Annotated in this window: 45 protein-coding genes and 1 pseudogene (1 of these 46 only partly in view); 27 read left to right on the forward strand and 19 right to left on the reverse strand. The window is 50.6% G+C overall.

Annotated features, from left to right (window positions below; translation table 11 throughout):
* From asd to AACS80_RS17735, 16 genes and pseudogenes are all read left to right on the forward strand, one after another.
* A protein-coding gene (gene asd / locus AACS80_RS17655) for an aspartate-semialdehyde dehydrogenase (RefSeq protein WP_064527660.1) crosses the window boundary here: on the forward strand, positions 1-176 show its 3' portion. The gene continues 928 nt to the left of window position 1, outside the view; the window shows 176 of its 1,104 coding nt (coding positions 929-1,104); the start codon falls outside the window, past its left edge; the stop codon is at positions 174-176.
* 271 nt (positions 177-447) lie between these two features.
* Positions 448-2,634 carry a 1,4-alpha-glucan branching enzyme gene (gene glgB / locus AACS80_RS17665; RefSeq protein ID WP_130209043.1) on the forward strand — a complete coding sequence of 729 codons (2,187 nt, stop codon included), beginning with the start codon at positions 448-450 and terminating at the stop codon, positions 2,632-2,634.
* Positions 2,631-4,604 (forward strand): glycogen debranching protein GlgX, encoded by a 1,974-nt coding sequence (gene glgX, locus AACS80_RS17670; protein ID WP_130209041.1) that lies wholly within the window; start codon positions 2,631-2,633, stop codon positions 4,602-4,604. Before glgB ends, glgX begins: the two co-directional genes overlap by 4 nt.
* A gap of 17 nt (positions 4,605-4,621) precedes the next feature.
* Complete coding sequence (glgC, locus tag AACS80_RS17675; RefSeq protein ID WP_130217714.1) at positions 4,622-5,917, forward strand: glucose-1-phosphate adenylyltransferase; 1,296 nt, start codon at positions 4,622-4,624, stop codon at positions 5,915-5,917.
* The gene (gene glgA / locus AACS80_RS17680; protein ID WP_130209037.1) at positions 5,917-7,350 is read left to right on the forward strand and encodes a glycogen synthase GlgA; all 1,434 of its coding nucleotides are present in this window, start codon (positions 5,917-5,919) and stop codon (positions 7,348-7,350) included. Before glgC ends, glgA begins: the two co-directional genes overlap by 1 nt.
* Before the next feature lie 18 nt (positions 7,351-7,368).
* Complete coding sequence (gene glgP, locus AACS80_RS17685) at positions 7,369-9,816, forward strand: glycogen phosphorylase (protein WP_130209035.1); 2,448 nt, start codon at positions 7,369-7,371, stop codon at positions 9,814-9,816.
* 482 nt (positions 9,817-10,298) lie between these two features.
* The gene (locus AACS80_RS17690; protein ID WP_130209033.1) at positions 10,299-11,003 is read left to right on the forward strand and encodes a fimbrial protein; all 705 of its coding nucleotides are present in this window, start codon (positions 10,299-10,301) and stop codon (positions 11,001-11,003) included.
* Positions 11,004-11,123: 120 nt separating this feature from the next.
* Positions 11,124-11,876, forward strand: coding sequence for a fimbria/pilus periplasmic chaperone (locus AACS80_RS17695; RefSeq protein WP_130209031.1), 753 nt, complete (start codon positions 11,124-11,126; stop codon positions 11,874-11,876).
* A 41-nt stretch (positions 11,877-11,917) separates the two neighbouring features.
* On the forward strand, positions 11,918-14,509 hold the full coding sequence (locus AACS80_RS17700) for a fimbrial biogenesis usher protein (protein WP_167852430.1): 2,592 nt from the start codon (positions 11,918-11,920) through the stop codon (positions 14,507-14,509).
* A 47-nt stretch (positions 14,510-14,556) separates the two neighbouring features.
* Positions 14,557-15,072, forward strand: a complete 516-nt coding sequence (locus AACS80_RS17705; RefSeq protein ID WP_445236448.1) for a fimbrial protein — start codon at positions 14,557-14,559, stop codon at positions 15,070-15,072.
* Positions 15,073-15,079: 7 nt separating this feature from the next.
* Entirely contained in the window at positions 15,080-15,604 is a 525-nt protein-coding gene (locus AACS80_RS17710; RefSeq protein ID WP_138183897.1) for a fimbrial protein, read from the forward strand.
* A complete protein-coding gene (locus AACS80_RS17715; protein WP_135410761.1) occupies positions 15,570-16,346 on the forward strand; it encodes a fimbrial biogenesis chaperone in 777 nt (258 codons plus the stop codon). The genes AACS80_RS17710 and AACS80_RS17715 overlap by 35 nt, the downstream gene beginning before the upstream one ends.
* Before the next feature lie 13 nt (positions 16,347-16,359).
* Entirely contained in the window at positions 16,360-17,490 is a 1,131-nt protein-coding gene (locus AACS80_RS17720; protein ID WP_138183906.1) for a fimbrial protein, read from the forward strand.
* 130 nt (positions 17,491-17,620) lie between these two features.
* The gene (locus tag AACS80_RS17725) at positions 17,621-18,598 is read left to right on the forward strand and encodes a PstS family phosphate ABC transporter substrate-binding protein (protein WP_138183898.1); all 978 of its coding nucleotides are present in this window, start codon (positions 17,621-17,623) and stop codon (positions 18,596-18,598) included.
* 104 nt (positions 18,599-18,702) lie between these two features.
* Positions 18,703-19,049 (forward strand): annotated as a pseudogene (locus tag AACS80_RS17730) (hypothetical protein).
* A 2-nt stretch (positions 19,050-19,051) separates the two neighbouring features.
* Entirely contained in the window at positions 19,052-19,651 is a 600-nt protein-coding gene (locus AACS80_RS17735; protein ID WP_138183899.1) for a hypothetical protein, read from the forward strand.
* A 57-nt stretch (positions 19,652-19,708) separates the two neighbouring features.
* Here AACS80_RS17735 and glpD read toward each other — a convergent pair whose 3' ends face one another.
* Positions 19,709-21,214 (reverse strand): glycerol-3-phosphate dehydrogenase, encoded by a 1,506-nt coding sequence (gene glpD / locus AACS80_RS17740; protein WP_135410762.1) that lies wholly within the window; start codon positions 21,212-21,214, stop codon positions 19,709-19,711.
* 189 nt (positions 21,215-21,403) lie between these two features.
* Here glpD and glpE point away from each other — a divergent pair, with 189 nt between their 5' ends.
* From glpE to AACS80_RS17755, 3 genes are read left to right on the forward strand one after another with little or no spacing between them, the layout of a single operon-like run.
* A complete protein-coding gene (gene glpE / locus AACS80_RS17745) occupies positions 21,404-21,730 on the forward strand; it encodes a thiosulfate sulfurtransferase GlpE (protein WP_135410763.1) in 327 nt (108 codons plus the stop codon).
* 44 nt (positions 21,731-21,774) lie between these two features.
* Positions 21,775-22,605: a rhomboid family intramembrane serine protease GlpG gene (glpG, locus tag AACS80_RS17750; protein WP_032223910.1), complete on the forward strand. Its 831-nt coding sequence runs from the start codon at positions 21,775-21,777 to the stop codon at positions 22,603-22,605.
* Between the two features lie 16 nt (positions 22,606-22,621).
* Complete coding sequence (locus AACS80_RS17755) at positions 22,622-23,380, forward strand: DeoR/GlpR family transcriptional regulator (protein WP_130209015.1); 759 nt, start codon at positions 22,622-22,624, stop codon at positions 23,378-23,380.
* Here AACS80_RS17755 and rtcR read toward each other — a convergent pair.
* Positions 23,362-24,960 (reverse strand): DNA-binding transcriptional regulator RtcR, encoded by a 1,599-nt coding sequence (gene rtcR / locus AACS80_RS17760; RefSeq protein ID WP_138183900.1) that lies wholly within the window; start codon positions 24,958-24,960, stop codon positions 23,362-23,364. The two genes, AACS80_RS17755 and rtcR, sit on opposite strands and share 19 nt — an antisense overlap.
* 186 nt (positions 24,961-25,146) lie before the next feature.
* On the opposite strand from rtcR, the gene rtcB reads away from it, so the two are divergent.
* The gene (gene rtcB, locus AACS80_RS17765; RefSeq protein ID WP_135410764.1) at positions 25,147-26,373 is read left to right on the forward strand and encodes an RNA-splicing ligase RtcB; all 1,227 of its coding nucleotides are present in this window, start codon (positions 25,147-25,149) and stop codon (positions 26,371-26,373) included.
* Positions 26,374-26,376: 3 nt separating this feature from the next.
* Entirely contained in the window at positions 26,377-27,393 is a 1,017-nt protein-coding gene (rtcA, locus tag AACS80_RS17770; protein ID WP_135410793.1) for an RNA 3'-terminal phosphate cyclase, read from the forward strand.
* Between the two features lie 42 nt (positions 27,394-27,435).
* Here rtcA and malT read toward each other — a convergent pair whose 3' ends face one another.
* The gene (gene malT, locus AACS80_RS17775; RefSeq protein WP_135410765.1) at positions 27,436-30,141 is read right to left on the reverse strand and encodes an HTH-type transcriptional regulator MalT; all 2,706 of its coding nucleotides are present in this window, start codon (positions 30,139-30,141) and stop codon (positions 27,436-27,438) included.
* Between the two features lie 623 nt (positions 30,142-30,764).
* Between malT and malP the strand changes: the two genes are divergently transcribed.
* Positions 30,765-33,158, forward strand: a complete 2,394-nt coding sequence (gene malP / locus AACS80_RS17780; RefSeq protein ID WP_135410766.1) for a maltodextrin phosphorylase — start codon at positions 30,765-30,767, stop codon at positions 33,156-33,158.
* 9 nt (positions 33,159-33,167) lie between these two features.
* A complete protein-coding gene (gene malQ / locus AACS80_RS17785) occupies positions 33,168-35,252 on the forward strand; it encodes a 4-alpha-glucanotransferase (RefSeq protein WP_135410767.1) in 2,085 nt (694 codons plus the stop codon).
* Between the two features lie 110 nt (positions 35,253-35,362).
* On the opposite strand, the gene gntT is transcribed toward malQ, so the two are convergent.
* The 3 genes from gntT to gntX all read right to left on the reverse strand — a co-directional run bounded on the left by gntT (position 35,363) and on the right by gntX (position 38,336).
* Complete coding sequence (gene gntT, locus AACS80_RS17790) at positions 35,363-36,679, reverse strand: gluconate transporter (protein ID WP_001131743.1); 1,317 nt, start codon at positions 36,677-36,679, stop codon at positions 35,363-35,365.
* Positions 36,680-37,018: 339 nt separating this feature from the next.
* A complete protein-coding gene (nfuA, locus tag AACS80_RS17795) occupies positions 37,019-37,594 on the reverse strand; it encodes a Fe-S biogenesis protein NfuA (protein WP_000619389.1) in 576 nt (191 codons plus the stop codon).
* Positions 37,595-37,652: 58 nt separating this feature from the next.
* The gene (gntX, locus tag AACS80_RS17800; protein WP_130209003.1) at positions 37,653-38,336 is read right to left on the reverse strand and encodes a DNA utilization protein GntX; all 684 of its coding nucleotides are present in this window, start codon (positions 38,334-38,336) and stop codon (positions 37,653-37,655) included.
* Between the two features lie 37 nt (positions 38,337-38,373).
* Between gntX and bioH the strand changes: the two genes are divergently transcribed.
* On the forward strand, positions 38,374-39,144 hold the full coding sequence (gene bioH / locus AACS80_RS17805) for a pimeloyl-ACP methyl ester esterase BioH (protein WP_135410768.1): 771 nt from the start codon (positions 38,374-38,376) through the stop codon (positions 39,142-39,144).
* Positions 39,145-39,172: 28 nt separating this feature from the next.
* Here bioH and rpnA read toward each other — a convergent pair whose 3' ends face one another.
* The 6 genes from rpnA to greB form a co-directional block, all read right to left on the reverse strand.
* A complete protein-coding gene (rpnA, locus tag AACS80_RS17810; RefSeq protein WP_135410769.1) occupies positions 39,173-40,051 on the reverse strand; it encodes a recombination-promoting nuclease RpnA in 879 nt (292 codons plus the stop codon).
* 202 nt (positions 40,052-40,253) lie between these two features.
* Positions 40,254-40,490, reverse strand: coding sequence for a [Fe-S]-dependent transcriptional repressor FeoC (gene feoC / locus AACS80_RS17815; RefSeq protein ID WP_000157586.1), 237 nt, complete (start codon positions 40,488-40,490; stop codon positions 40,254-40,256).
* Between the two features lie 10 nt (positions 40,491-40,500).
* A complete protein-coding gene (feoB, locus tag AACS80_RS17820) occupies positions 40,501-42,822 on the reverse strand; it encodes a Fe(2+) transporter permease subunit FeoB (RefSeq protein WP_130261029.1) in 2,322 nt (773 codons plus the stop codon).
* 16 nt (positions 42,823-42,838) lie between these two features.
* Positions 42,839-43,066 carry a ferrous iron transporter A gene (gene feoA / locus AACS80_RS17825; protein ID WP_001200455.1) on the reverse strand — a complete coding sequence of 76 codons (228 nt, stop codon included), beginning with the start codon at positions 43,064-43,066 and terminating at the stop codon, positions 42,839-42,841.
* Between the two features lie 456 nt (positions 43,067-43,522).
* Positions 43,523-45,844, reverse strand: coding sequence for a Tex family protein (locus AACS80_RS17830; RefSeq protein ID WP_135410770.1), 2,322 nt, complete (start codon positions 45,842-45,844; stop codon positions 43,523-43,525).
* Positions 45,845-45,940: 96 nt separating this feature from the next.
* Positions 45,941-46,417 carry a transcription elongation factor GreB gene (gene greB, locus AACS80_RS17835; protein WP_167852431.1) on the reverse strand — a complete coding sequence of 159 codons (477 nt, stop codon included), beginning with the start codon at positions 46,415-46,417 and terminating at the stop codon, positions 45,941-45,943.
* A 227-nt stretch (positions 46,418-46,644) separates the two neighbouring features.
* Here greB and ompR point away from each other — a divergent pair, with 227 nt between their 5' ends.
* Both ompR and envZ read left to right on the forward strand, forming a co-directional pair.
* Complete coding sequence (gene ompR / locus AACS80_RS17840; protein ID WP_001157751.1) at positions 46,645-47,364, forward strand: osmolarity response regulator transcription factor OmpR; 720 nt, start codon at positions 46,645-46,647, stop codon at positions 47,362-47,364.
* On the forward strand, positions 47,361-48,713 hold the full coding sequence (gene envZ / locus AACS80_RS17845) for a two-component system sensor histidine kinase EnvZ (protein ID WP_130208989.1): 1,353 nt from the start codon (positions 47,361-47,363) through the stop codon (positions 48,711-48,713). The genes ompR and envZ overlap by 4 nt, the downstream gene beginning before the upstream one ends.
* Before the next feature lie 30 nt (positions 48,714-48,743).
* Here the strand turns inward: envZ and nadS are convergent, their stop codons facing one another.
* The 3 genes from nadS to pckA form a co-directional block, all read right to left on the reverse strand.
* Positions 48,744-49,040, reverse strand: a complete 297-nt coding sequence (gene nadS, locus AACS80_RS17850) for a NadS family protein (RefSeq protein WP_130208987.1) — start codon at positions 49,038-49,040, stop codon at positions 48,744-48,746.
* 58 nt (positions 49,041-49,098) lie between these two features.
* Positions 49,099-49,416, reverse strand: a complete 318-nt coding sequence (locus AACS80_RS17855) for a type II toxin-antitoxin system RelE/ParE family toxin (RefSeq protein WP_130208985.1) — start codon at positions 49,414-49,416, stop codon at positions 49,099-49,101.
* Positions 49,417-49,532: 116 nt separating this feature from the next.
* Entirely contained in the window at positions 49,533-51,155 is a 1,623-nt protein-coding gene (pckA, locus tag AACS80_RS17860; protein WP_130208983.1) for a phosphoenolpyruvate carboxykinase (ATP), read from the reverse strand.
* A gap of 378 nt (positions 51,156-51,533) precedes the next feature.
* On the opposite strand from pckA, the gene AACS80_RS17865 reads away from it, so the two are divergent.
* Positions 51,534-53,294, forward strand: a complete 1,761-nt coding sequence (locus tag AACS80_RS17865) for a DUF4153 domain-containing protein (RefSeq protein ID WP_138183901.1) — start codon at positions 51,534-51,536, stop codon at positions 53,292-53,294.
* A gap of 129 nt (positions 53,295-53,423) precedes the next feature.
* Here AACS80_RS17865 and hslO read toward each other — a convergent pair whose 3' ends face one another.
* The 4 genes from hslO to igaA all read right to left on the reverse strand — a co-directional run bounded on the left by hslO (position 53,424) and on the right by igaA (position 57,607).
* Positions 53,424-54,302: an Hsp33 family molecular chaperone HslO gene (hslO, locus tag AACS80_RS17870; RefSeq protein ID WP_130208979.1), complete on the reverse strand. Its 879-nt coding sequence runs from the start codon at positions 54,300-54,302 to the stop codon at positions 53,424-53,426.
* Positions 54,303-54,326: 24 nt separating this feature from the next.
* On the reverse strand, positions 54,327-54,728 hold the full coding sequence (gene hslR / locus AACS80_RS17875; RefSeq protein ID WP_000660493.1) for a ribosome-associated heat shock protein Hsp15: 402 nt from the start codon (positions 54,726-54,728) through the stop codon (positions 54,327-54,329).
* A 10-nt stretch (positions 54,729-54,738) separates the two neighbouring features.
* Positions 54,739-55,407, reverse strand: coding sequence for a GMP/IMP nucleotidase (yrfG, locus tag AACS80_RS17880; protein WP_130208977.1), 669 nt, complete (start codon positions 55,405-55,407; stop codon positions 54,739-54,741).
* 64 nt (positions 55,408-55,471) lie between these two features.
* On the reverse strand, positions 55,472-57,607 hold the full coding sequence (gene igaA / locus AACS80_RS17885; RefSeq protein ID WP_130261026.1) for an intracellular growth attenuator protein IgaA: 2,136 nt from the start codon (positions 57,605-57,607) through the stop codon (positions 55,472-55,474).
* Positions 57,608-57,671: the final 64 nt, after the last annotated feature.

Genomic DNA, 57,671 nt, shown 5'->3' on the forward strand with positions numbered 1-57,671 from the left:
AAATCACTATGCGTGAGCTAACCCCAGCTGCCGTCACCGGTACGCTGACCACGCCGGTAGGCCGTTTGCGTAAGCTGAATATGGGACCTGAGTTCCTGTCAGCCTTTACCGTGGGCGACCAGCTGCTGTGGGGGGCCGCGGAGCCGCTACGCCGGATGCTTCGTCAACTGGCGTAATGTTTATTCATTAAATTTGGGGCGTAATGCTGCCCCTTTTAGTGCGTAGTACAGGAGTAAGCGCAGATGTTTCATGATTTACCGGGAGTTAAGTAGAGCATTGGCTATTCTTTAAGGGTGGCGGGATACATACGTATTCAATGCCTTACCTGAAGTGAGGACGGCGTAGAGAGGATGCACAGAGTGCTGCGCCGTTCAGGTCAAAAAAATGTCACAACCAGATGTCAAAAATTAGTTGGATGGGGTGACACAATAAAACAGGAAGACAAGCATGTCCGATCGTATCGATAGAGACGTGATTAACGCGCTAATTGCAGGTCATTTTGCGGATCCTTTTTCCGTACTTGGAATGCATAAAACCACAGCGGGACTGGAAGTCCGTGCCCTTTTACCTGACGCCACCGATGTGTGGGTAATTGAACCAAAAACTGGACGCAAAGTCGCTAAACTGGAGTGTCTCGACTCTCGTGGATTCTTCAGCGGCGTCGTTCCTCGGCGTAAAAATTTTTTCCGCTATCAGTTGGCGGTTGTCTGGCATGGCCAGCAGAATCTGATTGATGATCCTTACCGTTTTGGCCCTTTAATCCAGGAAATGGACGCCTGGTTGTTATCTGAAGGTACCCACCTGCGCCCATATGAAACCTTAGGTGCGCACGCAGATACTATGGATGGCGTTACCGGCACGCGTTTTTCTGTCTGGGCGCCAAATGCCCGCCGTGTCTCGGTTGTTGGGCAATTCAACTACTGGGATGGTCGTCGTCACCCGATGCGCCTGCGTAAAGAGAGCGGCATTTGGGAACTGTTTATCCCTGGCGCGCATAACGGTCAGCTCTATAAATACGAAATGATTGATGCCAATGGCAATCTGCGTTTGAAGTCTGATCCTTATGCCTTCGAAGCGCAGATGCGCCCGGAAACCGCTTCCCTTATTTGCGGACTGCCTGAAAAGGTCGTGCAGACCGAAGAGCGCAAAAAAGCGAATCAGTTTGATGCGCCAATTTCTATCTATGAAGTTCACCTGGGGTCATGGCGTCGTCACGCCGACAACAACTTCTGGTTAAGCTATCGCGAACTAGCCGATCAGTTGGTGCCTTACGCGAAATGGATGGGCTTTACCCACCTCGAACTGCTGCCAATTAACGAGCATCCATTCGATGGCAGTTGGGGCTATCAGCCGACAGGTTTGTATGCGCCAACTCGCCGTTTTGGCACTCGCGATGATTTCCGCTATTTCATTGATGCCGCCCACGCAGCAGGTTTGAACGTGATTCTCGACTGGGTGCCGGGTCACTTCCCGACAGATGACTTTGCACTTGCCGAATTTGACGGCACAAATCTGTATGAACACAGCGATCCGCGTGAAGGCTACCATCAGGACTGGAACACCCTGATTTACAACTATGGCCGCCGTGAAGTCAGCAATTTCCTTGTTGGTAATGCGCTGTACTGGATCGAGCGTTTTGGTATCGATGCGCTGCGCGTCGATGCGGTTGCTTCGATGATTTATCGTGATTACAGCCGTAAAGAAGGCGAGTGGATCCCGAACGAGTATGGTGGACGCGAGAATCTGGAAGCGATTGAATTCCTTCGCAATACCAACCGTATTATCGGTGAACAAGTTCCTGGTGCAGTAACGATGGCGGAGGAGTCTACCGACTTCCCGAACGTTTCCCGCCCGCAGGATATTGGTGGTCTGGGCTTCTGGTACAAGTGGAACCTCGGCTGGATGCACGACACTCTGGATTACATGAAGCTCGACCCGGTTTATCGTCAATACCACCACAATAAACTCACCTTCGGGATGCTCTACAACTACACTGAAAACTTCGTCCTGCCGCTGTCGCACGACGAAGTGGTGCACGGCAAAAAATCGATTCTCGACAGGATGCCAGGCGATGCATGGCAGAAGTTTGCCAATCTGCGAGCCTACTATGCCTGGATGTGGGCGTTCCCGGGCAAGAAACTGTTGTTCATGGGTAACGAATTTGCCCAAGGGCGTGAGTGGAACCACGATGCCAGCCTCGACTGGCATCTGCTGGAAGGTGGCGACAACTGGCATCACGGTGTCCAGCGACTGGTACGCGATCTGAACCATACTTATCGTCACCACAAAGCTCTGCACGAGCTGGATTTCGACGCCTACGGCTTTGAATGGCTGGTGGTGGATGACCATGAGCGCTCGGTGCTGATCTTTGTGCGTCGCGATAAAGAGGGTAACGAAATTATCGTTGCCAGCAACTTTACGCCGGTGCCGCGCCATGATTATCGCTTTGGCATTAATCAGCCAGGTAAGTGGCGTGAGATTCTCAACACCGATTCCATGCACTATCACGGCAGCAATGCTGGCAATGGCGGCGCGGTACATAGCGATGAGATCGCCAGCCACGGTCGTCAGCATTCATTGAGCCTTACTCTACCACCGCTGGCCACTATCTGGCTGGTGCGGGAGGGAGAATGACACAACTCGCCATTGGCAAACCTGCTCCCCTTGGCGCGCACTATGATGGCCAGGGCGTCAACTTCACGCTCTTTTCCGCTCATGCTGAGCGGGTAGAGCTATGTGTGTTTGACGCTCAGGGCATAGAACACCGGTATGACTTGCCAGGACGCAGCGGCGATGTCTGGCACGGTTACTTGCCGGATGCGCGCCCGGGTTTGCACTATGGGTATCGCGTACATGGCCCCTGGCAACCTGCCGTGGGGCATCGCTTTAACCCTGCGAAGTTGTTGATTGATCCTTGCGCGCGGCAAATTGAGGGTGAGTTTAAAGATAACCCGCTGCTGCATGCAGGCCATAATGAACCTGATTATCGTGACAACGCCGCCATTGCGCCGAAATGCGTGGTGGTGGTCGATCACTATGACTGGGAGGATGATGCCCCGCCGCGCACGCCGTGGGGCAGCACCATCATTTATGAAGCCCATGTCAAAGGATTAACCTATCTGCATCCGGAGATCCCGGTTGAGATCCGCGGCACCTATAAAGCGCTCGGCCATCCGGTGATGATCAACTATTTAAAACGGTTGGGTATTACCGCACTGGAACTGTTGCCAGTGGCGCAGTTTGCCAGTGAACCGCGCCTGCAACGCATGGGGCTAAGTAACTACTGGGGCTACAATCCGGTGGCGCTGTTTGCGTTGCATCCGGCATATGCCAGCTCGCCCGAAACGGCGTTGGACGAATTCCGCGACGCAGTGAAAGCCCTGCACAAGGCGGGTATTGAAGTTATTCTCGACATCGTACTCAACCACAGTGCGGAACTGGACCTGGACGGCCCGGTATTCTCACTGCGCGGGATCGACAACCGTAGCTATTATTGGATAAGAGAAGACGGCGATTATCACAACTGGACCGGCTGTGGTAATACGCTCAATCTGAGCCATCCGGCGGTAGTGGAGTACGCCAGCGCCTGTCTACGCTACTGGGTGGAAACCTGCCACGTTGATGGTTTCCGCTTCGATCTCGCAGCAGTCATGGGGCGAACACCGGAGTTTCGTCAGGATGCGCCGCTGTTTACGGCTATCCAGAATTGCCCAGTGCTTTCGCAAGTGAAGTTGATTGCCGAACCGTGGGATATCGCGCCAGGTGGTTATCAGGTGGGCAATTTCCCACCGCTGTTTGCCGAGTGGAATGATCATTTCCGCGACGCCGCACGCCGTTTCTGGCTGCACTATAACTTGTCGCTGGGTGAGTTTGCCGGGCGTTTTGCCGCCTCCAGCGATGTTTTTAAACGTAATGGCCGTCTGCCGAGCGCTGCGATTAATCTCGTTACTGCGCATGACGGTTTTACGCTTCGCGACTGCGTTTGTTTCAACCATAAACACAATGAAGCAAATGGAGAGGAAAATCGCGACGGGACCAACAACAATTACAGTAACAATCATGGTAAAGAAGGGTTAGGCGGTACTCTTGATTTGATTGAACGGCGGCGCGACAGCATTCACGCCCTGTTAACGACGTTGTTGCTCTCCCAGGGTACGCCGATGTTACTGGCAGGTGATGAACATGGTCACAGCCAGCATGGCAATAACAATGCCTACTGTCAGGATAACCAACTAACGTGGTTGGACTGGTCGCAGGCAAACAGTGGGTTAACGGGGTTTACCGCCGCGTTAATCCATTTGCGCAAGCGCATTCCTGCTTTGGTAGAGGATCGCTGGTGGGAAGAAGGCGATGGCAATGTCCGTTGGCTGAATCGATATGCTCAACCTTTAAGCTCGGATGAGTGGCAAAACGGGCCAAAGCAGCTGCAAATTTTGCTTTCGGATCGTTTTTTGATCGCAATAAACGCCACGCTTGAGGTAACAGAGATTGTTTTACCTGCTGGGGAGTGGCACGCCATTCCCCCATTCGCTGGAGAGGATAACCCAGTGATTACGGCTGTCTGGCCGGGACCTGCACACGGATTGTGTGTGTTCCAGAGATGATAAAAAAGGAGTTAGTCATGGTTAGTTTAGAGAAGAACGATCACTTAATGTTGGCGCGCCAGCTGCCATTGAAATCTGTTGCCCTGATACTGGCGGGAGGACGTGGTACCCGCCTGAAGGATTTAACCAATAAGAGAGCAAAGCCTGCCGTACACTTCGGCGGTAAGTTCCGCATTATCGACTTTGCGCTGTCCAACTGTATCAACTCTGGGATCCGTCGTATGGGCGTGATCACCCAGTACCAGTCTCACACCCTGGTGCAGCATATTCAGCGCGGCTGGTCGTTCTTCAATGAAGAAATGAACGAGTTTGTCGACCTGCTGCCCGCGCAGCAGAGAATGAAAGGGGAAAACTGGTATCGCGGTACCGCAGACGCGGTCACTCAAAACCTCGATATCATCCGCCGCTATAAAGCGGAGTATGTGGTGATCCTGGCTGGTGACCACATCTACAAGCAAGACTACTCGCGAATGCTTATCGACCACGTCGAAAAAGGTGCGCGTTGTACTGTTGCTTGTATGCCAGTACCGATTGAAGAAGCCTCTGCATTTGGCGTTATGGCAGTCGATGAAAACGATAAAATTATCGAATTTGTTGAAAAACCGGCTAACCCGCCATCAATGCCAAACGATCCGAGCAAATCTCTGGCGAGTATGGGTATCTACGTCTTTGACGCCGACTATCTATATGAATTGCTGGAAGAAGACGATCGCGATGAAAATTCCAGCCACGACTTTGGTAAAGATTTGATTCCAAAAATTACCGAAGCAGGCCTGGCTTATGCGCATCCATTCCCTCTCTCTTGCGTACAGTCTGACCCAGACGCCGAGCCGTACTGGCGCGATGTGGGAACGCTGGAAGCTTACTGGAAAGCGAACCTTGATCTGGCCTCTGTGGTGCCGGAACTGGATATGTACGATCGCAACTGGCCAATTCGCACCTACAATGAATCATTGCCACCAGCGAAATTCGTTCAGGATCGCTCCGGTAGCCATGGGATGACCCTTAACTCACTGGTTTCCGGCGGTTGTGTAATCTCTGGTTCAGTGGTGGTGCAGTCCGTTCTGTTCTCGCGCGTTCGTGTTAATTCATTCTGCAACATTGATTCCGCCGTATTGTTACCGGAAGTATGGGTAGGTCGCTCGTGCCGTCTGCGCCGCTGTGTCATTGACCGCGCGTGTGTCATTCCGGAAGGCATGGTGATTGGTGAGGATGCAGAGGAAGATGCACGTCGTTTCTATCGTTCAGAAGAAGGCATCGTGCTGGTTACGCGCGAAATGCTACGGAAGTTAGGGTATAAACAGGAGCGATAATGCAGGTTTTACATGTATGTTCAGAGATGTTCCCGCTGCTTAAAACCGGCGGTCTGGCTGATGTTATTGGGGCATTACCCGCAGCACAAATCGCAGACGGCGTTGACGCTCGCGTACTGTTGCCTGCATTTCCCGATATTCGCCGTGGCGTGACCGATGCGCAGGTGGTATCTCGTCGTGATACCTTTGCCGGGCATATCACGCTGCTGTTCGGACATTACAACGGGGTTGGTATTTACCTGATTGACGCGCCGCATCTCTACAATCGTCCCGGAAGCCCGTATCACGATACCAACTTATTTGCCTACACTGACAACGTGTTGCGTTTTGCGCTGTTGGGGTGGGTCGGGGCAGAAATGGCCAGTGGGCTGGACCCATTCTGGCGCCCTGATGTAGTACACGCGCACGACTGGCATGCAGGCCTTGCGCCTGCGTATCTGGCGGCACGCGGGCGTCCGGCGAAGTCGGTGTTTACTGTGCACAATCTGGCCTATCAAGGCATGTTTTATGCACATCACATGAATGACATCCAATTGCCATGGTCATTCTTTAATGTTCACGGGCTGGAGTTCAACGGGCAAATCTCTTTCCTGAAAGCCGGACTGTATTACGCTGACCATATTACAGCGGTTAGTCCGACCTACGCTCGCGAGATTACTGAACCACAGTTTGCCTACGGTATGGAAGGTTTACTTCAGCAGCGTCATCGTGAAGGGCGACTTTCCGGCGTACTGAACGGCGTGGACGAGAAAATCTGGAGTCCAGAGACGGACTTACTTTTAGCCTCGCGTTACACCCGCGATTCATTGGAGGATAAAGCGGAGAATAAGCGCCAGTTGCAAATCGCAATGGGGCTTAAGGTTGACGATAAAGTGCCGCTTTTTGCAGTGGTGAGCCGTCTGACCAGCCAGAAAGGCCTGGATCTGGTGTTAGAGGCCTTACCGGGCCTTCTGGAACAGGGCGGACAACTGGCGCTGCTCGGCGCGGGCGATCCGGTATTGCAGGAAGGTTTCCTTGCTGCAGCAGCGGAACACCCCGGTCAGGTTGGTGTACAGATTGGTTATCACGAAGCATTTTCGCATCGCATTATGGGCGGCGCGGACGTCATTCTGGTGCCCAGTCGTTTTGAACCGTGCGGCTTAACGCAACTTTATGGATTGAAGTACGGCACGCTGCCGTTAGTGCGGCGTACCGGTGGGCTTGCTGATACGGTTTCTGACTGTTCTCTTGAGAACCTTGCAGATGGCGTCGCCAGTGGGTTTGTCTTTGAAGATAGTAATGCCTGGTCGTTGTTACGGGCTATTCGACGCGCTTTTGTTCTGTGGTCCCGCCCTTCATTGTGGCGGTTTGTGCAACGTCAGGCTATGGCAATGGATTTTAGCTGGCAGGTCGCGGCGAAGTCGTACCGTGAGCTTTACTATCGCTTGAAATAGTTTTCAGGAAACGCCTATATGAATGCTCCGTTTACATATTCATCGCCCACGCTTAGCGTAGAAGCTCTTAAGCACTCTATCGCTTATAAGCTGATGTTTACGATTGGCAAGGATCCTGTCGTTGCCAATAAACATGAATGGCTGAACGCAACGTTATTTGCTGTGCGCGATCGTCTCGTGGAGCGCTGGTTACGCTCGAATCGTGCCCAGCTGTCGCAAGAAACTCGTCAGGTTTACTATCTGTCGATGGAGTTTTTGATCGGTCGTACTCTCTCCAACGCCATGCTGTCGTTAGGTATTTATGACGATGTCCAGGGAGCGCTGGAGTCGATGGGGTTAAATCTCGAAGAGTTGATTGATGAGGAAAATGACCCTGGCCTCGGTAACGGTGGTCTGGGGCGTCTGGCGGCCTGCTTCCTGGATTCTCTGGCTACTTTAGGGTTACCAGGTCGCGGCTACGGTATTCGTTACGACTACGGTATGTTCAAGCAGAACATCGTTAACGGCAGTCAGAAAGAGTCACCGGACTACTGGCTGGAATACGGCAACCCGTGGGAATTTAAACGACACAACACGCGCTACAAAGTGCGTTTTGGCGGACGTATTCAGCAAGAAGGCAAGAAAACTCGCTGGATTGAAACTGAAGAAATTCTGGCCGTTGCTTATGACCAGATAATCCCCGGCTATGACACTGACGCAACTAATACCCTGCGTTTATGGAGCGCACAAGCCAGTAGCGAAATTAACCTGGGTAAATTCAATCAGGGTGACTACTTCGCGGCGGTGGAAGACAAAAACCACTCCGAGAACGTATCTCGCGTACTGTACCCGGACGACTCCACTTATTCCGGGCGTGAACTGCGTCTGCGTCAGGAATACTTCCTGGTTTCCTCGACCATTCAGGACATTTTAAGCCGCCATTATCAGCTGCATAAAACCTACGATAATCTGGCAGATAAAATCGCGATTCATCTCAATGACACCCATCCGGTGCTGTCGATTCCTGAATTGATGCGTCTGCTGATTGATGAGCATAAATTCAGCTGGGATGACGCTTTTGAAGTGTGTTGCGAGGTCTTCTCTTACACCAACCACACGCTGATGAGCGAGGCGCTGGAAACCTGGCCGGTAGATATGCTGGGTAAAATTCTGCCGCGTCACTTGCAGATAATCTTTGAAATTAATGACTATTTCCTGAAAACCTTGCAAGAGCAGTATCCGAACGACACTGACCTGCTGGGACGGGCGTCAATCATTGATGAATCCAACGGGCGTCGTGTGCGGATGGCCTGGCTGGCGGTTGTCGTGAGTCATAAAGTCAACGGTGTTTCGGAGTTGCACTCTAACCTGATGGTGCAGTCACTGTTTGCTGATTTTGCGAAAATCTTCCCGGGTCGTTTCACCAACGTTACCAACGGTGTGACGCCGCGTCGCTGGCTGGCGGTAGCAAACCCATCGCTTTCAGCCGTGCTGGACGAACACCTGGGCCGTAACTGGCGCACCGACCTTAGCCAGCTGAGCGAGCTGCAACAGCACTGTGATTTCCCGATGGTCAACCATGCGGTGCATCAGGCGAAGCTGGATAACAAAAAACGTCTGGCCGAGTACATCGCCCAGCAGTTGAATGTGGTGGTGAATCCGAAGGCGCTGTTTGATGTGCAGATCAAACGTATTCACGAATACAAACGTCAATTGATGAATGTGTTGCACGTTATCACTCGTTATAACCGTATCAAGGCCGATCCGGATGCTAATTGGGTGCCGCGTGTGAATATTTTTGGCGGCAAAGCCGCTTCGGCTTATTACATGGCGAAGCACATTATCCATTTGATCAACGATGTTGCTAAAGTGATCAACAACGATCCGCAGATTGGCGACAAGCTGAAAGTGGTGTTTATTCCGAACTACAGCGTTAGTCTGGCGCAGTTGATCATTCCGGCGGCCGATCTGTCTGAACAGATTTCACTGGCGGGGACGGAAGCCTCCGGCACCAGTAACATGAAGTTTGCTCTTAACGGTGCGCTGACTATCGGTACGCTGGACGGCGCGAACGTCGAGATGCTGGATCATGTCGGTGATGACAATATCTTTATCTTTGGTAACACTGCGGAAGAGGTGGAAGAACTGCGTCGTCAGGGTTACAAACCGCGTGAATACTACGAGAAAGATGAAGAGCTGCATCAGGTGCTGACGCAAATCGGCAGCGGCGTGTTCAGCCCTGAAGACCCAGGCCGTTACCGCGATCTGGTTGATTCGCTGATCAACTTTGGCGACCACTATCAGGTGCTGGCGGATTATCGCAGCTATGTCGATTGTCAGGATAAAGTCGACGAACTCTACGAGCGTCAGGAAGAGTGGACTGCCAAAGCGATGCTGAACATCGCCAATATGGGCTACTTCTCTTCAGACCGTACGATCAAAGAGTACGCCGATCATATCTGGCATATTGATCCAGTGAGATTGTAAGTTCGTAAAGTGATAACTGCCGTGTGTTCCCATAAAGCTACCGTTAATGGGCACACGGCATTTTTATATCAGATAAACAAAATGTCATGAAAATTTACATATGCTATCAATATATAATTAATATTTATTATTTATTAATAAGGCATCTCATTAGGGTATATTCCATATAACGAACATTATAAATAAATAATAAATTATTTGTCGTATTTATATATTCCTTCACTCCTCAGATCTTCTTTCTAAAATAAACTCCTTTGTTTTCAAATGACTGTATTTTTATATAAAGTCAATTATTGCGAGCATGGATTCTTTTAGTTACATTACCAAGCAGCTCATATAATATTTTCCAGCCATTCTATCTCTTAATTTTTCTGGGATTAACCACACCAGCTTTATTCATTTAAATAATGTGATTTGTTAAAGCTGAATGTAAAAATAATCGCCAATATTGCTTGGATTTTTTAACAAAAGGAAAGGTATAAATGAAATTCAATCTATCTAATTTATCCGTAGTTTTACTCGCATCAGGTATGCTGATGTCAACTGCGGTAACTGCTGCGCCAGGCGATGCATCACAATTTGGTGGTGCGGATACAGACTGGAGCACCGTTGATTATCCAAAACTCACCGATATGGATAGCAACACCGATGCGATGGGCGGAAACATCCGCTTTACTGGTCGTGTGGTTAAAGCGACGTGTAAGGTTGCTACAGAATCGAAACAGATTGAAGTGGTACTGCCAGTCGTACCTTCTAACGCTTTCACGGGCATTGATACCGAAGCAACGGGTGCCAGTAACCAGACTGACTTCAACATTAAACTGACCGACTGCAGCAATACAGACAGTCAAAACATTGAATTTCGTTTTACTGGCGTAGCAGACAGTGCCAACCAGACGCTTGCCAATGAAGTTGAAGGGGCCGCTGATGCTGATAGTACTGGCGAAGCAGGTGCAACAGGTGTAGGGATTCGTATTTATTCTAAAAACACGACAGCTGATGGTCTGATTAAACTGAATACACAAACTCCTCAGGGGAGTAGTTCTTCGGCAGCTTACGTGATTCCTGGCGATGCAGCCAAACATGATTATACTGCGGCATTTACTGCGGGCTATGCGCAGAACGGTAGTACCGTTGCACCAGGTCTGGTGAAAGCTACGGCAAGTTTCGTTGTGCTGTACGAATAATTACAGCAAGATAATTTCAGGTTACAGTTAATTGTAGCCTGAAATTAATATTACGTGTTTATTTATAATAAATAGACACGTATCAGCAATTACAATTAATTTCATCTACAAGGATGCAGTATGAGATGGATTTCAAAAAATAAATGTTTAGCCAATAGAAATATAAATTCTTTGCTGAAGACTCAATATGCCATAAGGGCAGCGGCTCTATTTTTGCTGTCCGCCATATCTGTCAACGCTATGGCTGCGGGTGGTTTCGGTCTTGGTTCTACGCGTCTGGTTTATCCATCGGACAGTCAGCAAATTACGCTAAGTGTACAGAATGGTGGGGCTAACACCAGCTATTTAATCCAGTCATGGATTGATGACAATCAAAGCAGTAAAAAAAGTCAGGATTTTGTGGTTACGCCTCCTTTATTTATGTTGCCAACCAGAAAAGAAGCCTCATTGAGGATAATGTTTATTGGCAAATCGCAGTTACCGACTGATCGAGAGACATTATTCTGGATGAATGTGAAAGCGATTCCGCCGACGGATGAGAAGAATACTCAGAAAAACACGTTACAACTGGCGTTACAAAACAGAATTAAATTATTTTACCGTCCGACTAATTTACCCATTCAGGCTGGTAAAGCACGGGATATGCTGCGATTTAAATACGAAGGTAAACAGCTGAGAATCATTAATCCTTCTCCCTATTACCTGACGGTGACAGGAATCAGGATGCAAGGGGCAAAATTACCCAATGCGTTTGTTCCCCCGAAAAGTGACATCACAGTTTCTTCTCCGGTGACGTTAGCGGGCGAAATTACTTATCAAACTATCAATGATTACGGTGCCACAACGGCCAGGCAAAAGGGAACGATGCAATAAACCTGGAAGATTAAAACGTTAAAGCAACTCAGGTCAGGGATATGAACCTAAAGCTCAGAAAACTCGAACACTGGATGGCAAGGAAAAAGCAGATGAGGCTGTGTATACCGCTTCTCCTGACACTTTTGCCTACGTGTTCAGTGGCGGGTATGCGCTTTAATCCTGCCTTTTTGTCGGGTGATACAGAAGCTGTTGCTGATTTATCTCGTTTTGAGAAAGGGATGACGTATCTGCCAGGTAGCTATGAGGTTGAAATATGGGTCAATGATTCGCCTTTGACATCACGTAAGGTTACTTTCAAAGCTGATGAGCAGAATCAGTTGATTCCCTGTTTTTCGCTCGATGAGTTAGTTACTTTAGGAATTAACAAAAGTGCATTGCCGGAGCAGGCGCAAGCAGAGGGAAATCATTGTCTCGATTTACGTATATGGTTTGCTGAAGTTCAATATACTCCTGAACTGGATGCGCAACGACTCAAACTGACCTTCCCGCAGGCAATATTAAAGCATGAAGCACGTGGTTATATCCCACCTGAGGAATGGGATAATGGTATCCCGGCTGTTCTTATTAATTATGACTTTTCTGGTAACAGCGATCGTGGAGACTATGCGTCTGATAGTTATTATTTAAATCTTCGTTCAGGTTTAAATTTAGGGGCGTGGCGTTTTCGTGATTATTCTACATGGAGTCGTTCAGGTAATTCTCCGGGTAAAATTGCACATGTGAGTAGTACGTTACAACGGGTAATTATTCCGTTCAAAAGTGAATTAACACTGGGTGATACCTGGTCTTCATCAGATGTTTTCGACAGCGTGAGTATTCGCGGTGCTAAACTTGAGTCCGACGAAAACATGCTGCCGGATAGCCAAAGTGGCTTTGCTCCTACTGTGCGCGGCATTGCTAAAAGTAATGCTCAGGTAACGATTAAACAAAACGGTTATGTTATTTATCAGACATATACTCCTCCCGGACCTTTTGAAATCAACGACCTGAACCCTACGTCTTCCGCAGGGGATTTGGAAGTTACGATCAAAGAGTCTGATAATTCCGAAACTGTCTATACTATTCCTTACGCCGCTGTGCCCATCCTTCAACGCGAAGGACATATAAAATATTCTGCGACGGCCGGTAAATATCGTAGTAATAGCTATAATCAAAACAATCCGAATATCTTTCAAGGCGATGTGATTTGGGGGTTACCCTGGGATATTACCGCCTATGGAGGGATACAATACTCTGATAATTATCGGGCAATAGCACTCGGGCTTGGGTTCAACCTTGGTATGTTTGGTGCGACCTCATTTGATTTGACGCAAGCCAATAGCACACTTGCTGATGGCAGTAAACATCAAGGGCAATCGTACCGTTTTCTATACTCAAAATCGTTAGTGCAAACAGGTACAGCTTTTCAGATTATTGGTTATCGCTACTCGACGGAGGGATTTTATTCGTTGAGTGATACCACATACAAACAAATGTCAGGTACGGTTATCGATCCTGATACCATTAATGAACAAGACTATGTTTATAACTGGAATGATTTTTATAATTTACGTTATAACAAAAAAGGAAAATTTCAGGCAAATATATCGCAACCATTGGGCGAATATGGCTCTATGTATTTGGCAGCGAGTCAACAAACTTACTGGAATACGAATAATAAAGATACCTTATACCAGGCTGGCTATAATACGAGTGTGCATGGGGTTTATTTAAACATTGCTTATAATTACAGCAAATCACCAGGTTCAGATGCGGACAGAATCTTATCCGTCAATATATCATTGCCGATCAGCAATTGGTTATCACCAGCAGTCGATGGGCGCACTGCGACAAATTCTATGACAGCGACCTATGGTTACAGTCAGGATAATAGCGGTCATGTGAATCAGTATGCTGGAGTATCTGGCTCACTGCTGGAACAACATAATCTCAACTATAATATTCAACAAAATTTTGCCAATCAGAATAATACCGGAAATGGCTCGGTAGGTTTAAATTACCGTGGTACTTATGGTTCACTAAATTCCGGATACAGCTACGATAATAATGGTAACCAGCAATTTAACTATGGTTTAAGTGGTGCCATGGTTGTTCACGAAAATGGTTTAACGCTAAGTCAGCCGTTAGGTGAAACAAATATACTGATAAAAGCACCAGGGGCAAACAATGTAAATGTGGAGCGCGGAACGGGGGTTAAAACAGACTGGCGTGGCTATGCTGTCGTACCTTATGCCACGGAATATCGGCGTAATAATATCTCTTTAGACCCTATGTCTATGAACATGCATACAGAATTAGATGCCACTAGCATGGAAGTGATACCCAGTAAAGGCGCTTTAGTTCGCGCTGAGTTTAATGCCCATGTCGGTATTCGTGCTTTATTTAATTTGAGCTATCGTAATAAACCAGTTCCATTTGGTGCGACGGCCAGTGTACCCACTGAGGGAACCACTCAGATTACAGGAATAGTGGGTGACAGTGGGCAGGTTTATCTCTCCGGTTTGCCTTTGCAAGGCATAATAAATATACAGTGGGGAGAAAGTTCTTATCAGCAATGTCAGGCAAGCTATCAATTACCGGAAAGTGAGCTAGATAATGCTATTAGCTATGCAAATCTGGAGTGCCGCTGATGAATATATTACAGCAATTTATTCTATTAATTTTCACTTCATTATCCATGATGGTGGTTTCATATAATGCACTGGCTAACGATACCGTAGTGGTCACATTTACAGGCCAGTTATTAGCAAAAACGTGTGATATTACAGCTGGAAGTAAAGACCAGCCAGTAAACATGGGAACTTATGACGTCAATGATTTTTTAAATGTGGGAGATGTTTCTGGTAGCCGTACATTTACAATAAATCTGGAAGGGTGTCCAACGACAACCAGCACTGTTTATAGTTCAGGAGTTAGTGCTAATGTGCGGTTTAGCGGGGATACAGATGCTATCAATACCACCTTATTACGCCTTACTTCCAGTGCAGATAGTGCAACTGGAGTGGGCGTCGAAATTTTAGATAGCAATGATAAAATTATAGCAATTAATGGTGAGTCAGGCTTCCGGGAATTAGTTTTAGATAATAATGGTGATGCCAGTTTGGCCTTTAAACTCCGCTATAAGTCAACTCAGCAAAACGTACATGCGGGGCAGGCGAATGCACTGTTGTACTTTGATATAGACTATCAGTGAGGATAATATGACGCGCTATTGGAATTTAATTGCTCTGTTATTCTCTGTGATATCAATACCATCCATTGCTGATGATACTACGCATGCAGGTATTGTACATATAGAAGGAATAATAACGGCAAAGACTTGTATTGTTGCCGATGAGTCTAAAAATTTCACGGTTAACATGCCTGATGTTCCCAGTTATAGGGTTAAAAATTCAGGGGATATCACTGAAAAAATTGATTTCTCTATAAAATTAACCCGATGTGGCAGTGATGTCAGTAATGCCAATATCAAATTTGATGGAGCATCTGTGAGTGAAGATACCACTCTGTATAAACTGGAAGAGGGATCTGTTGAGGGGTTAGCACTGGCTATTTATGATAACAACAAACAAAGTATTAATAATGGTATAAAAAGTACCAGTTATGCCCTTACGCCATTGGTAGATAATACATTGCTTTTCTTTGCTGCTTATAAAGCGATAAAAAATGATGTACAACCAGGAGATGCGAATGCATCAGTTTCCTTTATCGTCACTTATGATTAATGTGCTGATATGCTTTTTAATATGTTGCGTAAATGCGCAAGCAGGGGTTGTCGTTGGCGGTACCCGTTTTGTTTACCCAGAAAAGCAGTCATCAATTTCGGTCGAGCTTAAAAATACTGCCAGTAAAGATATGCTGGTTAAAATTTCCGTGACACCTGATGATGGACGTCAGTTAAATGGGACAGTAGAATCTCAGCCTTTACTTCCAGATAAGGCATTTATTGCTACGCCACCATTATTGGTACTTAAACAAGATAAAAATACCAAAATAAGAATTAATCGCGTAGGTGGTCAGTTACCTACAGATCGTGAGAGTTTATTTATACTGAATGTTGCTGCGTTACCTGCTCAGGAACAAGACTCACAGCTTAAGCACGAAAATCAACTCCAGGTAGCTGTACGCAACCGGATGAAAATATTTTATCGCCCGGAGGCGTTATCAGGTAATCCACTTAACGCTTATCAACAGTTACGCTGGTCGCGACACAATGAAGCTGTCACCATTTTTAACCCTACGCCCTGGTATGTGACACTCTATAATTTATCTATTGATGGTAAAAGCATAAATGGTGGCATGGTCGCACCATTTAGCCATCGTCAACAGAATTGGTGTCAGCGGCAAGGAAATTGTGAGATTAACTGGCAAACGTTGGATCTTTACAATAATGCTTTACCTGTTTGGAGCGTAAAATTAAATGTTTTACAAAATAATGCTGTGGGTGCAGTAGCGATACATGGATAACCGGAGAAGCATGATGCTTACTTATTTTTGGGGAAATATAAAAGCAATTTGTATATTGTTTGTTCTTTTAGTCAGTAGCTGCTATAACATCGTATATGCTGAAGATATGGGACGGGATCGCGCTTTTTGTTATCCTGGTGCACCAGGTAATAATACTACTCCTGCGACATTTTCTTATAACTTTGGTACGGTGACTGTCTCAGATGTTAATAATAATTCTCCCGGAACAGTGTTACCAGCGCAGAACTGGAAAATAGGGCGTTATAAGGCTTATTGTAATTCTCTGGATGATTATGAAATTTATTTTTCTGGTGTGTCTGGTATTGATCCGTCGGGAGCGGCTGGTGATCATCAGGGGAGCGATATATTTATACCATTGACACATGAGATATCTGTTTCGACACATATTAAACTTTATAATAAAAACGGCACAATGACAGATAAGACGGTACCTTTTGAGAACTATAGCACCAATTATCCAGCGGACAGAAGTAAACCAGATAATTGGTCCTCTGGAACAGAAGGTTATATAAAAATCAGACTTGATAAAAAAATAATATCCGATGTCTCAATAAATAGTGTGCTACTAGTTTCTTTGTACGTTAGCCAGTTCCCAACTGAACATGGCCCCGTTCCTGTATTTAATGCTTATATTGGCAACTTAAATATTGAGGTTCCACAAGGCTGCACAATTAATGAGGGCACCAGTTTTACCGTTAATATGCCTGATGTCTGGGCTAGTGAGTTAAGTCGGGCTGGCGCTGGAGTGAAGCCAACAGGTATTTCTCCAGTTGCAACCACTATTCCGATCAATTGCACGAACAAAGATATTGATGCCGTAATGACGCTGGTTTTTGATGGAAATATTTCATCAACGAGAGATGTTAACGGTCGGCAAAGTATTCTTCAGGCGGAGGATAACCCAGACGTTGGCATTATGATTATGGATAGCCAACAGGAGTCCGTAGATTTGAACGCTCTTGCTACTCATGTTGGAGTACCATTTAAGTTAATAGAAAACCGGGCAGCATCCGCTCAGACGGCAGACGTGACTTTTCTGTCTCTCCCCGTCAGTACCACAGGGCGACTACCTGCCGCGGGGCGTTATAACGCCCTGGCTGTTTTACGGGTGGAATATCAGTGATATGTGAGTCAGTGCAGAAACGGATTAGCCCGCTTTTAGCCATCGGTAGGGCAGAGCCTGGTGGAAGATGCGGGATATGTGCCGATGTATCCAACAATGAAATAAAATTCGATGCAAAGGAATCAACGCGATGAATAAATTCACAGGCGTTTTACTGTTAGGTGCAGTATTACTGGCGGGATGCGCCGACCGGGAAGGGTACTATAACAGCGTCAGGGAAGAAGAGAGCCATGGCCTGACGTCTCTGCGGGGAGAACCTGAATTACGTTACAGCGATGATTGGTCAAGATGGCCGAGAGTGTACGGTGCAACAGCTTTATACCCGCTGTATGCTTCTGCATATTATGAATTAGTACCGGAGCCGAAAGATGCGGATCAAACTTCGCTGGCCTGGCAGGCGTATGGTTTACAGCAAACCCGAACAGCGGAAGCCTACGATAGTCTGATTAAAGGTACTGCGACAGTTATTTTTGTCGCTCAACCGTCTGAAGGACAGAAAAAACGTGCAGAAGAAGCGGGAGTTAAGCTGAAATATACCGCGTTTGCCCGCGAAGCCTTTGTCTTTATCGTTGATATCAAAAAACCGGTTAATTCGCTTAGCGAACAGCAGGTCAAAGACATTTTTAGCGGTAAAGTGAGTCGCTGGAATAAAGTAGGCGGTGGTGACGACCGCATAAAAGTCTGGCAGCGGCCAGAAGATTCAGGAAGCCAAACGGTTATGAAGGGACTGGTTATGCAAGACACTCCAATGCTGCCAGCCAAAAAATCCACTGTTATTGATCTTATGGGCGGTTTAATTACCGAAGTCGCCGACTATCAAAACACACCATCTTCCATTGGATACACCTTCCACTATTACGTCACACGTATGAATGACAATATGCTCAAAATGCGCAAACAGATCAAACTGCTGGCTATAAACGGTGTTGCGCCTACAGAGGAAAATATCCGTAACGGCACTTATCCGTACATAATTGATGCTTATATGGTGACGCGTGAAAACCCCACGCCGGAGACGCAGAAATTCGTCGACTGGTTTTTAAGCCCGCAGGGGCAGCAATTGGTAGAGGATGTGGGATATGTGCCGCTGTATAAAACGCAACCTTAAAGCAGGAGAAATAATATGGATACTACTATTATTCGCCTGAACGCGGCGAATGCTCGTTTTGTTTATCAACCGTTTACACGCGACCAGCGGGCGAGAGGATAATTATGCAACCCAGCCCCGCCATGCAGGCATTAATTGAGCAGATATATTACACCTTTCGCCGTTATCCGGTGCCGAAGCAATGTGTGGTTTGTTGTGAATATTGCCTGAGTCAGCAGGAACAAATAGCAGCTTTGAGCAGGATGATGACGATAAAGCTATTACCGCCCAAATCAATACCTGGGCTGACAACAAGCAATCCATCCTGAAAGAACGCACGCGGCAAGCGATTGAAAACCCGCTTAAACAGCCTGAACAGGGCACACGATATCAGGTCTGGGAAGATGACTGGATGGTTGATGAGTGTTTATGCGCGATGTATGACGCATCATCCAAATCATCAGGACAATAAAGATGAATAAAATCAGACTTTATATTCCCCCGCTAATTCTCGGCTTTATTATTGTACCGTTGTTGATATGGCCGACGGTAGTTGCGCTGGCTGCTTCTGTTATAACGCTGAGTTTTCTGGGGGAGATACTGTTCTCTATCCCGCTCATGATCAGGCGTATTTCATTTCTGGAATTACAACTTTGGTTATCGGTCGAATATGCGCTTTTCTTCTGTGTAATGTGCTGCGTCGGTTGGCAATTTGCTCGCAGAACTCAATCTGAATTGAAAAGCAGACTCCATTGTTGGCTGGTATTCGCACCAGTTTATTTCTGGTTGCTCCTGTGGAATATCATTTTTTATGTCGCGCCAGCGCAAATTGCGTTGCTGGAAAATATGCGCAGTTTCTTTCTGACAGTTGTCTGGCCCCCACTGAATTTTTCGCCATTTTGGCCCCAACCGTGGACTGGCTTTATCGGTCCGACAAGCGCCCAGCTTGGTTTTGCGTTGGGATATTACTGCCAGTGGCGTAGCAAAAATAGAAGCCAGGGGCGGATGTGGAGCGAGTGGGGAACGTGCCTTAGTTTTGTTACGTTGGGTATGATGGCGTGGGCTTTGCGGTAATTCCCTGAATCAAAAAGTAGGTCAGATTGAAATCTGACCTGACCACTTTACGTTAAATCACGACGCCAGCGACAACTTCTGCTGCGTATACTCCACCAGCCACTGACTTACACGAGACTGTTGTTCCGCATTCAGCCACATGCCTTGTTTTGTGCGACGCCACAGGGCATCGTCGGCGCGACGGACCCATTCGTGATCCACCAGGTATTTCAGTTCCGCTTCGTAGAACTCATGACCGAAATCCTCCCCGAGGTCGCTTATCGCCCCCGCATTGCCGAGCAGCAGCTCGCTGTTGCTGCCGTAAGTGCGCGCGTAATGACGTGCCAGCGATTCCGTAATGAATGGATAGCGGCGGCGCAAGCGGGCGGCGTAGTCATCGCGGTCGCCTTCAATGGCACCACCCGGCAGCACGCTCTCTTTCGTCCATGCCGGGCCAATGCCCTGATAATACGGCGTTAGTTTTTCCAGCGCGTGTTCCGCCAGTTTGCGGTAGGTGGTCAGCTTACCGCCAAATACCGACAGCAGCGGTGCTTTGCCGTTTTCATCATGAATATCAAGGGTGTAATCACGGGTAATAGCCTGCGGCGAGTCGGACTCATCATCACACAGTGGGCGCACGCCGGAGTAGGTCCAGACGATATCATCCCGGCTTAACTGCTTTTTAAAGTGCGTGTTATACACTTTCAGCAGGTAATTGATTTCACTCTCTTCAATCTTCACTGCTTTTGGATCGCCTTTGTACTCTACATCGGTAGTGCCGATGATGGAAAACTCGTCCATCCACGGGATCACAAAGACAATACGTTTATCTTCGTTTTGCAGAATGTAGGCTTGTTTTTGGGTATGCACGCGCGGCACCACAATATGGCTGCCTTTGATCAGGCGAATGCCATAAGGCGAGGGCAAATGCATGCCGTCGTCGAAGAACTGTTTCACCCACGGGCCAGTGGCGTTAACCAGGCCGCGCGCCTGCCATGTATATTTTTTGCCAGTATCGATATCTTCCGCTTCCACAATCCACAGGCCGTTTTCGCGGCGAGCAGAAGTGGCACGAGTACGAGTAAGCACTTCACCGCCTTTACGCACCACCATCTGGGCGTTGGCGAGTACCAGACGGGCGTCGTCTACCCAACAGTCGGAATATTCGAATCCGCGCTTAATTTCCGGTTTTAACACTGAATTTGCGCCAAAACGCAAACTGGTTGATCCCGGCAGGCTGGTGCGTTTACCCAGATGATCGTACATAAACAGACCAATCCGAATCATCCACGCCGGGCGCAGATGCGGACGATGCGGCAGGCGAAAACGCATCGGGAAGGCGATATGCGGCGCCATTTTCAGTAGCACTTCACGTTCGGCCAGCGCCTCGCTGACCAGTCGGAATTCATAGTGCTCAAGGTAGCGCAGGCCACCGTGAATGAGTTTTGAACTGGCGGAGGAGGTCGCGCAAGCGAGATCCTGGGCTTCCAGCATCAACACGGATAAACCGCGTCCAGCGGCGTCTGCCGCGATACCAGCACCATTGATGCCGCCACCTATCACAATCAGATCTTTGGTTTCCATGCTGCCCTCATTCACTTTCGTTAAAGCTCATAAATGTTCGTTATCGAACATATTAGCAAAGAATCGCGCTTTGGGTAACATTGAAAAAACATTTTAGAGTGATATGTATAACATTATGGCGTTTATCTGCCGCTTCGACGTAAACTGTGCGGTAAATTTGCCCACTTGTTTGTAAAGAAAGAGAGACGCATGGATCAGTTCGAATGTATTAACGTTGCCGACGCGCACCAGAAGTTGCAGGAAAAAGAGGCGGTGCTGGTCGATATTCGCGATCCACAGAGTTTCGCAATGGGGCATGCGGCGCAGGCTTTCCATTTGACTAACGACACACTGGGCGCGTTTATGCGTGATAACGACTTTGACACACCGGTGATGGTGATGTGTTATCACGGCAATAGCAGCAAAGGCGCGGCGCAGTATCTGCTGCAACAGGGCTACGATGTGGTCTATAGCATTGACGGCGGCTTTGAAGCCTGGCTGCGTCAGTTTCCCGCAGAGGTGGCGTACGGCGCGTAACGCTTTATACTGTCCCCTTTTGTGTGGAATAAGCGACAGCAACGATGTTGATGATTACCTCTTTTGCTAACCCCCGCGTGGCGCAGGCGTTTGTAGATTATATGGCGACGCAGGGTGTTATCCTCACGATTCAACAACATAACCAAAGCGATGTCTGGCTGGCGGATGAGTCCCAGGCCGAGCGCGTGCGGGCGGAGCTGGCGCGTTTTCTCGAAAACCCGGCAGATCCGCGTTATCTGGCGGCCAGCTGGCAGGCGGGCCATACCGGCAGTGGCCTGCATTATCGCCGTTATCCTTTCTTTACTGCCTTGCGTGAGCGTGCAGGTCCGGTGACCTGGGTGATGATGATCGCCTGCGTGGTGGTGTTTATCGCCATGCAAATCCTTGGCGATCAGGAAGTGATGTTATGGCTGGCCTGGCCATTCGATCCAACACTGAAATTTGAGTTCTGGCGTTACTTCACCCACGCGTTAATGCACTTCTCGCTGATGCATATCCTCTTTAACCTGCTCTGGTGGTGGTATCTCGGCGGCGCGGTGGAAAAACGCCTCGGTAGCGGCAAGCTAATTGTCATTACTCTCATTAGCGCCCTGTTAAGTGGCTATGTGCAGCAAAAATTCAGCGGGCCGTGGTTTGGCGGGCTTTCTGGCGTGGTGTATGCGCTGATGGGCTACGTCTGGCTACGTGGCGAACGCGATCCGCAAAGTGGCATTTACCTGCAACGTGGGTTAATCATCTTCGCGCTGATCTGGATTGTCGCCGGATGGTTTGATTTGTTTGGGATGTCGATGGCGAACGGAGCACACATCGCCGGGTTAGCCGTGGGTTTAGCGATGGCTTTTGTTGATTCGCTCAATGCGCGAAAACGAAAATAATTCCAGGGATTTATAAATGAAACAAACACAACGTCACAACGGTATTATCGAACTGGTTAAACAGCAGGGTTATGTCAGCACCGAAGAGCTGGTAGAGCATTTCTCCGTCAGCCCGCAGACTATTCGCCGCGACCTCAACGAGCTGGCAGAGCAAAACCTGATCCTGCGCCATCATGGCGGTGCGGCGCTGCCTTCCAGTTCGGTTAACACGCCGTGGCACGATCGCAAGGCCACCCAGACCGAAGAAAAAGAGCGCATCGCCCGTAAAGTGGCGGAGCAAATCCCTAACGGCTCGACGCTGTTTATCGATATCGGCACCACGCCGGAAGCGGTGGCGCACGCGCTGCTCAATCACAGCAATTTGCGCATTGTCACCAACAATCTCAACGTTGCTAACACGTTGATGGTAAAAGAAGATTTTCGCATCATTCTCGCCGGAGGCGAATTACGCAGCCGCGATGGCGGGATCATTGGCGAAGCGACGCTCGATTTTATCTCTCAGTTCCGTCTGGACTTTGGCATTCTGGGGATCAGCGGCATCGATAGCGACGGCTCGCTGCTGGAGTTCGATTACCACGAAGTTCGCACCAAACGCGCCATTATTGAGAACTCGCGTCACGTTATGCTGGTTGTCGATCACTCGAAATTTGGCCGTAACGCGATGGTCAATATGGGCAGCATCAACATGGTTGATGCTGTCTACACCGACGCCCCGCCGCCAGCGGGCGTGATGCAGGTGCTGACGGACCATCATATTCAACTGGAGCTGTGCTGATCCTGCACGGCTTCCCACGTCAGACCAAAACGCGCCAGGTATTTGCGTAGCCGATCCGCGTCATTGACGCTGGCTTTGCCCTGGCGCGAAACATCAAAAAGCTGTCGTCCGGCAGCAGAAAGCGACTTTGCCTGGCGGCAGATAGCGATAACGAGTTCCAGTTGCAGCCGATCAAAGAGATCGATGTTTTCTGCCTCTGCGCCCAGCAACGCCGTAAGCGCGGAGGGGCGACTTTCCTGCCAGTTATAGCGCAGACGGTTTATCTCATCTTCAACCACTTCCAGAGTGATGCGTCCGCTAGTGGCAAAGGTTGCCATCCGCGTGACGCTGGCAGAAAGCTCGCGAAAGTTACCGCGCCATGTTGCCTGGGGAGATGTCGCAAAGGCCAGCCAGGCACGCCGCGCTTCGGTGTTAAAACGCACGCTGTCGCCGGTGAGCGCGGCGTGGCGCTCCACTTCATAATCCAGGTTCGGTTCAATATCTTCCTGGCGCTGGCGTAGGCCCGGCAGGGTGAAGGTCCACAGATTGATCCGCGCGTACAGATCTTCGCGAAATTTGCCTTCGGCAACCAGCTGGCGCAAATCGCGCACCGTTCCGGCGATAAGCTGAAAATCACTGCTCACCTGGCGATCGCTGCCAAACGGGTAAAAGGTTTTCTCTTCAATGGCTTTCAGCAGCATTGCCTGTTCGTCTGCGCCCAGTTCGCCAATCTCATCGAGAAACAACATCCCGCCGTTGGCGCTACGTAGCAGCCCTTCCCGCGATTCCCGCGCCCCGGTAAACGCGCCTTTAACATGACCAAACAGCGTCGACATGGCGGTATCGCCGCGCAGGGTGGCGCAGTTCACCTCAACAAACGCGCCGCTAAACTGATGCCGCGCCTGTTTTAATTCAAAGATGCGCCGCGCCAGAAATGACTTACCTGCACCGGTCGGGCCGTTAAGCAGGATCGGTGCGCGGGATTTAATCGCCACTTTTTCGATCTGCTCAATCATGCGGTTGAAGTGGGGGTTACGCGTGGCAATGCCGGATTTGAGGAAATCGAGGGTTTGCTGGCGTTCTTCAGCAAAGCGGCTGGCGATGGCGTTATAACGGCTTAAATCGAGATCGATGATCGTCACTTCACCTGGGCCGCGCGGTTGTTCTTTTTTGCGCGGTGGTGAAGATTGTATCAGCCGGGCGGGCAGGTAACGCGCTTCCGCCAGCAGAAACCAGCAAATCTGCGCCACGTGGGTGCCGGTGGTGATGTGGATTAAATAGTCTTCTTTATCAGGGCGAAACGCGTAGCCACGGGCGAAATCATGCAGGCAGGCATAAACTTCCTCGAAATCCCACGGGTTATGCAGTTCAATCTCAACGCTCACCACTTCAGTTTCTGGCGAAACGCTGGCGATATCGCGTTTAAGCGTTTCAAATAGCGAGCGCGATCGGGCGTCGTGCAACAATTCCAGTCGATCGATGACCAACGATTCTTGCTGGCATAAACAGAGTGTCGGACGCCATTTTGACCAGCGCTGACTGCCGCGTCCGGCATAATCCAGGACGGTGCCGACAAAACCAAAAGCCACTGTTTTACGCATCTTAGATATCCTTATAAAAGACGATATTTCATTATCGGTAAATTGGCTTTGCGGAAAATCTCCGTTTACGGACGTAAAGATATAATCTATTTAAAAACAATGAATTAAAAAATTAACCTGCATATTTAATTTTCTGGCACGACGGTTGCAATTATCAGGACATACCAACGAAAAGAGAAAAGCAAAATGAATTACGAATTACTGACCACTGAAAATGCCCCGGTAAAAATGTGGACCAAAGGCGTGCCGGTAGAAGCCGATGCGCGTCAGCAACTTATTAATACGGCGAAGATGCCGTTTATTTTCAAACATATTGCGGTAATGCCTGATGTACACCTGGGTAAAGGTTCCACCATTGGTAGCGTGATCCCGACCAAAGGGGCGATTATTCCGGCGGCGGTGGGCGTGGATATTGGCTGTGGAATGAACGCACTGCGTACCGCGTTAACGGCGGCAGACCTGCCTGAAAACCTGGCGGAGCTGCGTCAGGCGATTGAAACTGCCGTACCGCACGGGCGTTCCAATAATCGTAGCCGTCGTGATAAAGGCGCATGGGAAAATCCGCCTGTTAACGTCGATGCTAAATGGGCTGAGCTTGAAGCCGGTTATCAGTGGTTAACACAAAAATATCCGCGTTTCCTCAATACCAATAATTATAAACACCTGGGAACGCTGGGAACGGGTAACCACTTTATTGAAATCTGCCTTGATGAGTCGGATCAGGTGTGGATTATGCTGCACTCCGGTTCACGCGGAATTGGTAACGCCATCGGGACTTACTTTATCGATCTGGCGCAAAAAGAGATGCAGGACCAGCTTGAAACGTTGCCGTCGCGTGACCTGGCGTACTTTATGGAAGGTACGGAATACTTTGATGATTACCTGAAAGCCGTGGCCTGGGCGCAGCTTTTTGCCAGCCTTAACCGCGATGCGATGATGGAAAACGTGGTAACGGCGTTGCAGAGCATTACGCAGAAAAAGGTAAGACAGCCGCAAACGCTGGCGATGGAAGAGATCAACTGTCACCACAACTATGTGCAAAAAGAACAGCACTTTGGCGAAGAGATCTATGTGACGCGTAAAGGCGCGGTGTCTGCGCGTGCTGGTCAATATGGAATTATTCCCGGTTCGATGGGGGCGAAAAGCTTTATCGTCCGTGGGCTGGGAAATGAAGAGTCGTTCTGTTCGTGCAGCCACGGTGCCGGACGGGTAATGAGCCGTACTAAAGCGAAAAAACTGTTCAGCGTGGAAGACCAAATTCGAGCCACCGCGCATGTGGAATGCCGTAAAGATGCCGAAGTGATCGACGAAATCCCGATGGCGTATAAAGATATTGATGCGGTGATGGCGGCACAAAGCGATCTGGTGGAAGTTATCTATACCCTGCGTCAGGTGGTGTGCGTAAAAGGATAAATGATGAAAAGGATGATTGCGCTGGATGGCGCACAGGGCGAAGGCGGCGGGCAGATCCTGCGCTCGGCGCTGAGCCTGTCGATGATAACCGGCAAGCCATTTACCATCACCGGCATTCGTGCCGGACGGGCGAAACCGGGGCTGTTGCGCCAGCATCTGACGGCGGTAAAGGCGGCGACGGAAATTTGCGGAGCAACGGTGGAAGGCGCGGAGCTGGGGTCGCAGCGTCTGGTCTTCCGGCCAGGCACCGTGCGCGGCGGCGATTACCGCTTTGCTATCGGTAGCGCCGGAAGCTGTACGCTGGTGCTGCAAACGGTGCTGCCTGCGCTGTGGTTTGCCGATGAGCCTTCTCGCGTAGAAGTGAGCGGCGGCACCGATAACCCGTCGGCCCCGCCTGCGGATTTTATGCGCCGGGTGCTGGAGCCGCTGCTGGCGAAAATAGGAATTCATCAGCAAACCACACTATTACGCCACGGTTTTTATCCTGCCGGAGGCGGGGTGGTGGCAACGGAAGTCGCGCCCGTGACATCGTTTAACACCTTGCTACTTGTCGAGCGCGGAAACATTACGCGGATGCGTGGTGAGGTGTTACTGGCTGGCGTGCCGAGGCATGTCGCTGAACGTGAAATCGCTACGCTGGCGGGGAGTTTTTCCCTGCATGAGCAGAATATTCATAACCTGCCGCGCGACCAGGGGCCGGGTAATACCGTCTCGCTTGAAGTCGAAAGTGAAAATATTACCGAACGCTTTTTCGTCGTCGGTGAAAAGCGCGTCAGCGCCGAAGTGGTCGCGGCACAACTGATAAAAGAGGTGAAGCGCTACCTGGCAAGTACGGCGGCGGTGGGGGAATATCTTGCTGACCAGCTAGTGTTGCCAATGGCGCTGGCGGGCGCGGGACAATTTACGGTCGCCCATCCCTCATGCCATCTGCTGACCAATATTGCGGTGGTGGAGCGTTTCTTGCCCGTGCGGTTCAGTCTGATAGAAACAGACGGCGTAACGCGAGTGAGCGTTGAATGATGCAGAGATGTCAGCCGGATCTGGCGCGTTATCCGGCTAAATTCACACTCCATACCCCATCATCTTCAGCAGTTTCTGCGCGTGTTGTACCGCAGCCTGGCGGTGGGCGACGCCGAGTTTTTGGTACAGATTGCGGATATGCGTCTTGATAGTGGTCGCCGCGACTTCCAGCTCGCCCGCAATTTGCTCGTTACTGTAGCCGGAGTAAATCAGCCCCAGTACCTGCCATTCACGTTGCGTCAGCGGGCTGGTGCGGATTAGTTCTGGCACTTCCGGATGATTTAGCAGACGTTCAACGAAACTCTCATCGAAATGAGCGAATTTATGTCGATGATGTTGATTGATTTCCCGCAGAATACGCTGCGCGCGGTGTTGTTCCAGTTCCGGCAGCGTATTGAGTTGAATCAGCTGACGTAACTGCTGTGCCATCGCTTCGCCTTCAATAACAAAATGACTGATAAATCCAGTGCGGTTTGCCAGTTTTAAAGCATCCAGCAACACACGCTGGGCGTCGCTTTTACGCCCGGCTTGCCAGTACAACTGATTGAGTAGAAGCAGGTTACGGTTGAGGTCGCTCATCAACCGCAGACTGCGGGCGTTTTCGTTCAGTTCTTCGAGGACTATTTCCGCCGGTTCAAACTCTCCCAGCAAGATTTGTGCGCGGGCAATGTTGCGCCATTGACCTTGCAGGAAGTGATTGTTCGCAAACTCTGGTTTCGCAGTATGGCTCAGCCAGTTGGCGGCAGCCGCTTTATCTCCGGTCATTTGCCAGTAAATCACCCGGACTTTGTTGGCGTTAGAGATCCAGTCGCTGTGATATTTGCCATTCCCCAGCAGGTTTTCCAGACGGTTTAGCTGGCTACGGGCGTTATCTAAATCGCCACGGGCCAGCGAGCATTGGATCAACATTGCCAGGCACTGAAGCTGTTGCTGCGGCTGATAAGACGACAAGACTTCAATCCCGCTTCGTGCCGAGGCTTCGGCTTCATCCAGCCGCGCCCAGGCCCATAGCAGCTGTGCACGGATGCGCACCAGAAACTCATGCATCGGCAACTGTTCCAGATGCTGCTCGTTGATCAACTGGAACGCTTTTTCCTGTGTTTCCCATGCAGTTTGCAGGAACCCTTGGGCAAACAGAATTTCACTTTGCTGGATTAAACTCCACAAGGCGTAGTGCCAAACATCGTGTTGACGTGCCATTTGTTCGGTTTGCTGCATTAACGCCAGTGAACGGGTCAATTCACCTTTGCAGTGCAACACTTCGCCAAGCACGGAGGTTGCCACAATGCGGCTGTAGAACCAGCCCGGAGGCAGTTCTTCCAGTGCCAGTTTTGCCAGCCGTTCAGCTTCATCCGGATTGCCGTCGTTAATCGCCACCTGGGCGCGCAAAGCGTTAAATTCTGCGTGCATGGTGCCTTCTCTGATGTCCTTGATCTCATGCTCGGCACGTGCAAGCAGGGTGTTCACTTCGCCATAGCGATGTTGGCTTTGCATCAGCCACGCCTGCAACAACACCAGCTGTGGGTTTTCCAGCAGGCTGTCCCACGGCAGGGCGTTGAGCGACTCTTCCAGCAGTGACAGTTCGCTATGGTTGAACAAACTCCAGGCGTGATTAAGCAGAATATCGCGCAGCATCAGCGCGTCGCCCGCGGCCAGCGCATGATGAATAGCTTCGCTGGGAAAACCTTGCGCCATCCAGCTTTCTGCAGCGGCACGATGAATTTCCGGCAGTTCCGCCGCCAGTTCCCACTGGCAGCGATGGCGCAGGAAGTTGCCAAACAATGGGTGATAGCAGAACCACTCGCCGGTATCATCCATCCGTTGCAAAAACAGTCCCTGACGCTCAATTTCTTCGAGGCGCATTTGCCCGTTGTCTTCACCTGTCACGCGGGTGATTAGCGTATCGTTCATCGATCGCAAAATGGCACTTTTCAGCAGGAAATGACGTGTTGTCAGATCAACGTTATCTAACACTTCATCGACCAGATAATCAGAAAGATGGCTGGCATTAATGCCCGCCAGGCGACGTGCGGATTTGTGCGCAGAGTGGGTATTCTGTCGGACGGAGAGGGCGATTAATTGTAAAGCCGTTGCCCAACCAGAAACGTCATCGCAAATCCGGCTACTTTCAGCGGCTTCGATGGGCGAAGACAGACGGCAATCAAAAAACTGCTTGGCTTCCTGGTGGGTAAACGCCAGTTGCTGGCTGCCAATTTCCAGCAGTTGGTCACGTACACGCAAATTGGCAATACCCAGTTGCGGAAGATTGCGCGACAAAACTACCAGGGTCAGATTTTCCGGTTGATGACGAATAAAGAAGCGCATTGACTCGTGAATCACTGGGTTAGTGATCAGATGATAATCGTCAATAACCAGGTAGAGCGGCTGGTGCCACTCTGCCAGTTCGATAAACAGTTGGGCAAAAAGTGAGGATAGACTGGCATATTGCCGCTTTTGCGCCATCACTTCACTGGCGGGGCAATGCCCGTTGGTGGCCTGTTGAATTGCGGCAATCAGGTAGCTGGCGAAACGTTCTTGCTGGTTATCGCCGTCATCCAGCGAGTACCAGCCCAAATCGTTTTTGCCTGCCGCCCATTGGGATATGAGTGTGGTCTTTCCGTAGCCCGCAGGACTTGTGATCAGCACCAGCCTGAAGTTGTTCGCGCCGGAAAGTTTAGCCAGCAGGCGCTCACGAACCACGGTATGGTCGAGTCGAACCGGACGACTTAATTTTGACGGAATCAGCATAGTTAATCACTTCACTGTGGAAATTGAGGAAATATTATTTTTTTTGCGCTTCGTAATTAATGGTTATAAGGTCGGCCAGAAATCTGTGCAATGCAAGCGATGACGGTTTTTTATGTGTCTGAATTTGCACTCTGTCACAATTCAAAACCTTTATTAATGTTTCATCTTAAAACTACGCTGATCCAGCGTAGATACTGGATCTTATGGTGTTTTCTCGTGGTTCAATAGTGTTATTAAAGCAATAATGCTTCCTTAATTCATGATGAAAGGTCTATCTAAAAAGATGATCTTAATAAATCTATTAAGAATGAGATGAATCACGATTGGTATTTCATTGCTGAAACTATTTCGCTGCTTTACTTAATTTATAGAGTGGCTTTCCGCTTTTTGATAATACGCGACGCCCTTTCTTACTGTTAATCGTCGGTTTTTTTGCGCTCTTTGGCACTGGGCCGATGCTTTTGCAGTTGATTGCACTACCTTTAAGTGTTCGCGATCACATTTTCTTGCTCATCCCCGTCACTCCTCCCCGCCTAATCCCCCGTAGGATGAGGAAGGTCAACATGGAGCCTGGCAAACTAACGATAACGTTGTGTTTAATGTCTAAGAAAACTGGAACTCCTATGTCACAACCCATTTTTAATGAAAAGCAATTTCAGGAAGCCCTGTCACGTCAATGGCAGCGTTATGGCTTAACTTCTGCAGCTGAGATGACCCCTCGTCAGTGGTGGCAGGCCGTGAGTGAAGCGCTGGCGGAAATGTTGCGTGCCCAGCCTTTTGCCAAACCGACGGCGAATCAGCGCCATGTTAATTACATCTCAATGGAGTTTTTGATTGGTCGTCTGACGGGCAACAACCTGTTAAATCTCGGTTGGTATCAGGCTGTTCAGGATTCGCTGAAATCCTATGACATCAACCTGACAGATCTGCTGGAAGAAGAGACTGACCCGGCGCTGGGCAACGGCGGTCTGGGCCGTCTGGCGGCATGTTTCCTCGATTCAATGGCGACCGTCGGACAATCCGCAACAGGCTATGGTCTGAACTATCAATATGGTCTGTTCCGTCAGTCATTTGTTGACGGTCAACAAATGGAAGCGCCAGATGACTGGCATCGCGGTAACTATCCGTGGTTCAGCCATAATGAAGCGCTTGACGTGCAGGTTGGGATTGGTGGCAAGGTCACGAAAGACGGACGTTGGGAGCCCGCATTTACCATTACCGGCCAGGCGTGGGATTTACCTGTGCTGGGCTACCGAAATGGTGTGGCGCAGCCGCTGCGTTTATGGCAAGCGACACATGCGCATCCGTTTAACCTCACCAAATTCAACGACGGCGATTTCCTGCGAGCTGAACAACAGGGCATCGACGCTGAAAAACTGACTAAAGTACTCTATCCAAACGACAACCATACTGCCGGTAAAAAACTGCGTCTGATGCAGCAATATTTCCAGTGTGCTTGTTCGGTTGCCGACATTCTGCGTCGTCACCATCTGGCGGGGCGTAAACTGCACGAGCTGGCAGATTACGAAGTCATTCAACTGAACGACACCCACCCGACTATCGCTATTCCGGAGCTGCTTCGTGTGCTAATCGATGAGCACCAGATGAGCTGGGATGACGCATGGGCAATCACCAGCAATACCTTTGCTTATACCAACCATACCCTAATGCCAGAAGCACTTGAGTGCTGGGATGAGAAACTGGTAAAAGCCCTGCTGCCACGCCATATGCAGGTAATCAACGAAATCAACAACCGCTTTAAGAAGCTGGTGGAAAAAACCTGGCCGGGCGATAAAGCGGTATGGGCGAAGCTGGCGGTGGTGCATGACAAACAAGTTCGCATGGCCAATATGTGCGTGGTAAGCGGCTTTGCGGTAAACGGTGTGGCGGCGTTGCACTCGGATCTGGTGGTGAAAGATCTGTTCCCGGAATATCACCAGCTATGGCCGAACAAATTCCATAACGTCACCAACGGCATTACCCCGCGTCGCTGGATCAAACAGTGCAACCCGGCACTGGCGGCATTGTTGGATAAGTCACTGAAAAAAGAGTGGGCTAACGATCTCGATCAACTGATTAATCTGGAAAAATTCGCTGATGACGCGAAATTCCGTCAGCAATATCGCGAGATCAAACAGGCGAATAAAGTTCGTCTGGCGGAGTTTGTGAAAGTCCGTACCGGTATTGAAATTAATCCTCAGGCGATTTTCGATATTCAGATCAAACGCCTGCACGAGTACAAACGCCAGCACCTGAATCTGCTGCATATTCTGGCGTTGTACAAAGAAATTCGTGAAAACCCGCAGGCTGACCGCGTACCGCGCGTCTTCCTCTTCGGCGCGAAAGCGGCACCGGGCTACTACCTGGCGAAGAATATTATCTTTGCGATCAACAAAGTGGCTGACGTGATCAACAACGATCCGCAGGTGGGCGACAAGCTGAAGGTTGTGTTCCTGCCAGATTATTGTGTATCTGCTGCGGAAATGCTGATCCCGGCGGCGGATATCTCCGAGCAGATCTCCACCGCAGGTAAAGAAGCTTCTGGTACTGGCAATATGAAACTGGCGCTTAACGGTGCGCTCACTGTCGGCACGCTGGATGGTGCAAACGTGGAGATAGCCGAGAAAGTCGGTGAAGAGAATATCTTTATCTTTGGTCATACCGTGGAGCAGGTTAAGGCGCTGAAAGCTAAGGGCTATGATCCGGTGAAATGGCGGAAGAAAGATAAGGTGCTTGATGCGGTATTAAAAGAGCTGGAAAGCGGTAAATATAGCGATGGCGATAAACACGCGTTTGACCAGATGCTGCATAGCCTCGGTAAGCAGGGCGGCGATCCGTATCTGGTGATGGCGGACTTTGCGGCTTATGTCGAAGCGCAAAAACGCGTGGATGTGCTGTACCGCGACCAGGAGGCCTGGACTCGCGCGGCGATCCTCAATACCGCCCGCTGCGGTATGTTTAGCTCGGATCGCTCAATCCGTGATTATCAGGTTCGTATCTGGCAGGCAAAACGCTAAGGAAGCGCGATGGAAAGCAAACGTCTGGACAAAGCCGCGTTGGCGGCGGGGATCAGCCCCAATTACATCAATGCCCACGGAAAACCGCAGTCGATTAGCGCCGAAACCAAACGGCGTTTGCTTGATGCGATGCATCAAAGTGCCGCCACGAAAGTGGCGGTAACACCAGTGCCAAATGTCATGGTGTATACCTCCGGGAAAAAAATGCCAATGGCGGTAGAGGGCAGCGGCGAATTTAGCTGGTTGCTGACCACCGAAGAAGGTGCGCAGTACAAAGGCCACGTGAGCGGTGGTAACGCGTTCAATCTACCGACGAAGCTGCCGGAAGGTTATCACACGCTGACACTCACCCAGGAAGATCAACGCGTGCATTGCCGGGTGATTGTCGCCCCGAAACGCTGCTACGAACCGCAGGCATTGCTCAATAAGCAAAAGCTGTGGGGCGCTTGCGTTCAGCTTTATACGCTGCGATCGGAAAAAAACTGGGGTATTGGGGATTTTGGCGATCTCAAAGCTATGCTGGTGGATGTGGCGAAACGTGGTGGAGCGTTTATCGGCCTGAATCCGATTCATGCGCTCTATCCGGCAAACCCGGAAAGCGCCAGCCCATATAGCCCGTCTTCTCGCCGCTGGCTGAACGTGATTTATATCGACGTCAACGCTGTTGAAGATTTTCAGCTTAGCGAAGAGGCGCAAGCCTGGTGGCACATGCCGACCACGCAGCAGACGCTGCAACAGGCGCGGGATGCCGGCTGGGTAGATTACTCCACGGTTACCGCCCTGAAAATGACAGCATTGCGGATGGCGTGGAAAGGTTTCGCGCAACGTGATGATGAGCAGATGACCGCGTTTCGCCAGTTTGTTGCAGAGCAAGGCGATAGCCTGTTTTGGCAGGCAGCCTTTGATGCGCTACATGCCCAGCAAGTGAAAGAAGACGAAATGCGCTGGGGCTGGCCAGCATGGCCTGAGATGTATCAGAACGTGGATTCGCCAGAAGTGCGTCAGTTCTGCGAAGAACATCGCGATGACATCGATTTTTATCTCTGGTTGCAGTGGCTGGCTTACCGCCAGTTTGCCGCCTGCTGGGAGATAAGCCAGGGCTATGAAATGCCGATTGGCTTGTATCGTGATCTGGCGGTTGGTGTAGCAGAAGGTGGGGCAGAAACTTGGTGCGACCGCGAATTGTATTGCCTGAAAGCGTCGGTTGGCGCGCCGCCGGATATCCTCGGCCCGCTGGGGCAGAACTGGGGCTTGCCGCCGATGGACCCGCATATTATCACCGCGCGCGCCTATGAACCGTTTATCGAGCTGCTGCGCGCGAACATGCAAAACTGCGGCGCATTACGAATTGACCATGTGATGTCGATGCTGCGTTTGTGGTGGATACCGTATGGCGAGACGGCGGATCAGGGGGCATATGTTCACTATCCGGTGGATGATCTGCTCTCGATTCTGGCACTCGAAAGTCAGCGTCATCGCTGCATGGTGATAGGGGAAGATCTCGGCACTGTACCAGTAGAGATTGTCGGTAAACTGCGCAGTAGCGGTGTTTACTCCTATAAAGTGCTATATTTCGAAAGTGACCACGAGAAGACATTCCGCGCGCCGAAAGCGTACCCGGAGCAGTCGATGGCGGTTGCGGCGACACACGACCTGCCTACGCTGCGTGGCTACTGGGAGAGCGGTGATTTAACGCTGGGCAAAACGTTGGGGCTGTATCCGGATGAAGAGGTGTTGCGCGATTTGTATCAGGATCGTGAGCAGGCGAAGCAGGGGTTGCTGGATGCACTGCACAAATATGGCTGCCTGCCTAAACGCACCGGGCATAAGGCGTCGCTGATGGCGATGACGCCGACGCTTAATCGTGGTTTGCAACGCTACATTGCCGACAGCAACAGCGCCCTGTTAGGGCTACAGCCGGAAGACTGGCTGGATATGGCGGAACCGGTAAATATTCCTGGAACCAGTTACCAGTACAAAAACTGGCGACGCAAGCTTTCCGCAACGCTTGAGACGATGTTTGCCGATGATGGGGTGAACAAGTTGATTAAGGATCTGGACAAGCGGCGCAGGGCGGTAGCGAAGAAGAAGTAGAGTGCGGTTGATGCCGGATGCGACGCTTGACGCGTCTTATCCGGCCTACTAATTAATGCCGAATCGTAGGCCGGATAAGGCGTTCACGCCGCATCCGGCCATCAGTATTATCAAATCACCATATTCAGCAGCAGACAGCCTACCAGACCGCACACCGAGATAATGGTTTCCAGCATCGACCAGGATTTGATGGTCTCGCCGATAGTCAGGTTAAAGTACTCTTTGAACAGCCAGAAGCCCGGATCGTTCACGTGCGAGAAAATCACACTACCGGAACCAACCGCAATAACCATCAGCTCTGGGCTAACGCCCGTCGTTGCAATCAGCGGCGCCGCGATACCCCCCGCAGTGATTGCCGCAACGGTTGCGGAACCCAGCGCGATACGCAGTACGGCAGCAATCGACCATGCCATCAGCAGCGGAGAAATGTTGGTTTCGTGCATCATGGAAGCAATGTATTTGTCCACGCCGCTGTCTACCAGCACCTGCTTGAACGCACCGCCACCGCCGATGATCAACAGCATCATCGCAATGATTTTGATGGAAGAAACCAGCGTGTCGTTAATCTGATCCATTGAACGGCCACGGTTCAGACCAAAGGTGAACATCGCAATCAGCACGGCAATCAGCGTAGCCATTACCGGGTCACCGAGGAACTCCGCCACCGGCAGGAAAGCGTGACCTTTCGGCAGGATCATTTCGGCAATCGCACGCATCGCCATCAGCACAACTGGCACCAGAGAAGTCCAGACGCTGACGCCAAAGCTCGGCATCTCTTCTTCGCTGAAGGTTTTCGCGCTGTACAGACCTTCCGGGATTGGCTTATCGATACCTTTCAGCACGCGAGCGTAAACCGGACCCGCGAGAATCACGGTCGGGATTGCCAGAATGGTACCGTACAGCAGGGTTTTACCCATATCGGCGTTGAAAATGGTAGCAATCGCAGTCGGGCCCGGATGCGGCGGCAGGAAGCCGTGGGTGACAGACAGCGCAGCGGCCATCGGTACACCAACATACAGCAGCGGGATATTTGCCGCCGCGGCGATGGTGAACACCAGCGGCAGCATCAGTACGAAGCCCACTTCATAGAACAGGGCAAAACCAACGGTAAAACCGGTTAGTACCACGGCCCACTGGATATGTTTTTTACCAAATTTGGCAATCAGCGTGGTGGCGATACGTTGTGCACCGCCACAGTCTGCCAGCATTTTGCCCAGCATCGCGCCAAAACCCATGATCAGGGCAAGGCTGCCGAGCGTCCCGCCGACACCGGCTTTGATAGAGCCAATAACTTTATCCAGCGGCATCCCTTGCATTAATCCAACAGCAAGCGCCACCAGGACGAGGGCGATGAAGCCGTTCATTTTGAAGCGGATCATCAGGAGTAATAACAAGATTACACCGATAGCAACAATGACTAATGGCATGATTTACCTGGCCTTTAATTTGTTATGGGTAACGTCAAGTTTCTGACGACAAATCCTGGTTGTCCCAACTGGGAACAGAGATACAACGGCACCACGGCTGATGACTCCTAAAACGAATTAGTGTAGTCAAATGTTATGAGTGTGTTTGGTGCCCATAGGAATGATACGGGTAACATTGCGTGCTTGAGAATCACCAGAGCGGGGTAAATTTAAATTATGAGAGGTTGGTCATATTATCGCGGGGAAACGAAGGGATGGATTTGCCGAGCCAATGCCTGGCAGACGGCCCGAAAAGACGCTTTAGCGTCGCATCGGGCAATCTACAAAAGAGAGGGTAACTTAGTAGTAAGAGTGCTCGCCGCGCTGGTGTTCGGTGAGATCGCGTACACCTTTCAGCTCCGGGAATTCGTTCAGCAGCTGCTTCTCGATCCCTTCTTTCAGCGTCACATCGACCATAGAACAACCGTTACAGCCGCCACCGAATTGCAGAATGGCGTAGCCGTCTTCGGTGATTTCCATCAGCGAAACGCGACCACCGTGACCGGCAAGTTGCGGGTTGATCTGCGATTGCAGCATGTACTCCACACGCTCCATCAGCGGCGCATCGTCAGCCACTTTACGCATTTTGGCGTTTGGTGCTTTCAGCGTCAGCTGAGAACCCAACTGGTCGGTAACAAAATCAATCTCTGCATCTTCCAGGTAAGGTGCGCTTAACTCATCAACATACGCGGTCAGCAGGTCAAATTTCAGGGCGGTATCGGTGGCTTCCACAGCGTCCGGCGGACAATAAGAAACACCACATTCAGCGTTAGGCGTGCCAGGGTTAATCACAAATACGCGGATTTGTGTCCCTTCTTCCTGGTTTGCCAGCAGTTTGGCAAAGTGCGCTTGTGCAGCATCGGAAATACGGATCATAGTAATGGCCTAATAGTTGACTATTTTAGTTGGTTATAATACGCCCATCATCGAGGCTCTACAAGGTTCGACAAAGGCACCAGACCTGGACTGTCGCCGCACCATTGCGTAAAAGCAGCTGCGCAATCTCTGCGACGGTACTTCCGGTGGTAACGACATCATCCACAATCACCATATGGCGACCTTGCACGGGCAATTCAAGGCGAAAAGCATTCTTCAGATTGCGTCTGCGTAGTCGGGCGCTGAGGAAATGCTGGGTCGCAGTGGCTCGTGTACGCATGACGGCTTCGCTATCCCATTGGCAATTCAACCAGCGTGATAACGGCTGACACAGCAAGTCGCTCTGATTAAACCCCCGACGCCAGTGACGGCGCTGCCATAACGGGACGCTGACGATGCGATCCGGCAGTTGTAATCCGGTAGTCCGACGGGCGTGTAAGACTTCTAATAGTAACAGACGTGACAGGGCGCTGGCGATTTCGCTGCGTAGCGAAAACTTAAGCTGGTGGATGAGCGGACTTAAGGGGGGCGCATAGTCGGCGACCGTGACTAGTCTTTGCCAGGGCGGCGGTTTTTGCAGGCAGCGACCGCAAGGAAGATGTGAGTGTGTGGCAGGTAATCCACATTGTGGGCATAGCGTTTTATCTGTACGGGCGGCACGAGAGCATACCGAACAAATCCCCCAGTGACCTAACGCCAGCGGCATTCGGCATAGCCAGCATAATCCCGGTACTGTTAGCATATGTTCATCCTTGTAAGTAAAAAGAGAACAATAGCGGATGAATAACATCTGGTGGCAGACCAAAGGTCAGGGGAATGTTCATCTTGTGCTGCTGCACGGATGGGGACTGAATGCCGAAGTGTGGCGTTGCATTGACGAGGAACTTAGCTCGCATTTTACGTTGCATCTTGTTGATCTTCCTGGCTTCGGGCGCAGCCAGGGATTTGGTTCGATGTCGCTTGCTGATATGGCTGAAGTGGTGCTGCGACAGGCGCCGGACAAAGCTATCTGGCTAGGCTGGAGTCTCGGCGGGCTGGTGGCAAGCCAGATTGCGTTAACCCATCCCGAGCGTGTTCAGTCGTTGGTTACCGTGGCATCGTCGCCGTGTTTTAGTGCTCGTGACGAGTGGCCGGGGATAAAACCGGACGTGCTGGCAAGTTTCCAGCAGCAACTGAGTGAAGATTTTCAGCGCACAGTAGAACGGTTCCTTGCGTTACAAACCATGGGTACAGAAACGGCGCGCCAGGATGCGCGAGCGCTGAAGAAAACCGTTCTGGCGTTACCGATGCCGGAGGTTGACGTGCTTAATGGCGGACTGGAAATTCTGAAAACGGTCGATCTCCGTCAGTCGTTGCAAAACGTGTCCATGCCGTTTTTGCGATTGTATGGCTATCTCGACGGTCTGGTGCCGCGCAAAGTGGTGCCGATGCTGGATAAACTCTGGCCGCACAGCGAGTCATACATCTTCGCCAAAGCGGCCCATGCGCCGTTTATTTCGCATCCGGTCGAGTTTCGTCACGTGCTGGTGGCGTTGAAGCAGAGGGTGTAGACAGCTTTTGAAATGGCGAGACAGAACTTTACTGACTCGCCGCAGCCAACTCTTCTTCTGACACCCCGGTAAAGCGCATGATGTCTGCAAGAGGGACTCCCGACTCAAGCATTATTTTGGCTATATGTAGGGCTTTGGATTGCTCTCCCTCCTGCCGCAATCTTTCCGCAATAGTCATTAAACTCTCCTTATGTTTCGGTGAACGTTCGGCCACACCGTCGATAAAATCGTTAAAACGCACCGCATCGCCAGTCTGTAGTATGTAATTAAACAGCCCTTTGATTTGTCTGTCATTAGCGTATCCACTACTTAATAAGCAGGCCATTTGCTCTACCAGCCCCATCAGGTCGCGTTGACGAATATGTTTTTGAATTAACTCCAGCAGCGCCATGCGTCGGTGCTGCATGATTTCATCATCAGGCATGACGGTGACATCAATCAGCGGAAATGCAGAGGCATAAAGCTGCCTTGCCAGTTTGGGATCGGCAAAACAATCCAGCCAACACAGCGAATAGGGATAGGGGCTTTCAATACCGTGATAAAACAACAATGGCACTACCATCGGCAACGTTTTGTGTCCGGCATCCAGGTGGTTTTGCATTGCGGCAATGGCGTAGCGCATCATGCGAAATGCGATCAGTTTGTTTGAAGTGCTTTGATGTTCAATCAGGCAATAGATGTATCCTGGCCCTTGTTCCGTTTTCACCGACCACAGCACGTCGGAATAGCTTTCACGCAGATCGTCATCAATAAAGCTGCTCGACTCCAGCTTGAGGGTTTTCATATCACAAAGCGCGTGAATGGGGGCCGGTAAATGAAACGCAAGAAAATCGCGAGCCGTCTCCGGTTGGCGTAAAAAGAGTTTGAACAGCGCATCGTGTGGGGTGGAACTCTGCTTTTTGCTCATGGCGTTCCTTCACCTGTTGTTTGAATGCCGCGACTCTACGCGCCACTCCATACCTGTGCATTAGCGAGTTTTCATCCCTGCGAGACGCTTTCAGAGGAACTTACGTCGCGCTGCAAGAATTGCATTTTTATGGAAAGCCGCACGCAAAAAAGCCCGGATGCAAACGCATACCGGGCTTTTCAAAACAGGCGATGGAGTATGGTTAACGCAGCGCCCACCACTCGCGCAGACAGGCTTTTCCTTCCGGGCAGCTTTTACAACTGCCGGAGAGGCAGCCGTCAGGTTCTTCCTGAATCCGCACTGCTTTGCCCATACTTTCCAGTTGTTGCAGCATGGCGTTAATCATTGGCTGTGGAGTGTTCAATGTCTGGCTTATCTGGGCCGCTTCCATACGCCCCCGTAACGCCAGCAAATCACGCACCTGAATGAGCGAAGCCATTGCTGTATCCTTAGTGGCAATCGCCAGTGGTGCTGGCTGCACAGCAACTGCTTACCGACTTGCGCGTTGCCAGCAGTTCGATATCCACCCGGCTACGCGCGCGGCGCAGCAAACCGATAACCACGATGTTAAACAGGATAACCGCCAGAATGCACACCAGGCTGTAGGTTGGATGCTGGCTGTAGCTGGCAACCTGATAGAACAATGTTGCCAGCGAGTAAGCGATATTCAGCCCCCACAGGATGGAGAAGCCCATCCAGCCACGGCTTGATTCACGGGCGATGGCTCCCATCACCGAGATGCACGGTACATACAGCAGGACGAAAATCAGGTAGCTGTAAGCGGCAGCTGCGCTACCGAATTTCTGATCCATCACGCCCATCGCCCCGGTACCCATTTCGCCGTCGCCTTTGCTTGCTTCAATGGGGTTCATCAGTACGCTAAGACTGAAGGTGTCTTTCAGGCTCTGCCAGGTTTCATCTACCGCGCTGAACAGCTCTTCACCGAGGTTAAATTCTGCTGGATTGAACTCTTCGTCCTGAATATTTTCTGCGGTGTAGAGAGTGTTGAGCGTACCCACCACCACTTCTTTCGCCATGGCACCTGTAAACAGGCCAACCGTTGCCTGCCAGTTATCTTCATGTACGCCAATCGGTTTGAAGACCGGGGTGATCACACGGCTAACGGAAGCCAGTGCCGAGTCGTTGATGTTATCGACGATTTTCCCGCTCAACGAGAAGCTGTTGAAGGCGCTCAGGAAAATGCTGACGATGATGATCACTTTACCTGCGCGCATCACGAAGCCTTTCAGACGCTGCCAGGTCTGGATAATCAGACTCTTAACGTGTGGTACGTGGTAGACCGGCAGCTCCATGACAAACGGCGTCGCTTCACCGCGCATGATGGTGTACTTGAGCATCAGGCCAGTCAGCACCGCCATCACGATACCCAGCATATACAGCGAGAAGACCGCCAGCGCGCCGTTCTGCCCGAAGAAGGCAGCCGCAAATACTGCGAAGATAGCCAGACGCGCGCCGCAGGACATAAACGGTGCCATCATAATGGTCATCAGGCGTTCACGCGGCGCATCAAGAGTTCGCGCACCCATCACAGACGGCACGTTACAACCGAAGCCGACGATCAGCGGCACAAAGGATTTCCCCGGCAAGCCCAACGCCTGCATCAGACGGTCCATCACAAACGCCGCACGCGCCATATAACCGGAGTCCTCGAGGAAGGAGAGGAACAGATACATCATGCCGATCTGCGGCACCAGCGGCAGCACGGTGTTAATACCGCCGCCCAGGCCCTGGGCGAGGAAGATAGTCAGCCAGTCCGGGAAGTGGAGCGTGTAGCCAATCCACTGAATACCATGCACAAATAGCGCCACGGAGCCGACGTCAAACAGCGGCTGTAACGCCCCGCCGATGTTGATAGCGAGCAGGAACATCAGGTACATCACAAAGAGGAAAATCGGCAGCCCGAGGAAACGGTTGAGCACGATTTTATCCACTGCCGTGGTGAAGCGACTGGGTTCTGCCGTCAGCGTGTTGCTTACCACATCGCAGATAGCAGCAATACACTGGTAACGCGCATCGGCAATATGCAGCGCCGGATCGTCCATCTCATTACGCAGACGGGCGAGGGCGGCATCCAGATGCTGCGACGCTTCACCGGCGTAGGCGCGGCTGTAGATATCGCCTTCCAGCATTTGCAGACCCAGCCAGCGACGCTGTTTGAGCGGAATGTCGGACGGCATCACTTTTGCCAGTGAATCTGCTTCGTTGAGCAGCGGCTGTGCGTAATGCACCAGTTCTACATTGTCGTTGGCTTTGTAGCGGTCAATCGCCAGTTTCAGAGCTTCGATACCGCGACCACGCGTGGAAACCAGCGGGATCACCGGGCAGCCAAGACGCGCCGACAGCGCATCAATTTCAATGCGAATATTTTGCTTCTCGGCAATGTCGAGCATGTTCAGCGCCACGATGCAGGGAATACCGAGTTCCAGCAGTTGTAGCGTCAGATACAGGTTACGCTCAAGGTTAGACGCATCCACCACGTTAATCAGCAGATCGGCGTCGCCACTCAAAATGTAGTGGCAGGCGATTTGCTCGTCCAACGACGTCTGCGATGAAATAGTAGTCAGAGAATAAGTACCGGGCAGGTCCACCAGCGTGACCTGATGATCGGTGGTGGAAAACTGACCCTCTTTACGTTCGACGGTAACGCCAGCCCAGTTTCCTACACGCTGACGTGCTCCGGTGAGCTGGTTAAATAAGGTTGTCTTGCCAGAATTTGGATTACCAATTAAGCCAATGGTTAATTTTTTCATTGTTGTTATCACCGTATTAACAGGAAACCGCTTCCACTTCTAATAAGGCCAGATCTTTTTTGCGTAATACCAGGCTTACACGACGGGTTTCGATATGAATGGGATCGCCGAGTGGAGCGACGCGCACCACATTAAAAGAGGAGCCAGGTAACATGCCAAGAGAAAGCAGCTTCTGACGATATGCCGGGCTGATTTCACGGGAAAAGCCAGTGATTTTCCACGCAGTATCTGGAGTGTATTGCATAGGTGCCTACTTGTTTCTCATTAACTGGATAACTACCTCATGGGGCGTTTGACAGCGACATGGGACCAGATGATTTGCCAACGAAGGAGAGATTAAATAATCAACAGTACAATGATAATGAGAATGGTTTCTATCAGCAATACTTAAAATGTGTGCGAATGTTGGTTTAGATAATAATCTGCGTGAATGTTGATGTGGCTCAAGGTTATATCGGAGCAAAAATATAATTCGGAGGACGAATTATTATGGCTGCTTAATGTTTTATTAAGGTTTCAATTGTTAATTTTGTGATAAATATTAACGAAATATAGTGTGAGTTTCGTTGCGGAATAAAAATGCCGGAGATATTCTCCGGCATTTTTATGTCAGGCAAGGCGTTCGTTGCCAGATGTGGCGTGAACGCCTTATCTGGCCTACGATTTCGTGCAAATTCGAACCGTAGGCCAGTCGGAGCGTTTAACGCTTTTTGCCCATTGCCGCTGCCAGCGCATCCATCATCGCGCTATTACCGGCAGGCTGCGCTTCACGCCCACGCGGTTTGGCTGCCGGGCGGTTGTTTTGCGGGCGATCGTTACCGCCGCCGCGACGAGCGTTGGTTTCGCCAGGCTGCTCGTCCAGACGCATGGTCAGGGCGATACGTTTACGCTGAAGATCCACTTCCAGCACTTTCACCTTCACAATGTCGCCTGCTTTCACCACGGTATGCGGATCTTCCACAAACTTGTTCGACAAAGAAGAGATGTGAACCAGGCCGTCCTGATGTACGCCGATATCAACAAAAGCACCAAAATTGGTGACGTTGGTGACAGCACCTTCGAGGATCATACCCGGCTGCAGGTCGTTCATCGTTTCGACGCCATCAGCAAACTGAGCGGTTTTAAATTCCGGACGCGGATCGCGACCCGGTTTTTCCAGCTCTTTGATGATGTCGGTTACTGTCGGCACACCGAATTTCTCATCGGTGAAATCAGACGCTTTCAGGTTACGCAGTTCGCTGCTGTTACCCATCAGATCTTTCAGCGCCTGCTGTGTTGCTGCCAGAATGCGTTCCACCACCGGATAGGCTTCCGGGTGAACGGTAGAGGCGTCCAGCGGGTTATCGCCGTGGTTAATGCGCAAGAAGCCCGCGCACTGTTCGAAGGCTTTCGGCCCCAGACGGCTCACTTTTAACAGTTGCTGACGGTTCTGGAACTGACCATTTTCATCGCGCCAGGCCACGATGTTTTGCGCCATCATGCGCGTCAGGCCCGCCACGCGAGTTAACAGCGGAACAGAAGCAGTATTCAGATCAACGCCAACGGCGTTTACGCAGTCTTCTACTACTGCATCCAGCTTGCGGGCCAGCTGCGTCTGGCTGACGTCATGCTGATACTGACCAACGCCGATAGATTTCGGATCGATTTTCACCAGCTCTGCCAGCGGATCCTGCAAACGGCGGGCGATAGATACTGCGCCACGCAGAGAAACGTCGAGATCCGGGAACTCCTGCGCTGCCAGCTCGGAAGCCGAGTAAACCGACGCGCCAGCTTCGCTGACGATCACTTTCTGCGCGGTAACCTTCGGGAACTGCTTCTGGACATCAAGATAGAAACGCTCGGTTTCGCGGGAAGCCGTACCGTTACCGATCGCTACCAGTTCAACATTATGTTTTTCACACAGGGCGGCAACGGTCATCGCCGCCTTTGCGGCCTGTCCGGTGTGCGGATAAATGGTATCGGTTGCTACCAGTTTGCCCGTTGCGTCGACCACCGCTACTTTTACCCCGGTACGCAGACCCGGATCGAGGCCCATCGTCGCACGCAGTCCGGCAGGGGCCGCCATCAGCAGATCGTGCAGGTTACGGGCAAAGACATTAATCGCTTCATCTTCCGCACGTTCGCGCACGGTTCCCATCAGTTCTGTTTCCAGGTGCATCAGCACCTTGATGCGCCACGTCCAGCTCACCACGCCTTTGCGCCAGCTATCCGCCGGGGCATTGTTCAGGCGCAGGCCGAGATGATCCATGATGATTTGCTCGCAATAGCTCTCTTTCGGCGGCTCGTCGAACTGCGGATCGGCATTCAGCGAAAGCTGGAGTACACCTTCGTTACGCCCACGGAACATCGCCAGCGCGCGGTGAGAAGGCACCGTTGACAGCGGTTCGTGATGATCGAAATAGTCGCGGAATTTCGCGCCTTCCTCTTCTTTACCGTTCACTACGGTCGACACCAGATGCGCGTTCTTCCACAGATAATCACGCACTTTCGCCAGCAGCGCGGCATCTTCGGCAAAGCGTTCCATCAGGATATAACGCGCGCCGTCCAACGCGGCTTTGGTATCTGCCACGCCTTTATCGGCATCAACATATTGTGCAGCGGCGACTTCTGGCGTGTGTGATGGATCGCTCCACAGTAGGTCAGCCAACGGCTCAAGCCCTGCTTCAATGGCGATTTGCCCGCGGGTACGACGTTTCGGTTTGTAGGGCAGGTAAAGGTCTTCGAGTTCGGTTTTGCTCAAGGTAGCGTTGATGGCATTCGCCAGCTCGTCGGTGAGTTTACCTTGCTCAGAAATGGACTTGAGAATAGCCTGACGTCTCTCTTCCAGCTCGCGCAGATAGCTCAGACGCGTTTCCAGATTACGCAGCTGCGTGTCATCCAGACCGCCGGTGATTTCCTTACGATAACGTGCGATAAACGGCACGGTATTCCCTTCGTCAAGCAGGCGAACGGCAGCGTCAACCTGTTCCGGGCGCGCCTGGATTTCACCCGCAATAATGCGGCAGAACGAATCATTCATCATGGTTTGAGTTCATCTTTTCGGATCAAAAATCAGGGGATAGTTATACGGACTGGCTGGCAAAAATGCCAGCCATCGGCAGGAGGTTAAGACTCTTCCTTACGGTTTCACGTACTCGATAGCATTAACATACCAGCTCGCTTCCCCGGCAGGGGTATTCACCACCGCCAGATCGCCCACCTCTTTTTTCAGCAATGCGCGGGCCATCGGGGAATCGATAGAGATGTAATCTTTACGGCCAAAGATTTCATCGTAGCCGACGATACGGAAACGGTGAATCACGCCATCATCGTTTTCAATCTCTACCCACGCGCCAAAGAAAACTTTACCTTCCTGCTGGGGCGAGTAATCGACGATTTTGAGATTTTCCATGCATTTAGTGAGATAGCGCACACGACGGTCGATTTCACGCAGGCGCTTTTTATTATACTGATAGTCAGCATTTTCGCTGCGGTCGCCCAGACTTGCGGCCCAGGTCACCTTCTTTGTGACTTCCGGGCGCTCTTCACGCCAGAGATAATTTAGCTCTTGTTTGAGTTTTTCATACCCTTCCCGGGTAACCAGGGGCGTTTTCATCTCGTTGATTCCCTTTGTCTGTTTGATAATGCGCACATTGGGTATAACGTGATCATATCAACAGAATCAATAATGTTTCGCTGAATAAATTGTATACTTAAGCCGCTGTTTAATATGCTTTGTAACAATTTAGGCTGAAATTCATACCAGATTTAGCTGGTGACGAACGTGAGCTTTTTTAAGAATACACGCTTACAAATTGTTGCGAACCTTTGGGAGTACAAACAATGCAAGAGAACTACAAGATTCTGGTGGTCGATGACGACATGCGCTTGCGTGCGCTGCTGGAGCGTTATCTCACCGAACAAGGCTTCCAGGTTCGAAGCGTCGCTAATGCAGAACAGATGGATCGCCTGCTGACTCGTGAATCTTTCCATCTTATGGTACTGGATTTGATGTTACCTGGTGAAGATGGTTTGTCGATTTGCCGACGTCTTCGTAGCCAGAGTAATCCGATGCCGATCATTATGGTAACGGCGAAAGGGGAAGAAGTTGACCGTATCGTTGGCCTGGAAATTGGTGCTGACGATTACATTCCAAAACCATTTAACCCGCGTGAATTGCTGGCCCGCATCCGTGCGGTGCTGCGTCGTCAGGCGAATGAACTGCCGGGTGCGCCGTCACAGGAAGAAGCTGTGATTGCTTTCGGTAAGTTCAAACTTAACCTGGGTACGCGTGAAATGTTCCGCGAAGATGAACCGATGCCGCTGACCAGCGGTGAATTTGCGGTTCTGAAGGCGCTGGTCAGCCACCCGCGTGAGCCGCTCTCCCGCGATAAGCTGATGAACCTTGCCCGTGGCCGTGAATATTCCGCAATGGAACGTTCCATCGACGTGCAGATCTCTCGTCTGCGCCGCATGGTGGAAGAAGATCCGGCGCATCCGCGTTACATTCAGACCGTTTGGGGTCTGGGCTATGTTTTCGTGCCGGACGGTTCTAAAGCATGAGGCGATTGCGCTTCTCGCCACGAAGTTCATTTGCCCGCACGTTATTGCTCATCGTCACCTTGCTGTTCGTCAGCCTGGTGACGACTTATCTGGTGGTGCTGAACTTCGCGATTTTGCCGAGCCTCCAGCAGTTTAATAAAGTCCTCGCGTACGAAGTGCGTATGTTGATGACCGACAAACTGCAACTGGAGGACGGCACGCAGCTGGTTGTGCCTCCCGCTTTCCGTCGGGAGATCTACCGTGAGCTGGGGATCTCTCTCTATTCCAACGAAGCTGCCGAAGAGGCCGGGCTGCGTTGGGCGCAACACTATGAATTCTTAAGCCATCAGATGGCGCAGCAGCTGGGCGGTCCGACGGAAGTTCGCGTCGAGGTTAACAAAAGCTCGCCTGTTGTCTGGCTGAAAACCTGGCTGTCGCCCAATATCTGGGTACGCGTGCCGCTGACCGAAATTCATCAGGGCGATTTCTCCCCGCTGTTCCGCTATACGCTGGCGATTATGCTGATGGCGATTGGCGGGGCGTGGCTGTTTATTCGTATTCAGAACCGACCGTTGGTCGATCTCGAACATGCTGCTTTGCAGGTCGGTAAAGGGATTATTCCGCCGCCGCTGCGTGAATATGGCGCTTCAGAGGTGCGTTCGGTTACCCGAGCCTTCAACCATATGGCGGCTGGTGTTAAGCAACTGGCGGATGACCGCACGCTGCTGATGGCAGGGGTAAGTCATGACCTGCGCACGCCACTGACGCGTATTCGCCTGGCGACCGAGATGATGAGCGAGCAGGATGGCTACCTGGCGGAATCGATCAACAAAGATATCGAAGAGTGCAACGCCATCATTGAGCAGTTTATCGACTACCTGCGCACCGGGCAGGAGATGCCAATGGAACTGGCGGATCTTAATGCGGTGCTTGGTGAGGTGATTGCCGCGGAAAGTGGCTATGAGCGTGAAATTGATACCGCGCTTTATCCTGACTGCATAGAAGTGAAAATGCATCCGCTGTCAATCAAACGTGCGGTGGCGAATATGGTGGTGAACGCTGCCCGTTACGGCAATGGCTGGATTAAAGTCAGCAGCGGAACGGAGCCAAATCGCGCCTGGTTCCAGGTGGAAGACGACGGTCCGGGTATCGAGCCTGAACAGCGTAAGCATCTGTTCCAGCCTTTTGTCCGCGGCGACAGTGCGCGCACCATTAGCGGCACGGGACTAGGCCTGGCGATTGTGCAGCGTATCGTGGATAACCATAACGGGATGCTGGAGCTTGGCACCAGCGAGCGGGGCGGGCTTTCCATTCGCGCCTGGCTGCCATTACCGGTAACGCGGGCGCAGGGCACGACAAAAGAAGGGTAAATAAACGGGAGGCGAAGGTACCTCCCGTTTTTAGATTGTTTTCAATTGATTGATAATGAAAGGATTCGCTTGCAAAAGCAGGAGCAATTTTCGAGGTGCTCCGGTAGGTTGACGGCGTTTGGTTTCCCAGCTTTTTACCAGGTCATAACTTACCCCTACGGCGACAGCAAAATCTTGCTGGCGTAAGCCAGTTGCTTCACGGATCGCTTTTACATCGATTTCGCTAAAAGTATGGACGTGCTCTGGTTCAGGCGTTTTTTCACCCTTTTCGATGCGTACCATTTCTTCTGCGCTGGCAAGAAGATCAGCAAATAATTCATCTTTCATCTGTTTTCAATGTCTCCGTTGGCATTTCGGCCATGGTGGAATTTGTGGAGCTTCAACATTAAAGCAGCTTCTCGGACAATAGTTTCAATGCCTTTCTTTGTTCTTCTGTTAAATCATCCTGTTCATTTTTAGGATAAATCAACGCCAGATAAATTCGGCCATTGCGTGTCACGTTGTAATAAATTATCCGAATGCCACCCCGTTTCCCCATACCAGAACGGTTCCAGCGAATTTTTCTGAAACTGCCTGTGCCCGCGATAATGTCACCGGCACTTGGATCTTGAATGAGTAGTTCCTGAAAAGCCCGGAACTCATCATCAGGCAACAATAACTGGCGGCGTTTGCTAAATCCTTGTAGTTCAATAAACGTGAACATAATGCATCCTGCGGTCTATTGATAATTATAAGTGTACCATGTACATATTGGTAGCTAATTAGATATAAAAAAACCCCTTATCCGTTTGGATAAGGGGCCAGTGAAATATTAACCGATTACAGCTTAGGACCAGCCGCTACCAGCGCGGCACCCGCTGGGGTGTCGGTGTATTTGTCGAAGTTGTCGATAAACAGTTTCGCCAGCGTTTCAGCTTTTTCCTGCCACTGTTCCGGGGAAGCGTAGGTGTTACGCGGATCGAGGATCTTCGTGTCTACGCCCGGCAGTTCGGTCGGGATCGCCAGGTTAAACATCGGCAGAGTGAAGGTTTCTGCGTTATCCAGCGAACCGTTGAGGATGGCGTCGATAATGGCGCGGGTATCTTTAATGGAGATACGTTTGCCAGTGCCGTTCCAGCCAGTGTTAACCAGATATGCCTGCGCGCCCGCTGCCTGCATACGTTTTACCAGCACTTCTGCGTACTGAGTTGGGTGCAGCGACAGGAATGCCGCGCCGAAGCAGGCAGAGAAGGTTGGTGTCGGTTCGGTGATGCCACGCTCTGTACCAGCCAGTTTGGCGGTGAAGCCTGAGAGGAAGTGGTACTGAGTTTGATCGGCAGTCAGGCGAGAAACCGGCGGCAGTACGCCAAAAGCATCTGCGGTCAGGAAGATAACTTTAGTCGCGTGGCCCGCTTTGGAAACTGGCTTAACGATGTTATCGATGTGATAGATCGGATAAGAAACGCGGGTGTTCTCGGTTTTTGAACCATCATCAAAGTCGATGGTGCCATCTTCACGTACAGTGACGTTTTCCAGCAGTGCATCGCGACGGATAGCGCCATAGATTTCTGGCTCTGCTTCTTTCGACAGTTTAATGGTTTTCGCGTAGCAGCCGCCTTCGAAGTTAAACACACCGTCATCGTCCCAGCCGTGCTCGTCATCGCCAATCAGGCGACGTTTCGGGTCGGTGGAAAGGGTGGTTTTACCGGTGCCGGAAAGGCCGAAGAACACCGCAACATCGCCTTTCTCGCCAACGTTGGCGGAGCAGTGCATAGAAGCGATACCTTTCAGCGGCAGCAGGTAGTTCATCATTGAGAACATCCCTTTCTTCATTTCGCCGCCGTACCAGGTGCCACCAATCAGCTGCATGCGCTCGGTGAGGTTAAACGCCACGAAGTTTTCAGAGTTCAGACCCTGTTCTTTCCACTGCGGGTTGGTGCACTTCGCGCCGTTCATGACGATAAAGTCAGGTTTGAAACCTTCCAGCTCTTCATCACTCGGGCGAATAAACATGTTCTTGACGAAATGCGCTTGCCAGGCCACTTCGGTGATGAAACGTACGGAAAGGCGAGTATCCGGGTTAGCGCCACAGAAAGCATCAACCACGAACAGGCGTTTGCCGGAAAGCTGTTTGGTCACCAGGCCTTTCAGATGTTGCCAGGTTTCCGGAGAGAGAGGTTTGTTGTCGTTCTTACCTTTGCCTTTGTCTGCCCACCAGAAGGTATCGCGAGTCGTATCGTCACGGACGATATACTTATCTTTTGGTGAACGCCCGGTGAAGATCCCGGTATCCACGGCAACGGCACCCAGATTAGTTAACACCCCGCGCTCATAACCTGTCAGGCTCGGATCGAGCTCTTCCTGATACAGCAGGTCGTAGCTTGGGTTGTAAACGATATCATGTACGTCACTGATACCATAAGCCTCGAGTTCTTGCGGGGTCAAACCATTGTTAACGCGCATTTCACTGCTCCTTAGCCAATATGTATTGCCTGAATAGTAAAGTCTTTTTGGGGGTGTTAACCGCGACAAGGCTCATAGATTTACGCATCTGGAGAAATTCATATTTGACAAAAAACTCCGTGATTCCTGTCACGAAACGGTTGCTATTATCGCAGAAATAGCATTCCAGGTGTGGAAAATGTTCCTAAAAGGTTAAATGTTAGTTTAATTGGCCATTATAATGTGAGTTAAATCTCATTCTTGATTGAAATTTATGTAAAATCAATCAGTAAAGTATCGATTCACCACCGCAAATTTTTTTGTAAATTTTTCTTAAAATAAATATTAGTACTGCCTGAATGCAATAATTAACCTTCCTTTTGATTCCGGATCACGAACATGGATAACGTTGAAATTTCACCTGCAACACGGTGGGGAATGGTCGCCACTGGATTAATCCAGGGGCTGGTTTGCTATTTTCTGATAACCTGGCTGGCTGTGGACAATAACAACTGGCTTGTTTACGGCATTCCTGCGACTGTGGCGCTTTCATCCGTTTTGTTATTCACCGTGGAATCCTTCAAACAGAAGCGTTTGTGGGGGTGGCTGGCGCTGGTATTTATTGCCACCCTGGCGATGAGCGGCTGGCTGAAGTGGCAAATTGATGGCATGAGTCCCTGGCGAGCGGACCAGGAACTCTGGGAATTTGGTTGTTATCTGCTGTTAATGGCGATGTTGTTATTGCCTTGGGTACAACTGAATTTGCACGACAGAAAAGAGCGAACGAACTATAGCTTTTTTTACCAGTCAGCGTGGCATAACGCTCTAATATTGATGGTGATTTTGATCACTAATGGTCTGACATGGCTGGTACTTTTACTGTGGAGTGAGTTATTTAAACTTGTTGGCATCACGTTTTTCAGTACCCTCTTTTTTTCAACCGACTGGTTTATGTATCTTACGCTGGGCCTGGTTACCGCGCTGGCAGTCATTCTTGCGCGGACTCAATCGCGGTTAATCGCCTCTATTCAAAAGCTCTTCACGTTAATCGCCACAGGTTTGCTACCACTGGTTTCACTGCTGACGCTGCTGTTTATTATCACTTTGCCCTTTGCTGGTTTGAATACGATTTCCCGCCACATCTCCGCCGCTGGGCTGCTTTTAACTCTGGCCTTTTTGCAGTTGCTCTTAATGGCCATTGTCCGCGATCCGCAAAAAGCAACGCTTCCCTGGACTGGCCCGTTGCGTTGCCTGATAAAAACGTCTCTGCTGGTGGCGCCGCTCTATGTGTTGATCGCCGCCTGGGCTATATGGATGCGGGTCGCTCAATACGGCTGGACTACCGAACGCTTGCACGGCGCACTGGCGGTGGTGGTGTTACTGGTCTGGTCGCTGGGGTATTTCGTCAGTATTGCCTGGCGTAAAGGGCAAAATCCCCTTGTTCTTCAGGGCAAAGTGAACCTTACGGTTTCGTTATTGGTGCTGGTGATACTGGTGCTTCTTAATTCACCGGTGCTGGACAGTATGCGCATTAGCGTGAACAGCCATATGGCGCGTTATCAGAGTGGCAAGAACACGCCAGACCAGGTAAGTATCTACATGCTCGAACATAGCGGTCGCTATGGGCATGCAGCGCTTGAGTCGCTGAAAAGCGATGTCGAGTATATGAAAGACCCGAAACGCAGGCGGGGTCTGCTGATGGCGTTTGATGGAGTGCAACGTCTTCAGCAGCAGATATCGGAAAAAGCATTAGCTGATAATGTATTTATTGCCCCAGGTTCTGGCAAACCTGATACGACATTCTGGTCGGTAGTGATGAAAAATCGCTATAACGCAATGATATGTATTGAAAAAGATGCCTGCGTGCTGGTAGAGCAAGATCTGAATAGTGATGGTAGGGCAGAGCGGATCCTGTTTGCCTTTAATGATGAAAGATACATTGTCTATGGTATTGATCCTGCCGGGAAAGAATGGAAAGAATGGAAAGAATGGAAAGAATGGAAAGAATGGAAAGAGATTACGATGAGTTCACTCCCGCGTGTAATAACGAAAGAGAAATTACTCACAGCGGCGAAGGATGGAAAACTGGGGACGAAGCCTAAAGTGTGGCGCGATCTTACGGTGGATGGTGAAACGCTGGATTTGAATCTGAATGAGTGACAGCGCGTTTGGATACGGCGCCTTATCTTACCTGCGATAAATTGCATTTAATCCGTAGGCCAGATAAGTGCAGCGCATCAGGCAATTTAGTCATGATGTCCGGCAGAGTCATCTCTGCCGGACATGGGATTAATGAACCTGCGGATCTGCCGGAGACGCATTGTTGCGGATCTCGGCAATATCCATTGCATTGAACAGATAGTGGTTACCACAGTAATCACAATGCATGTCAATTTCGCCTTCTTCCGCGAGGATGCTATCAACTTCTTCATCCGGCAGCGTTTTCAGCGCGCCTGCGCAACGTTCACGCGAGCAGGTGCATTTGAACTCAACATCCTGCGGATCGTAAACCGTCACCTCTTCTTCGTGGTATAAGCGCCACAAAACTTCGTTTGCCGGTAACGTCAGCAGCTCTTCAGTTTTGATGGTTTCGGTCAGCGTCGCCAGGTGGTCGAAGTCGTCTTGCTGGGCATTTTGCGCAGGCATTACCTGCAACAACATACCGCCCGCAGCCGGTTTGCCGTCTACGTCACCGGTGCGAATAAACAGGCGCGTCGGCAGCTGTTCAGAACGCATAAAGTAATCTTCCAGGCAAGCCGCCAGGGTATCACCTTCCAGACCAACCACGCCCTGATAGCGTTCGCCTTCGCTCGGGGTAATGGTGATCACCACGTAACCATTGCCGACCAGCGTTTTCAGGTCGGCATTTTCTGGAATTTCGCCCTGCACGCGCGCCACACCACGCATTTGCTGTTTGTTGTTACCGTTAATAACCGCCAGATTCATCGGACCGTCGCCTTGCAGCTGTACGGTGATATCACCATCAAACTTCAGCGTAGCGGTCAACAGGCTGGTCGCGACCAGCAGTTCTGCCAGCACGTTTTTCACCGGCTGCGGATAATCGTGATTCTCAAGGATCTGTTGCAGGGTTTCCGAAACGGTTACCAGTTCGCCGCGAACGGCAAAGTTTTCAAACAGATAGCGATGTAATTGGTCATGTTGCGGCATAATCATCTCTCTTGCAGGTGACAGTTATTCACTGTCGCCGTGTTTAAATCGTAACAGGTCACGGCGCTCTTTTTTGTCCGGGCGCCGGTCCGGGTGCGGCATGGTTAAGGCATTAAGTTTACGTGCCAGTGCCATTTTTTCGCGTTTCTCTACACTTTCCGCAGTCTCTTCATACAACAAGACCGCCTCGCTGGCGGGGCGACGCTGTTCAGTAATCGCCTTTACAATCACCGTTCGTTCGTCATTTCCCTGGCGCAGCGTGAGCGTGGCATTCAGCTCGACGACTTTACTCGGCTTGCTGCGTTGCCCGTTGTAATGCACCTTACCGCCTTCAATCATTTCGCGGGCCAGCGCGCGGGTTTTATAAAAACGGGCGGCCCATAGCCATTTATCCAGTCGAACCTCAACAGCCGGTTTTTCTTTCATGGCGTCTCCTTCACATTAGCGAGGGGATCAGGCGGCGGTAGTCATTCAGTGACGGATGGCGTTCATACTGTTTTTCGGCTATTCCAGAGTCAGGGTTGGTGACGCCGAGACAGTAACGAATACCAAATTGCGCGGCAGCATCGAGAATGGCTTCGCTGTCATCAATAAACAGCGTTCTTTCAGCTTTCAGACCCGTAGCTTCGGCCACCGCATGCCATAACCGCTGATCCTCTTTCGGATAACCAAATGTGTGGGTGGAAAGTAATAAATCAAGGTGTGCGTCCAGACCCGTATGCTCAAGTTTAACGGCCAGGTTATGTGGATGGGCGTTAGTGAGCAAAATACGCTGCTTGCCGCTGGCTTTCAGCGCTTCGAGAAACGGAATAGTATCTTCACGCAACACAGCACGCGGCCCCATCTCGGTGGTCATCGCACAGATATCCAGACCCAGTTGCTCGCTCCAGTAATCAAGACAGTACCAGTTTAGCGTATGCTGCACGTCGTGATATTGCCGGCGCATATATTCCATTGCTTCCTGTGGCGTAACACCGTTTTTCGCGCCCCATGTTTCAGGCACCAGCTTTTGCCAAAAATAGTTATCGAAGGCGAGGTCGAGCAACGTGCCGTCCATATCCAGCAGAACGGTGTCTACGTCCTGCCAGGCAATGTTGATATGCATGGGGGAAATCTCCAGAGTGAAGCAATTTGCGCGACAGGGTAGCATAACCTGCCGCGCAAACGTGTTATTCGATGAGGCTTTCTGAAGACGTGAGCAGCGTCGGATTCAGGCAGCTTTCGTAATATTCCTTAATCTCCATCATGCGGGTGCGATGACGCTGGTAACGACGCCAGGCCTGCACGCCATTATAGATGGCACAGCCGAACATCGTCAGTAGCAGTAATGTGGTGCCGAGATAGCGCCACAGGCCAGAACGGTCCGGAATAGGGTGCAAGCTGATATGCTGCGTGCCGTTGGCATCGGTGAAAATATTGGTGACGATCCCCTCGGCGTTAAACGGTGTATGCATCAACATTTGCGCCAGCTTCTGGAAAGCGTTCCATTGTTCTTGCGCCGGGTAGTCATAAAGTGAGGCTGCTGGCCACGGTTGATCGACAAAATCGCTGCCTTCGTCGCTGACAATCAGGAAGCCGCCAGGCGCTGGGCTATTCAGTGATTGTGCCGCTCGCGCCGTTTCATGAGTGATAAACGGTGCGGTGGAAGTCGCCACCAGATTATCCAGCGATTCTGCGCTCACCGGGCGGAGTAATACATTCACACCATCAAGTTTTCCTGCGTTGGCGCGTTTCACCAGTGCGTCCCAGTCCTTACTGTTGCCAAGATTCACCAGGGCGTTTTTTAAGCGCACACAATCATCTTTGGCTGCACAGAGATCTGCTGTCTTCAGTACGATGTCGCCAAAGTCATCAAGCAAAACCATGCCGGATTTCTGAATCGCAGAACGTAATGAGGCACTGACGCGTGATTCATCTTCCGGTTTAGGGTGCAGTTGACGGTTTACTGCTTCGGTCAACGCCGTAGCTTTGTTAACCAGTTCCGATTCCGGTAATGGCAATGAACGGGCGTCATTCCAGATGATTTGCGAGCAGTCAAACGGCAAAAACGGTGAATTGGTTTTCGCGCTCCAGGTGCCGGAAGTGCGGATATTACACATGCCTGTACCACTTAGACGTAAGGTATCGCCTACGCGTACGCCAGCGTCCGCAAGTTGTTTAACACTGGTGGCCTCAATAGTCTGCGCGCCTTTCATCCACGAGAGAGTGAATTTCAGCGGCATATCCAGTGGGATCCAGAACAGCAGCATAAACAAGACTATCAGCGAACCGGCTGCGATAACCGTGCTGCGTAGCCAGTGCTGCAACGGGAAGTTTTTTACTTCGTCATGCAGCGAAAGATAGCGCCCCTGGCGCACGACGTGACGGTCGAGGTAGATATCGATATCGGTTTGTTGTCCGAGATCCTGGGCAATGTAAGGTTGCCAGTGCGCGGGGTAGACCAGATCGATAATACCAAGCGAAATATTGTTAATCTGTTCCTGAGAGTTTTCACCAAACAGCCCCCAGCGACGCGGTGTCCCACGCAGGCAGTGGATTTCCCTTAGAGAGGATTTGGCAGGTGGCGCATATAATCCCCACAGGCCCGCGCCCAGCAGCAGTAGCGCGCCGCCAACCAACCACGGGACAAATACATCTGGGGTCACCAGGCAGAAATAGAACATCAGGAATGAGGCGACAATCAGCAGCGCTTCCCGCAATCCTCGTGGGCGGCTAAGTGCATACTCTTCGTGCGTTTCCTGGCGAATGTTGAGCAACTCAATTTGTTCGCTCTCTTCACCGCGAATCGATGCCTGCGTTGATGGAATAGGTTGTAACGTGTAACCGCGAGTCTCCTGCATATACTCTTGCAGCGTATGGCCGTTGAGTGAAATGACTAATGGGAGTGAGTCGGTATAAATCAGTTCAACGGTGTTTTCGTCGTTGATGTACTGCTCCCAGAAAGGCGGCAGGTGGACTTCTACCGAGTCAAGGTAGTAGCGCCATTTATTGGGATCGTCGGTAGAGATGCCATAACGTGTGATAGCGTGCGTCAGCATCATCACATTATTGCTTTCGGCGTTCAGCGTCAGAGAGACAGGCGCCGTGCTGGCCCCCGTCGGGCCGGGAACCTGCAAAATCTGCGTCAGGCTTTCGAGATAATTTTCAACGGCGCTACGTTCTTCAGAAGTGAGTTTGCGCGTTTGCGCATCAGCGAAGGCGTTAGCCCAGGGCAATTGTCGCCGCCTGGTGCGGGTTTTTATCAGCCATCCCGCAAGTAGTGAGCAGGCCAGCAAAGCAGCTAAAAAAATCACAATGGTGCTCATGCTTTCCCCATCTTACTTAATTTGTCAGGCGTGATTATTCGCACCCTGGACACAATATAGGATT

This window comes from Escherichia sp. E4385 (genome assembly GCF_963883145.1).
GTDB lineage: Bacteria > Pseudomonadota > Gammaproteobacteria > Enterobacterales > Enterobacteriaceae > Escherichia.

Excerpts from the sequence above, each read along its gene's own strand:
- AACS80_RS17855 (WP_130208985.1), bottom strand. The coding sequence starts at position 49,416 with ATGTTCACGTTTATTGAACTACAAGGATTTAGCAAACGCCGCCAGTTA.
- gntT (WP_001131743.1), bottom strand. The coding sequence starts at position 36,679 with ATGCCATTAGTCATTGTTGCTATCGGTGTAATCTTGTTATTACTCCTG.
- AACS80_RS17695 (WP_130209031.1), top strand. The coding sequence starts at position 11,124 with ATGAGATGGATTTCAAAAAATAAATGTTTAGCCAATAGAAATATAAAT.
- AACS80_RS17720 (WP_138183906.1), top strand. The coding sequence starts at position 16,360 with ATGCTTACTTATTTTTGGGGAAATATAAAAGCAATTTGTATATTGTTT.
- AACS80_RS17705 (WP_445236448.1), top strand. The coding sequence starts at position 14,557 with ATGATGGTGGTTTCATATAATGCACTGGCTAACGATACCGTAGTGGTC.
- AACS80_RS17830 (WP_135410770.1), bottom strand. The coding sequence starts at position 45,844 with ATGATGAATGATTCGTTCTGCCGCATTATTGCGGGTGAAATCCAGGCG.
- glgB (WP_130209043.1), top strand. The coding sequence starts at position 448 with ATGTCCGATCGTATCGATAGAGACGTGATTAACGCGCTAATTGCAGGT.
- AACS80_RS17755 (WP_130209015.1), top strand. The coding sequence starts at position 22,622 with ATGAAACAAACACAACGTCACAACGGTATTATCGAACTGGTTAAACAG.
- feoB (WP_130261029.1), bottom strand. The coding sequence starts at position 42,822 with ATGAAAAAATTAACCATTGGCTTAATTGGTAATCCAAATTCTGGCAAG.
- hslR (WP_000660493.1), bottom strand. The coding sequence starts at position 54,728 with ATGAAAGAAAAACCGGCTGTTGAGGTTCGACTGGATAAATGGCTATGG.
- ompR (WP_001157751.1), top strand. The coding sequence starts at position 46,645 with ATGCAAGAGAACTACAAGATTCTGGTGGTCGATGACGACATGCGCTTG.
- rtcA (WP_135410793.1), top strand. The coding sequence starts at position 26,377 with ATGAAAAGGATGATTGCGCTGGATGGCGCACAGGGCGAAGGCGGCGGG.
- glgX (WP_130209041.1), top strand. The coding sequence starts at position 2,631 with ATGACACAACTCGCCATTGGCAAACCTGCTCCCCTTGGCGCGCACTAT.
- malP (WP_135410766.1), top strand. The coding sequence starts at position 30,765 with ATGTCACAACCCATTTTTAATGAAAAGCAATTTCAGGAAGCCCTGTCA.
- AACS80_RS17715 (WP_135410761.1), top strand. The coding sequence starts at position 15,570 with ATGCATCAGTTTCCTTTATCGTCACTTATGATTAATGTGCTGATATGC.
- malQ (WP_135410767.1), top strand. The coding sequence starts at position 33,168 with ATGGAAAGCAAACGTCTGGACAAAGCCGCGTTGGCGGCGGGGATCAGC.
- malT (WP_135410765.1), bottom strand. The coding sequence starts at position 30,141 with ATGCTGATTCCGTCAAAATTAAGTCGTCCGGTTCGACTCGACCATACC.
- feoA (WP_001200455.1), bottom strand. The coding sequence starts at position 43,066 with ATGCAATACACTCCAGATACTGCGTGGAAAATCACTGGCTTTTCCCGT.
- yrfG (WP_130208977.1), bottom strand. The coding sequence starts at position 55,407 with ATGCATATCAACATTGCCTGGCAGGACGTAGACACCGTTCTGCTGGAT.
- nadS (WP_130208987.1), bottom strand. The coding sequence starts at position 49,040 with ATGAAAGATGAATTATTTGCTGATCTTCTTGCCAGCGCAGAAGAAATG.
- envZ (WP_130208989.1), top strand. The coding sequence starts at position 47,361 with ATGAGGCGATTGCGCTTCTCGCCACGAAGTTCATTTGCCCGCACGTTA.
- glpD (WP_135410762.1), bottom strand. The coding sequence starts at position 21,214 with ATGGAAACCAAAGATCTGATTGTGATAGGTGGCGGCATCAATGGTGCT.
- AACS80_RS17725 (WP_138183898.1), top strand. The coding sequence starts at position 17,621 with ATGAATAAATTCACAGGCGTTTTACTGTTAGGTGCAGTATTACTGGCG.
- rtcR (WP_138183900.1), bottom strand. The coding sequence starts at position 24,960 with ATGCGTAAAACAGTGGCTTTTGGTTTTGTCGGCACCGTCCTGGATTAT.
- greB (WP_167852431.1), bottom strand. The coding sequence starts at position 46,417 with ATGAAAACGCCCCTGGTTACCCGGGAAGGGTATGAAAAACTCAAACAA.
- feoC (WP_000157586.1), bottom strand. The coding sequence starts at position 40,490 with ATGGCTTCGCTCATTCAGGTGCGTGATTTGCTGGCGTTACGGGGGCGT.
- glpE (WP_135410763.1), top strand. The coding sequence starts at position 21,404 with ATGGATCAGTTCGAATGTATTAACGTTGCCGACGCGCACCAGAAGTTG.
- pckA (WP_130208983.1), bottom strand. The coding sequence starts at position 51,155 with ATGCGCGTTAACAATGGTTTGACCCCGCAAGAACTCGAGGCTTATGGT.
- AACS80_RS17865 (WP_138183901.1), top strand. The coding sequence starts at position 51,534 with ATGGATAACGTTGAAATTTCACCTGCAACACGGTGGGGAATGGTCGCC.
- AACS80_RS17710 (WP_138183897.1), top strand. The coding sequence starts at position 15,080 with ATGACGCGCTATTGGAATTTAATTGCTCTGTTATTCTCTGTGATATCA.
- gntX (WP_130209003.1), bottom strand. The coding sequence starts at position 38,336 with ATGCTAACAGTACCGGGATTATGCTGGCTATGCCGAATGCCGCTGGCG.
- AACS80_RS17690 (WP_130209033.1), top strand. The coding sequence starts at position 10,299 with ATGAAATTCAATCTATCTAATTTATCCGTAGTTTTACTCGCATCAGGT.
- igaA (WP_130261026.1), bottom strand. The coding sequence starts at position 57,607 with ATGAGCACCATTGTGATTTTTTTAGCTGCTTTGCTGGCCTGCTCACTA.
- hslO (WP_130208979.1), bottom strand. The coding sequence starts at position 54,302 with ATGCCGCAACATGACCAATTACATCGCTATCTGTTTGAAAACTTTGCC.
- rpnA (WP_135410769.1), bottom strand. The coding sequence starts at position 40,051 with ATGAGCAAAAAGCAGAGTTCCACCCCACACGATGCGCTGTTCAAACTC.
- AACS80_RS17735 (WP_138183899.1), top strand. The coding sequence starts at position 19,052 with ATGAATAAAATCAGACTTTATATTCCCCCGCTAATTCTCGGCTTTATT.
- glgA (WP_130209037.1), top strand. The coding sequence starts at position 5,917 with ATGCAGGTTTTACATGTATGTTCAGAGATGTTCCCGCTGCTTAAAACC.
- nfuA (WP_000619389.1), bottom strand. The coding sequence starts at position 37,594 with ATGATCCGTATTTCCGATGCTGCACAAGCGCACTTTGCCAAACTGCTG.
- rtcB (WP_135410764.1), top strand. The coding sequence starts at position 25,147 with ATGAATTACGAATTACTGACCACTGAAAATGCCCCGGTAAAAATGTGG.
- AACS80_RS17700 (WP_167852430.1), top strand. The coding sequence starts at position 11,918 with ATGAACCTAAAGCTCAGAAAACTCGAACACTGGATGGCAAGGAAAAAG.
- bioH (WP_135410768.1), top strand. The coding sequence starts at position 38,374 with ATGAATAACATCTGGTGGCAGACCAAAGGTCAGGGGAATGTTCATCTT.
- glgP (WP_130209035.1), top strand. The coding sequence starts at position 7,369 with ATGAATGCTCCGTTTACATATTCATCGCCCACGCTTAGCGTAGAAGCT.
- glgC (WP_130217714.1), top strand. The coding sequence starts at position 4,622 with ATGGTTAGTTTAGAGAAGAACGATCACTTAATGTTGGCGCGCCAGCTG.
- glpG (WP_032223910.1), top strand. The coding sequence starts at position 21,775 with ATGTTGATGATTACCTCTTTTGCTAACCCCCGCGTGGCGCAGGCGTTT.